Here is a 51756-nt window from a genome sequence, read left to right as displayed (position 1 = left end):
ATGATCGACAGTACGGCCTCGATCGCACCGGCCTCACCACCGGAGACCGGGGCGTCCAGGACGCGCAGGCCCTTCTCGGCGCCTGCCTTGCCCAGGTCGACGGAGGTCTGCGGGGTGATCGAGGACATGTCGATCAGGAGGGCGCCCTTCCTGACGTTCTCCAGGATGCCGTCCTCGCCGTATGCGATGGCCTCGACCTGCGGGGAGGCGGGCACCATCGTGATGACGACGTCGGCGTCCTTGACGGCCTCGGCGATCGAGCCCGCGCCCTTGCCGCCGGCCGCGACCAGACGGTCGATCTTGGGCTGCTCAAGGGTGAAGCCGGTGACGTCGTAACCCGCCTTCAGCAGGTTCTCGGCCATGGGGGAGCCCATGATGCCGAGGCCGATGAAGCCGATCTTGGGGAGGGTGCTCATGAGGGTGCCTCTTTCGGAAAAATCTTGCGTACGTCAGGAGTTGGCCGTCAGGCGCCGGCGGCGCGCAGCGGGGCCGGCAGCCACTCGAAGGCGCCCCCGCTCGGCCGGTCGCCGGGCTTGTACTCAAGGCCGACCCAGCCGTCGTAGCCCGCCTTGCCGAGTCGGTCGAGCAGGTCGGCGAGGTCGAGGCTGCCGGTGCCCGGTGCGCCGCGGCCCGGGTTGTCGGCGATCTGCACATGACCGGTCTTGGCGGCGTACTTCTCGATGACCTCGACGAGGTCTTCGCCGTTCATCGACAGGTGGTAGAGGTCGAGCAGGAACTTGGCGTTGCCCAGTCCCGTCGCCGCGTTGACCTTGTCGACGACACCGACACCGGCGGGCGCGCTCACCAGGGGGTAGAGCGGCGACTCCGGCTTGTTCAGGGTCTCGATCAGCAGGATCGCACCGACGCGGTCGGCGGCGCGGGCGGCGAGAACCAGGTTCTCCAGGGCCAGTTGGTCCTGGAGCGCGGGGTCGACGCCGTCCACGCGGTTGCCGTAGAGCGCGTTGAGCGCCTTGCAGCCGACCGAGGCGGCGAAGTCCGCCGCGACGTCGATGTTCGCGCGGAAGCGGTCCGACTCCTCGCCCGGTACGGAAACCGCGCCGCGGTCGGGTCCTGGCAGCTTTCCGGCGTAGAAGTTCAGGCCCACCAGCTGGGTGCCGGCCTCGTCGAGCGCCTTCTTGAGCGCGTCGAGCTCGGCCTGGTCAGGGGTGGGAGTCTCGATCCAGGGCCACCACAGCTCGACCGCCGTGAAGCCCGCCGCGGCCGCGGCCGCGGGACGCTCAAGGAGCGGGAGTTCCGTGAAGAGGATGGAGAGGTTCACATCGAAGCGCCGGCCGGTGCCGTGCTTCTCCGAAAAAAGAGAGGCCATGAGAGTGTGACGCTCCTTCCGTATCGCGGAAGTTGTTTTCTGCTTGATGGAAGGTTGCCCGGAATGCGGGAGGGCTGTCAAGAGGGGCTCCCCGTTTTTGTGCCTCGCGCAGTAGGTTGAGCGCGTGCGATTGAGAGTGGAGTTCACAACCGAGCCGTTCGATCTCGACGATGCGCCGCCGCATGCGCTGGCCGCCCGCGAGGTCATTCAGGTGGCCGAACTGGACGCGGTGGACGTCGGCCCGTTCGGGAACACCGCGGAGGGCGGCGCGGACGCGGTACTGACCGCGGTCGACGCACTGCTGCGCAGGTCGCTGGCCGCGGGCGCCACCCGAGTCTCGCTGCAGGTCAATGTCGTCGGGGAGGGCGAGAAGTGACCGAATCCGGAGACCACCCGCTCTTCACGGCGATAAAGCCGCTCGCCGACGCCATGGGCGCGGAGCTCATGGGGCCCGAGCAGGCGCGCGGCGACGACGTGGTGCTGGCCTGGGAGGGCCGGGACGTCCTCGCGGTACGGCTGCCGCAGCTCTCGGACTCCCTCGACCACATCCTGGCCGCCCTGGAGCGCCGGCACGGGATGCCTCTGTCCGAGCTCGACCGCAAGGCCAAGCAGTCGGTCGTGCGGACCCTGGAGGGGCGTGGGGCCTTCTCCGTACGACACGGGGTGGAGACGGTGGCGAGCGCCCTGGGGGTCAGCCGCTTCACCGTGTACAACTACCTGAACAGGGAAAACGCCGCCAAGGGCGAGTAGCTGATCACCGATGCGACCACCGGTTTGATCGATCATTTTGCGGAACCGTCGTCCGGATGCATGGGCGGCGGTTTTTGTGTTCGCCGAATTTCAACAAACTGTTGACGTGATGTTGTTGAGAGCGTTAGCTATGCCCAGCCCGTCCAGCACAAGGCCACGGAGGCTCCCGTGACTTCGAGTACGACACCGGGTCTGGCCCGGTTCAACACCTTGCAGGTCGGCGAGGCCACAGCCGCGCTCCACGAGGTGTGCGCCAGTTCGGCGTGGGGGAGCGAACTGCTCGCCCGACGCCCCTTCGCCACCGTGGACGCCCTTCTCCTCGCCAGTGACGCCGCCATGGCCGAGCTGACCTCGGGGGACCTGGCCGAAGCGATGGCGGGGCACCCGCCGATCGGCCGGCCGAAGCCCGGTGACCCGACCTCCTCCCGCGAGCAGCGGGGGATGGCCGGCGCCTCCGAGGCACTCAAGGCCGAACTGCTCGAACTGAACCTCGCCTACCAGGACAGGTTCGGATATGTCTTTCTGATCTGCGCCTCCGGTGCGACCGGGGAGCAGATGCGCGACGCGATGCGTGAGCGGATCGGGAACGCGCCCGAGCAGGAGCGGGAAATCGTCCGCACCGAGCTGGGCAAGATCAACCGCATCCGGCTGACCCGCCTCGCAGAAGTCGTAGAAGAAGGAGAGTGAAGGTCTTGAGTACCGAGACCACCGCGTCGGTGTCCACGCACATCCTGGACACCAGCATCGGACGCCCCGCTGCGGGCGTCGCCATCACCCTCACCGCCCGCAGCGGCAGTGCGGCGCGGTGGACGGCGCTCGGCGGGTCGAAGACCGACACGGACGGGCGCTGCAAGGACTTGCCGGCCCTGCCGGAAGGCACCACCCACGTACGGCTCGACTTCGAGACCGAGTCGTACTTCCTGAGCGATCGCGGCAACGACCGCGGCAACGACCGCAGCAACGACCCCAGCAACGATCGCAGCAACGATCGCGACACAGACCAGCAAGCCGAGGCCAAGCAGGACGCCCCCCGCGTAAGGGACAGCGGTGCGTTTTTCCCGGAGGTGGCGATCACGTTCGCCGTCACGCCCGGCGAGCACTATCACGTACCGCTGCTGCTCAACCCGTTCGGCTACTCCGTATACCGAGGGAGCTAGCAGACATGCCCACGATTCTTGGCCAGAACCAGTACGGCAAAGCAGAGAACCGCGTCGTCAAGATCACGCGGGACGGCGACACCCACCACATTAAGGACCTGAACGTCTCCGTCGCCCTCTCCGGCGACATGGACGACGTCCACTACTCCGGCTCCAACGCGAACGTCCTGCCCACGGACACCACCAAGAACACGGTGTACGCCTTCGCGAAGGAACACGGCATCGAGTCGGCCGAGCAGTTCGGCATCCACCTGGCGCGCCACTTCGTGACCAGCCAGGAGCCGATCAAAGTCGCCCGCATCCGGATCCAGGAGTACACCTGGGAGCGGATCGCCACCGCCGACAACAACTCCCGCTTCATCGGCTCGGACGAGGTCAGGCACTCCTTCGCCCGCAAGGGCCAGGAGCTGCGCACCACGCAGATCACCTTCGACGGTGAGAAGTGGGAGATCATCTCCGGCCTGAAGGACCTCACGGTCATGAACTCCACCAGCTCGGAGTTCTGGGGTTACGTCAAGGACAAGTACACGACCCTCAAGGAGGCGTACGACCGCGTCCTGTGCACCGATGTCTCCGCGGCCTGGCGCTACAACTGGACCGACGACGCGGACCGCATGCCTAACTGGGAGCGTTCGTACGAGCAGGCCAAGAAGCACATCCTGCAGGCCTTCGCCGAGACGCACTCCCTCTCGCTCCAGCAGACCCTGTACCAAATGGGTTCGCGGGTCATCAACAGCCGCAGCGAGATCGACGAGATCCGCTTCTCGCTGCCGAACAACCATCACTTCCTGGTCGACCTGGAGCCCTTCGGGCTCAAGAACGACAATGAGGTCTACTTCGCGGCGGACCGCCCTTACGGCCTGATCGAGGCCACCGTCCTGCGCGACGGCATCGAGCCCCGGATCCCGGTCGACATGACCAACCTCTGATCCCATGACTGAGTACGGCCCCGCCGGTCCACCGCCGGCGGGCGCCGTACCGGACCGAAATCCGTATACCTCATTTCGGCACCCGGAGCAGCTCATCGGCGGCAGTACTGTCAGCTGCCACGCCGGGCTCCGGCACTCAAAATCCCGTGGCCCTGCCGTGCCCGAACCGCCACAGAGAGACGAGGAAGCACCATGGCAGCACCGGCAGCCCATGACAGCGCGGTCAGCGCGGTCGAGCGCATTGTCATCGAGAACTGCGCGATCGCCACCGTCGACGCCAACGACACCGAGTACGCGTCGGGTTACGTCGTAGTCGCCGGCAACAGGATCGAATCGATCGGCGCGGGCCAGGCCCCCCAGGGCCTTGAAGGGGTCGTACGCCGTATCGACGGCACCGGCCATCTGGTCACGCCCGGCCTCATCAACACGCACCACCACTTCTACCAGTGGATCACCCGCGGTCTCGCGACCGACCACAACCTCTTCAACTGGCTGACCGCGCTCTACCCGACCTGGGCGCGCATCGACGAGCCCATGGCGTACGCCGCCGCACAGGGCTCGCTGGCCATGATGGCCCGCGGCGGTGTCACCACCGCGATGGACCACCACTACGTCTTCCCGAAGGGCTCCGGCGACCTGTCGAGCGCCGTCGTCCGCGCCGCTTCCGAGACGGGCGTACGGTTCACCCTCGCCCGTGGCTCCATGGACCGCGGCACGTCGGACGGCGGCCTGCCGCCGGACTTCGCCGTCGAGACCCTCGAAGGGGCGCTCGCCGCCACCGAGGCGACCATCGACCAGCACCACGACACCTCCTTCGACGCGATGACCCAGATCGCCGTCGCCCCCTGCTCGCCGTTCTCGGTCACCACCGAACTGATGAAGCAGGGCGCCGAGTTGGCCCGCCGCAAGGGCGTACGCCTGCACACCCACGGCAGCGAGACCGTCGAGGAGGAGCAGTTCTGCAAGGAACTCTTCGGCATGGGCCCGACCGACTACTTCGAGTCGACCGGCTGGCTCGGTGAGGACGTGTGGATGGCGCACTGCGTCCACATGAACGACTCCGACATCGCCGCCTTCGCCCGTACGGGCACCGGCGTCGCCCATTGCCCGTCCTCCAACGCGCGCCTCGCCGCAGGCATCGCCCGGGTCCCGGACATGCTGAAGGCAGGCGTCCCGGTCGGCCTCGGCGTCGACGGCACCGCGTCCAACGAGTCGGGCGAGCTGCACACCGAACTGCGCAACGCCCTGCTCATCAACCGCCTCGGCCCGCACCGCGAGGCATCGCTCAACGCCCGCCAGGCGCTGCGCCTCGGTACGTACGGCGGCGCCCAGGTACTCGGCCGCGCGAGCCAGATCGGCTCGCTCGAAGCCGGCAAGCTCGCCGACCTGGTGATGTGGAAGATCGACGGAATCGGCCACTCCACCATCGCCGACCCGGTGACCGCCATCGTCTTCGGCGCGGCGGCCCCCGTCACCCTCTCCCTCGTCAACGGCAAGCCGGTCGTCGAGGACACCCGCCTGATCACGGTCGACGAGGACGCCATCGCCCGCTCCGCGCGCGGCGAGGCACAGCGGCTCGCGCGGATCGCCGCGCAGGCCTGACCAACGCCGCACCGTGTCACCAGACCGGCCGATCGAGGGGGACGGCCCCCGGTCGGCGACCGTGGACCCGAGCGGGGTTCACGGTGGCCCGATTCCGGGAGGCGCGTACGTGAGCGTGCGCGCCCCTCGGGACCGGTGACCACCCCGTCCAGCATTCCTGCCCGCACGACCCGGATCACCGACAGACCCGCACTGCTCGGGCTGTCCGAACCGCCCGCACCACGGAACCGCCCGCACCACCGAACCGCCTGCATCCCCCGCACGACTCGCAGCAGCTGCACACCGGCACCACGCCCCACTCCGCACCACCTCCATGACACCCATGTCCCCGCAGACGTGTAACCGACCGGAGGAACCGCTGTGGCCGTCAAGCCCAGGTTTCGCAAAGACGCAGTCGCCGCCGATGAGAAGCACCCGGTCGACGAGACGCTCCCCCCACTCAAGATGTTCACCACCGGCCTCCAGCATGTCGCCGCGATGTACGCCGGCGTGGTGGCCCCACCCATGATCATCGGCCCTGCCGTCGGCCTCGACGCCAAGGAGACCGCCTTCCTGATGGGGGCGAGCCTCTTCACGGCAGGCATAGCCACCCTTCTCCAGACGCTCGGCTTCTGGAAGATCGGCGCCAAGCTGCCCTTCGTCAACGGCGTCTCCTTCGCCGGAGTGACCCCGATGATCGCCATCGGCAAGGGCCAGGGCGACGACGCGCTGCCGATCATCTTCGGGGCGGTGATCGTGGCCGGCGTGATCGGCTTCGTACTCGCCCCGTACTTCTGCAAGTTGGTGCGCTTCTTCCCGCCGGTGGTCACCGGCACCGTCATCACGCTGATCGGCGTCTCGCTGCTGCCGGTCGCCTTCAACTGGTCGCAGGGCGGCAATGCCAAGGCGCCCGACTACGGCTCGATGACGAACATCGGGATGGCCGGGCTCACCCTCGTGATCGTCCTCGCACTGCGCAAGTTGCTGCGCGGCTTCCTCCAGCAGATTGCGATCCTGCTCGGCCTCGTCGCGGGAACGCTCATCGCCATCCCGGTGGGCATCACCAACTTCGACGCCATCAAGAGCGCCGACATCGTCGGCTTCCCGGCGCCCTTCCACTTCGGCGCACCGCAGTTCGAGATCGCCGCGATCATCAGTATGTGCATCGTGATGCTGGTCTGTATGACCGAGTCCACCGCGGACATGCTCGCGCTCGGCAAGATTGTCGGTCGCCCGGCGGACGAGAAGGTCATCGAGGGCGGCCTGCGCGCCGACACCCTCGGCAGCGCCATCAGCCCCCTCTTCAATGGCTTCATGGCCAGCGCCTTCGCCCAGAACGTCGGCCTGGTCGCGATGACGAAGGTACGCAGCCGGTACGTCGTCGCCACCGGCGGCGGCATCCTGATCCTGCTGGGCTTGTGCCCCGTCGCCGCCTCAGTCATCGCGCTGGTCCCGCTGCCCGTGCTGGGTGGCGCCGGCATCGTGCTCTTCGGCACGGTCGCCGCGAGCGGCATCCAGACGCTGGCCACGGCCGCCCTGGAGAAGGGCGAGAACACGCTGATCGTGGCGGCCTCGGTCGGTGTCGGTCTCATCCCGATCGCCGCCCCGGGTTTCTACCACGCCTTCCCCGAGGACCTGTTGGTGGTGCTCGACTCGGGCATCAGCACCGGGTGTGTGGTGGCCATCGCACTCAACCTGGCCTTCAACCACTTTGGTAGGCAGGAGAGTTCGGACGACGACGAGGGCGGGGTCGGGGTCGGGTCCGGTTCAGGGTCCGGGGAGATGGCCAAACCCGAGATCCCCGGCCAGGTCCCGGCCACGGCGCACTGAGCCGTCGGACGGGATACGAAGGGGCGGCGGTCCGGTACGTACGGACCGCCGCCCCTCCCGCGTTCGCACCGCCGCTCAGCCCGACGCGCGCGGTACGACCGTGGCCAGTACCCCGGGCAGGGGGTTGTGGGCTGCTGCCGGTTTAGCGTGCAGGAGTGCGTAGTAGTGCTCGGGGGTGAGTCGGGTGGTGGGGTGTGCGGGGTCGGAACGGGAGTTCTGGGGTCGAATGGGTGACCTTGGTGGTGGTTGCTCGTTGTGCTGGGTGGCAGGTGCGCAGGCATATGGGGGTGTTGTGGTGGGTGGTGTGCGGGAGTTGGCGGCGTCGTTCGTGGTGCCGGGTCCTTCCGGAGTTTCGGTTCGGGACCGTCTCAAGCGCCTCACGGCGCAAGATGAGTTGGTGCTGCGTGCGGTCGGTGAACATCAGGGTGCGCTGGCCTCGCGGGACCTCACGGTCCGTTGCGCCGATGGCCTGGATCACAGTGCTGATACGTGGGCGGCGCGCAAGCGCGACCTGACGAAGGTGTCGTCGTCCAGGATCGCCGGGGCGATCACGAAGGCGACGCATGCCCAGTGGGCGCTCGCCCGGCGTTCTCAGGCCGCACCCAGCCCGAGCTTCCCCTCCCGCAGGAAGATCCGCTGGGCCGATTCGACGCGGCTGGTGTCGGAGTGGGACGGCTCCCAGGCGATGGCCGCCACTCGGACATCGAGAAATGCCGCCAGATACGCCTTCTCGTCACCGCCTCGCGACGGTGGCTCGGCCTTCGCCGTGGCCCTGTCGCGCATGGTGCGGAAGCCGACCGTGCCCTTGGTGTCGCCCTGGCCGTGCATCACGTAGGCGTCGAAGTAGATGAACTGGCCCAGCGCGCCGAGCCCGTCTCGCTCGGCCTGCGCGAGTGCCGGATCGAAGTAGGCCCGGTCCCGCTCGGCGTCCTGCGCCGCGCGGAACTCCGGATCCCCGGCGGCCCGCGCCCAGGCCTCGGTGAACGACCTGCCGAGCCCCTCGTGGGAGTCGCCGCCTCCGGCCGCGCGCAGCGCCCCGGTGAACGGCTCCAGCGGGTTGCCGGGCCGCGCCCGCGTGTAGCGCTCGACGACCTTCAGCATGTCGCCGCAGCCCGAGCAGAAACCGATGACCCCGCCCGTGTAGCCGCGGCCGTCGCCGATGTCCTCGATGTACTTGTACTGCGCCTTCCAGTCCAGCGAGGAGTTCTCGGCGCTGGAGACGAGCTGCAGCGCGATGTCCTTCAGCGCCGGATCGTCCAGCCCGGCCGCGGACGCGGACCCGGCCGAGGACTCGTTGGACCTGTTTGATGCGTCCGCTCCGCCCGACGGCGGCGAGCCGCAGGCGGTCAGGGCCAGCAGCGCGAGCGCGAGCGTCGCGAGCAGCGGGCGGGCAGCGCGGCGGATGGTCGCCCGGGTGGTCGGACGGGCGGTCGGCTTCACTCGACGAGCCTTTCACGGGCACCGGTCCCGGCGCGGTCCAGGTGCCCCGTCCAGGGCTGTAGCGTCGGGGGTATGGGTATGGGTGATCTCTCTGTAGTGGATGTCGGCGACGTACGGCTGGCCTATCGGACCTGGGGCGATTCGTTCGGGACGCCGATCGTGCTGCTGCACGGGCTCGGCTCCTCTTCGGCGAGCTGGGAAGAGGCCGGGCAGGCGCTCGGCGAGGAATGGCGGGTCTACGCGATCGACCTGCGCGGGCACGGCGAGAGCGACTGGCCCGACGAGTACTCCGTCGAGCTGATGCGTGACGACGTCTACGGCTTCCTCGACGAGCTGGAGCTGGTGGACAGGGTCGGCGTGGTCGGCCACGGCATGGGTGGCGTCGTCGCCTACCTGCTCGCCCAGGAGCACGCGGACCGCGTGGAGCGGCTCGTGATGGCGGAGACCCCGCCGCCGTTCCCCGCCGAGACACCGCAGGCGCCGGTCGTGCACCCCGATACGCCCATCGACTACGACTGGCCCGTCGTGCCGGCCATCACGAAGCAGCTCGCCGACCCCGATCCGCAGTGGCTCGAAGGGCTCAACGAGATCGTCGCGCCGAGCCTGATCATCACGGGCGGCCCGGACAGCTCGATGTCCGCGGACCGGATCGCCGAGATGGCCGTCCTGATCCCGGACTGCCACTCGGTCACCATCTCCGCCGGTCACAACGTGCACGAGAACCACCCCCGCGAGTTCGCCCAGCAGGTCAGCGAGTTTCTCAGCAGCTGACGCGGCGGTCGCGACGGCCGATCTGCGCAGAGATCCTTAACGGTGGGGGTTACGTCGGGGCAGTCTTCTCCGGGGGCGGTGACGGCGGCGGCCCGTCCGATGGCGTGGGCAATGTGAGGTCACGGCACGCGAACCCTTGCCCGCCGCCGCCACCCATGGCATACAGGTCTGGACCATTAACTTCGTATGAAGGGTCCGGCTGTGCAACGCCCCACTGTATGCGCCGTGTTGGCCTGCTCCGCCCTGCTTGTGCTGGCCGCCTGTTCGTCCGAACCCGACCGCGACACCACCGAGCCCTCCACGCCGGACGAGGTGACCGTCCAGGCGGGCAGCGCCACTTCCGTGCATGTGATGTGGGACCGGGCCACCGACAACAAGGCTGTCACCGCGTACGACGTCTACCAGAAGGGCGCCAAGGTCAAGACCGTGCCGGCCGCGCGTCACATGGTGGATGTCGACCGGCTCGACCCGTCGACCGCTTACAGCTTTACCGTCCGCGCGCGCGACGCCGCGGGGAATCTCTCCGCGCCCAGCAAGGCGGTCCCCGTCACCACCCCGGCCCCCACGCCGGACGACCGCAAGGCGCCCACCGTGCCGGTGAAGCTGCGGGGGCGGGCTGACGGGGACAGTGCGGTGAGTCTGTCCTGGGGGAAGGCGGCGGACGATATCGGCGTCACGTCGTACGACATCTACCAGGAGGACTCCCGGATCCACAGTGTGCCCGGTGGCGCCGCCACGGCCCGTGTCACCGGGCTGCGGCCCGGCACGGTCTACACCTTCACAGTGCGGGCCAGGGACGCCGCCGAGAACTCATCGAAGGACAGCAACACCCTTGACCTGACCACGGCTTCGGGCCCCGGCGACGGCCCGTCCACCGCGCCGACCGACCTGCGCGCGACGACCCGCACGGAGGCGGGCGAACGCGGCATCGACCTGGAGTGGGCGCCGCCCAAAGCCGGGGGCGAGGTTCGCGAACACCAGCTGTATCTCAACGGGAAACTGGTCACGACGATTGTCTGGGGCGCCGACCCGCCCAAGGGGAAAGCGACGTACCGCTTCACCGTGAACGAGCCCGCCGGTACCCGTTACAGCATCAAACTCCGCGCCAAGCTGCCGGACGGGAAGTGGGGCGACTTCTCGGCGCAGCGCACGGTCGTGACGGGGGGCTGAGGTGCCCCTGAGGCGCCTATGGGGGCGGCCGCGAGGGTGTTGGCCGGTGGATCGGTGAGGGCGCGCACCTCGTGTCCGTCCTCGATTCCCGGCCTCCCAGGCCGAGGTGCGCCCGGTCGGCGTCCGGCGGTTCCGGGTCCACACCCCGAAGCCCTGAGCGGGTGAGTCACGGCTTCGGGCTCAGGCTCAGCAGGCGCTGGTGCTCGTCCTCGGCGACCTGTTCGCCCGAGGACGGCAGGAGTTGGGGAATTCCGTCGACGATCGGGTAACGCCGGTGCAGTCGCGGGTTGTAGAGGGCGTCCTCCAGGGCGAGCAGGGTGAGCGGGCCCTTGTCCAGCGGGCAGGCGATGATCTTCAGCAGCGGGTCATCGGGGTTCACGGTCCAACTCCTTTGGTTCGGTGGCTGGTTGAGCGGTCAGGGTGAGCAGCACCACGATGGCGAGTGTCGCGCCCGCCACCCGCAGGGACAGCAGCAGCGGATCGTCGGGCAGGGACTCGCCGAAGGCGAGCGTGCCCAGGACCGCCGTGAACAGGCAGGAGACCGTTGTGCACACCGGCACGATCAGCGACGCCCGGCAGCGCTGGAGCGCCGACTGGGACAGCACAAGGCCGGTCGCGCCGGTGATCAGCAGCAAGTACGGGTACGGGGAGGCCAGCAGGTCCAGTGCGGCCCCGCCGGGGTCGTCGAGGGTGTCCGTGGTGAGGTGTGCGGAGACGCCCTTGATGGCGAGTGAGCTGACCCCGTAGACCAGGCCGACGGCAGCGCCGTACTCGACGCCCGAGGTCGGCGGCCGGTTCCGGTGCCGGCGGGCCGTGCGGCGCTCGGTGGAGACGTACAGCGAGTAGCCCGCGGCCAGGGCGAAGCCGCTGATCAGCAGAATCAGCGGGGCCGGTGAGCTGCGGCCGACGCTGTCCGCGTCCTGGCGCAGCGACGCGACGACCATCAGCAGGGCGGCCAGGATCGCCGCGATGGCGTACCGCTCGCGGCCCGAGGTGCGTTCGCCCAGGAAGAGGGAGGAGAGGAGCAGCAGCAGGACCAGGCCCGAGACGAAGATCGCCTGCGCGGCGGCCATCGGCAGGGTCCGGTACACGACGAGCTGCGCGGCGAATCCGCCGGCGAGCGAGAGGGAGCCCGCGATCCACAGCGGGCTGCCGAGCAGCAGCCGGACCAGGCGTGCGGGGCTGCGCACACTGAGCTCGGGGAGCTTGGCGAGCGCGCGCTTCTGTAGGACAAAACCGGTGCTGTACAGGACGTTCGCGAGCAGTGCCGAGGCCACTCCCCACCACATCGGGCTCAGTCCCCGGCGCGGCGGCGGGCGTGCACCAGCAGGATGGACGCCGCGCTCGGCGCCGCGCAGGCGAGCCGGTCGACGGGGCGCAGGGGGCGTGGTACGCCGTGGAACGGCGCCCCGGCGATGCGTACGACGTCGAAGCCCGACGCCGTCAGGAACTGGCGCAGCGCGCGGGCGGTGTACAGGCGCAGATGCCCCACCACTTCCCGGCCCGGACGGCCGTGGATGGCGCGCAGGCTGACCTCGGAGAAGACCGGCTGGACCCCGGCGAGCAGCAGGACACGGTTGTACCAGGCGGCGAGGTTGGGGGTGGACAGCATGAGGTGGCCGCCCGGGGTCAGGACGCGGCGGATCTCGTCGAGGGCGCTGTCGGGGTCGACGAGGTGCTCGATGACTTCGCTGAAGAGGACCGCGTCGGCGGAGCCGTCCGCGAACGGCAGGCCCCCGTCGGTGAGTTCACCGCGTACGACGTGGTTGATGCGGGTGGAAGCGCGGCGCAGCGCGTCCTGCGACCAGTCGACGCCGATGACGCGGTGGCCGGAGATGAGCGGCGCGGCTGTGGCGGCGGCGGTGCCGTCGCCGCAGCCGATGTCGAGGACGGTGGCCGGGGGAGCCGGCGGGCCGAGTGCGGCGGCGAGCATCCGCGCCTGGCGCAGGCTGCGGGCGTCACCGGAGGCGACCGGGACGGTGGGGTCCTCGTAGAACTCGCGCAGACCCGAGGGCCGGGGGGACGCGCCGGGCAGGTCGGAAGGGAGTGTGCTGGTGCTCGTCATGCTGGACCGCCTCCCTCTGAAGTGGCGTCGAGGTACTGCTCGAAGAAGTCGCGCAGCCGCTCGCCGTCGCCGGGCCCGAGGAGCGCGCCGGACCAGCGCAGCGCGAGGTGCAGCCGGCCGCCGGTGCTCGCCGTGGTCACAGTCAGCCCGCGTGGCATCCGCGCGGGCGCCGAGAACCAGACGGCTGTCGCGCGGCCGGTGCCTTCGCCGAAGTCCAGCGGGTACGGGATGCGGCCGATGTTGCTGAGCAGCGTGGTGGAGGTCCAGGGCGCGGCGGCCCGGCGCAGTCCGCGGGTGAGCGCCGACCGGATCCCGACCGGCAGCACGGGCGCGGTGAGCAGCGCCGCGCCGTGGCCCAGCTGGGGGCGAGTGAGGGCCTTGAGTGCCAGGGTGCGCTCCGCGGTGCGGCGCAGTAGCTCGGGTACGTCCGGATCGCCCTCCAACTCGGCCACCTGGAAAGGTACTTCGACGAGCCGCGTCCCGTTGCCGATCGGCATGTCGAGCCCGCGGGTCCGGTCGTCGACGGGCATGGTGATCCGCATGGGGCGCGGCCGGCCGCCGCGCTCCTGGTTCCAGCGGGTGATCATGCGGGCGGTGGCGACCATCAGTTGGTCATTGACGGTGTACGGAGCGCCCTTTGGCCTGCGCGGTACGGGCAGATCCGCGATCAGCATCCCGTTGCCCACGCGCCCGTCGGGCGTGCCGTGGGCCACCCGGGCGACCGGGGCGAAGCCGGTGCCGCCGCCGGGTCCTGGCGGCTCCGGCGCGCTCTCCGGTGAGGCGGCCCGTACCGGCGCGGTCGCGGGGGAGTTGTCGCGGCCCCCGTAGAGATCCGCGGCGGTGGCCAGGACGCGCAGACAGGCGGGGCCGTCGAGGGCGGTGTGGTTGATGACAAGGAGCAGGACGCGGCCGATGACCTCCAGCCGTACCGGCGGGGAGAGCGCCAGCGGTGGGGCGTCGATCAGCGCCCGCTCGCGCGCCCGTGCCAGCACGTCCGGCCCGGGTTCCAGGAAGGTCACGACGTCCGTGTCGGGGTCCCGGGTGAGCTCCCACTCGTACCGTCGCCGGTACCAGGGCCCCGGCGCCTCCCGCATGAGGATGCGCGGGTGGCGCCGCAGCGCCTCGGTGAACGCGGCCCGCAGTCGGTCGGGGTCCGGCCGCTGCGGCAGGTGCACCTCGATGTGTACGGTCTCGGGCTCGCGCGGTTCCAGGCAGTGCCGGGTGACCTCGTCGACAACGGTGAAGGGCACCCGCGGCGCCGGTCCCTCGTGCCGGGCGGGATGCGGATGCTGCAATGCGGTCACCTGTTGTTCTCCTCCGCGCTGTTGTCGGCGGGGCCCGCCGCGTCCTTCGGTCCCTGTTTCGGGGCCGGTCCCGCCTTACCCGCCGGGCCTCCTGCTCCTTCCGCGCCTCCACGTGGTGGTGTGTCGACCGGGTCGGGGTCCGCGCCGAGGGGTGGGCTCCCCGGTCGCTGCGCGCCCTCAGGGGCTGCCGGGCCCGGGGCGCCCGGATCGGTGCCCGAGCGCGGGGTTTCCAGGTCGGCGCCCCATCCCGAAGCCGCCGGGGGCGGATTGGCGCCCGGAGCCCCGGGGCCGGGACGCGCGCCCGCGCCTTGGCCCGCGCCCGGGGTGCCCGCGCCTTGGCCCGGCGGCGGGTACGGCCCCGTGCCCGGCGTGCCCATGGCCGGCGTGCCCGTGCCAGGCGCCGCCGGGTCGGGGTACGCCCCCGAAGCGCCCGCGCCCGGGTCTGGGTACGGCCCCGCGCCCGGAGTGCCCATGGCCGGTGTCGGTGTCGGTGTCGGCCCCGTGCGGCGGGAGCCCGTCGTGACCAGGGCCGCCACCAGCGCCGTCAGCGCCAGGAACTGCGCCGCCGGGCCGAACGCGCCCGCGTCCGTGGACGGCGGTGCGCCCGCGTCCGCAGCCGCCGCGATGCCTGCCGCCGCCATCGCCACCAGCGCGATCGGCGGCAGCAGCGTGTGCCGGAAGTGGGCGACCAGCGCCAGGGCCGGGACGAGCAGGGCCACCGGGCCGGCCACCACGACCAGGACCACCGTGAGCACCGCAACGCCGAGCACCGGGCCGGGCGCGGGCGGCGAGACCTGCTGCGCGGGGTCCGGGTTCTGGGCGCGGCGCCGGAACAGGACCAGGCCCACCAGGACGGCGATCCCGATCGCGCCGCCGATCAGCCCGGCTTCGTACCACCGCGCGGGCTCGTACTCCAGGCGCACCGTGCCGCCCTCGCCCTCGGGGACCAGCCAGCCCTGCTGCCAGCCGTCGAGCCGCACCGAGGGCAACTCCTTGCCGTTCAGCGTCGCGTGCCAGCCGGAGTTCTCGTTCTCGTACATCTGGAGGTACGACGCCTCACCCGCCGCCACCCGTACCGTGCGCCGGTCACCCGCACTGTCCGTGAAGGTGAGACCACGCGCTTCGGCGGCCGGTTCCGATGCGCTGCCCCGCGTCAGTGTGATGTCGGTGATCGCGAGTGGTCCGGTGTCGCCCGCCTCCACCCGGTGTGTGCCCGGGGAGAGTTCGGCCTGGCCGTTGCTCTGCTCGCCCGCGCACAGCCCGACCTCGATCGGCCGACGCTCCGTCAGATCGGCCAGCCGGCCCTGCGCGCTCGTCGCGTGCAGCGTGCCGTCGATGGAGAGCACCGGGCCCTGCCCACAGGGGAGTTCGAACTTCTCCGCCGGGTCGGGCTGCGGGACGCGGAACTCCTCAAGAGCGGGGACGTACACCTCGCTCAGCCCCACCGGGAGCTGCATCTGGCCGTCCGCGACCGGGTTGTGGATGGTCAGCGGCGCCGACCGCGAGATGGTGATGTCGAGCCGGTCGGTGTTGATCGGCTCGAAGCGGGCCAGGCCGTTCTCGTCGACCGACGCGGTCGCCGCCCCGTCCGGGGAGCTGATGTCCACCTGCTCGGGGCGGGTGGAAAGGCCGCCCGCCGCCGCAAAGACGATCTCGCCGACGGGCCGCTTGCCGGGCCAGCGCAGATGCAGCACGGCCCGGTCCCCGGCGATCCACGAGGTCGTCAGATCGCCGTCGACCAGGTTGCGCGGTGTCAGTGACGCACCGAGCTTGGCCGTCGAGTCGGCGGTCGCGGTGACCCGCTGCCGCTGCTCGGGCGCGATCCGGTACAGCAGCTCGTCGAGCGCGTCGCCCGGCACCGGCAGCGCGGTCGCCCGCAGTGCGTAGTCGCCGCCCGCCGTGGAGTTGAACTGCCGGTGCAGACCGACCTCGGCCGACGCGGGCGAGAGCCCGCCCGGGTCGCTGCCCCGGTGCAGCGAGAACACCTCGGAGCCCGTCGCCTCAGGCTCGCCCGCCGTGTCCTCCGGCAGTGCGAGCAGCCGGGTCACCTGCACCCCGGGAACGGACACGGCAGAGAAGCCCGCCCCGGTGAGTCCTGGCCGCCCCTGCTGGGCGTCCACAATCGTGATCTTCAGCCAACTTGCCTCGCCCTCGGGCGCCATGACGGTCTGTGGCATTCCGTTCGGCTGGAGCGGGCTGGTCTTCGAGCCCCGGTCGGTCTCCACCTTCACCACGGTGGGCGCGGCCCGCACCCCGTCGCCGGGCAGCGGTGTGAGCCCGATCGATGAGGGCACGGTCACCTTCTGCCGGAAGTCGACCCGCAGCCATTCGCCGGCCGGCGAAGCGGCACTGCCCTCCGCCCACGCGGTGTCGGGGTTGCCGTCGAAGGCGTTCACCGGGTCGTACTGCGGCAGATGGAACAGCCAGTTGCCGCTGCTCGACGCCGTCACCGACTTCGCGCCGCGCAGCGCCGCCGTGGTCTGGTGCCGCACTCCCTCGGTCGGCAGGATCTGCCGGGGCTGCGCGCCGGGGTCCTGCACGGCCCCCGGGTGATTGCGTTCCTTCGCGGTGTACGTGTACGACGTATTGGAGTTGACCAGGCCGAAGCGGGTGTCGGCGCGCCGCAGCCCGTCCCCGACCGCCCGCACTGCGGGGGCGCCGACGCCGGGGTGGCTGTCCCCGGTCAGTACCGCGGGCCGCCGTCGCATCGACGGGTCGGCGGAGAGCCGCAGCAGTGCCTCGGGGCCGCCGCTGACGACAGCCGTGTCCTTGGCCTCGCGCAGCCCGGCCCGGCCGGGCCGCTCGGTGGCGGTGTTGGGCTGGTAGATCTCGACGGCCTGCTGGCGCGGATAGAGGCCCTCGATCTGCACCGGGGTGTCGTTGGGGATGCGCCCGCCGGTGAGCACCGGGCCGAAGCCGGTGACGCGGCGGTAGCCGGAGGACTCCAGGGTGCGCTTGACGGTCTGCGGCGGTACGTACCCGATCTGGTCCGGGTCGAGGTCGTTGCGCACCACGACGTAGTAAAGACCGGCCCGGCTCAAGTAGTCGCTCAGGCCCGGTACTTCACTGCCGGAGACCAGCGCCTGCTCGACCGCGTCCATGGCCCGCCGGTTGCCCGGCGTACCGAACGGCACATAGTCGCGCTGCGCCCAGCGCGAGTCCGCGAGGACGTCGAGCGGCTGGTCGATGGGGGAGCCCCAGGTGTACAGGCCGTGGGCGGTGGCGGGCACGACCAGGGCGCGGCTGTCCGGGGAGTACTTCTTCAGCCAGTCGGCTGTGGCCTCCCAGTGTCCTGGCAGCTTGCTGAACGAACCGGGTTGCAGAATGCTCCCGTTGAGGTATGGGAACGCCAGCCCCGGCAGCACCAGGACCGCCGCGACGAGCGGCAGGAAGCGGCGCCCTGGCAGCGGCCGCGAGCCGCGTTGCTCCGCGGCGACCGCGGTGATGTGCATCAGGCCGAGTACCAGCGCAAGCGCCAGCCCCGACTGGAACTTGTAGATATTGCGGAAGGGGACCAGCCACCCGTTCAGCCAGTCCTGCATCACGGAGTGGAAGGGCCCGCCCAGCGAACCCGCGTACCCGGCCAGCGTCACGAGTACGACGGACAGTACGACCAGGAGCAGCCAGCGCCGCTCCGGCAGATCGCGGCGGGCCAGACCGGCGAGCCCCAGCGCGGCGGCGAACGCCGAGCCGAGGACCGCGAGCACGGCGGTGGCGACCGCCCAGCCCGCGGGCAGCCAGGCCTCACCGAAGTTCAGATACGCGACCCAGTTGCCGGCGCCGCGCAGCAGCTCGGTGGCGGACATGGTGGCCGTGGTGGTCTCGGCCTGCTCGACGAACGGCAGGAAATTCTCACCGAAGATCCCCAGCATCAGCAGCGGCACGACCCACCAGGCCGTCGCAAGGACCACACCGGGCAGCCACCACGCGAGCAGCGAACGCCCGCGCGGTGTGTTCGCCCGGCTGAGCAGATACAGGCCGACGGGCAGCAGCGCGGCGAGGGTGGACGCGGCGTTCACCCCGCCCATGAACGGAATGAGCAGAGCGGAGCGCAGTGCGGCGATCCGGGCACTGGTGCGCGGGTTGGTGAGCGGCAGCAGCACCCAGGGCAGCATCGCACCGGGCAGCGCGGCGGCCGATGTCGACCCGATGACGATGGTGTACGTCGGCCAGAGCGCGTAGGCGACCGCTCCGAGCAGCCTGGCGGGACCTGAGCCGATGTTCAGCCGCTCGGCCAGGCGCAGCGCACCCCAGAAGGCGGTGGCGACGATGAGTGAGATCCACAGCCGCTCGGCCAGCCAGACCGGCAGCTGGACCACGTTGGCCAGGGCGTGGAAGGGCAGCATCGGGAAGGCGTAACCGACGTACTGGTCGAAGATCCCGCCGAAGCCCGACCTGTCGTGCCACAACTCCCCGAGGTCCGAGGCGAATTTGAACGGGTCGACGACGACACCCAGCTTGGTGTCGAAGGTCATCCGGCCGGGCGAAACCGCCAGCAGGGCAACCAGGACGGCCGCCCAGACCCCGAACAGCCAGCGCCGGGAGCGCGGCCCGTCCGACGGTCCCTGTGCGGGTGGGGCAGCGGGCACCGGAGCCTGAGGGGGTGCCTGCAGCGTGCTGGTCATGGACACCGCCGGAGGATGAGGAGGAGGTTCCAGGTGGCGAACTCACGCAGCACCGGCACCTTGGGTATGAGCGCGGGCAGGCACGGCCAGTACCGGGCACGGGCCGACACGACCTGTACGTCGGTGCGGGCGCGTACCTGGCGCAGGGTGGTGCCGATGTGGATGGTGAAGAGGTTCTCGCCGAGGGTGTGCTTGGCCGGGTGCCCGGTACGCCGCTGGTAGCGCCGCCGGGCCCGCTCGGCGCCCAGATAGTGCCAGGGCGCCCACTCGTGACCGCCCCAGGGGGAGTACCAGTTGGTGAATGAGACGTAGATCAGCCCGCCGGGCGCGGTGACCCGCGCCATCTCGCTGAGGAAGGTCTGCGGATCCTCCACGTGCTCAAGGACGTTGGAGGCGAAGCTGATGTCGGCGACCCCGTCGGGGAGCGGCAGCAGATAGCCGTCGGCGACGACTGCGCCCTCGGGCTTGCGGCCGCCCGCGCTGAGCTCTTTCATGTCGGGCTCGAAGAGGAAGCCCTGCGCGCCGCGCCGACGGAACTCCTCGGTGAAGTGCCCGTTCCCGCCCCCGACATCAACGACGACCTTCCCGTCGAGCGGGGTGTAGTGCTCCAGTTGGTCCGCCGCGTCCCGGGCGAGCAGCGTGTAGCACGCTTCGGGATCGGACTGCTCGCGCATGAAGGCCCGGAAGAGAGTGACGGACCGGTGCAGGGAAGGGTCCTTCACCGGCTCACCCCCGCCGCGATGCGGCGGCTCGCACGGCCGGGGCAGCCACTTCGGCCACACCCGCTGTCACGTTCGCTGTTACGTCTGCTGTCACACCTGCTGGGGCGGTCGCACCCGCCGCTTCGGCGGCCACCGCCCGGAACTGGTGCACCGTACTGCTCCACAGATACCGCTCGGCCCGCACCGCCGCGGCGGCCCCCATCGCTTCACGCCGCTCGGCGCTGAGGGTGAGCGTGCACCACGCGGCGGCGAATGAGCTCTCACCGCGGGCGAGCACGCCGGTCACGCCGTCCTCGATGGAGTCGCGCAGGCCCGGTACGTCGAAGCCGATCGCCGGGGTGGACCGGGTGGCCGCTTCGGTGACGACCAGACCCCACCCCTCGACCGCCGACGGGTGGAGCAATAGCCAAGATGCGCAAAGTAGTTGATGTTTCTCCGCCTCCGAGATCCGACCCTTGAAGATCACATCGGGGCCCGCGAGTGCTTCGAGGCGCTGCCGCTCGGGCCCGTCCCCGACGATCACCAGCTTTCCGCCGGTGACCGGCCGCACCCGCTCCCACAGCCGCAGCAGCAGATCGATGCGCTTGTACTCGACGAGCCGCCCCATCGCCAGGAAGAGCGGCTCGCCGGAGCGCGGCAGCCGGGTGCCCGGACTCTCGACGCCGTTGTGCACGACGCGGATCCGCTCGCGGTCCACCCCGAGCGCGCTGAGCGCACCGGCCGTCGACGCGGAGACGGCCACCAGCAGATTGTTGCGCTGCGCGCCGGACAGCGCCCAGTGCTCGAGTCGGCGACCGAGGCCGGCCGCCGGACCGGGGAAGCGCATGCCCCACAGCTCGGTGTGCACATGGTTGACCAGGCACAGGGTCGGGCCGCGGTGCCAGAGCGGGGTGAGGTACGGCAGCCCGTTGCAGACCTCGACGAGCAGATCGCAGTCGCCGATCTGGCGGGCGAAGGCGCTGGGTGCCTTGAGGAAGTGGCCGAGGTCGCCGCCCGCGGAGACGACCCGGTAGTCGCGGTACGCAGCCGGCCCCCCGCACAACAGCGTCACCTGGTGCCCGAGGGCGGTGAGGCCGTCGGCGAGCCGGTCGACGAGGATCTCCGACCCGCCGGCCGCCGGGTTGCCGAGGTCGCGGCGGGAGAGAAAGACGATCCGACGTGGGTGTGTCGCCGGCTCCGGGCTCTGCTGAAGGTCCTGGACTCTGTGGGGTTGCGCGTCGTACAGAGTGGGGGGTACGTGCTGGGGCATGCGAGCTCCAACTCGTTTCGGGGTGCGGAACCGGGTGGGGCTGTACGGGACTGCTGAACACCTGCTGGGGCTGTACGGGACTGCTGAACTGCTCTGGTGCTGCTCGGGATCTGTTGCCTGGGCTGTTCTCGGGGTCGACCTGTACCGGGGCGGGGCCGTGCGGGGGTGGGGAGGTCAGTTTTCGCCACACCGTTGGATGCGGCTACTCACCTTGATGACAATTTCGGGCCCATCAGCAACTGATGAGTCCTCACATCGTGATGATTTGCTGCGTAGTTGGGCGCGGACGGCCCCGTACGACGAGCACCGCACCCGAAGCGGCCAGCAGCACGCCCGCCAAGCCACCGCCCATCGGCAGCGTCTCGCCCACCAGCTTCAGCCGGTCGCCGTCGTCCGAGGCCAGCGCCACCTGCGCGCGCTGCGTGGCCGGGGTGAACTCCAGCCGCTCGCTGTCGAGCAGCACCACAGCGTCCCGCTTCTTGCCCGGCGCGCGCAGTGTCTTGCGCGGCCCGATGGCGGCGTTGATGATGCGCCCGGTGCGCTGATCGGCGACCAGCTCGACGCCGTGGTTGGCGTACCACTCCTCGGCGAGTACCTGGCTGCGCTCGGGCACCCCGACGAGCCGTCCGGGCACCAGCCTGGTGCCGGTCTTCACCGGCTTCACGGTGGCGGTGAAGCGGTAGCCGACGTGCCCCTGGATCTTCTGCGTACCGTCGAAGCGGAGCCGGATCGTTGAGCCGAGCGTGTTGTCCCACCAGCGATAGGAGCGTTTCTGTACGTCGAAGGGGAACTTGAGGTACGCCTCGCCGTCGAAGGCGGGTTTCTCGTCGCAGCAGTGCACCGGCTCATTGGTGCGGCGGTCGGTGACCCACCGCTCCAGGGTCCACTGCAGGGAGTCGTGGGTGTCGGCCGCGGGCAGCGACTTCGGGGTGTCGACGGAGGTGGAGACGTCCCAGACGGCCCGGCCGCTCTTCTCACTGTCGGCCACATCGCCCCGGACCTGCCGGGTGATGGTGAGTTTCTCGTCGTCGACGGTTTTGATCTTCGTGGTGTCGAAGTAGCTGCCCGTGCCGGTGAACACGGTGGTGGCGTCGATGTCGATCGGGGTGCGCTTGGCGCGCGGCTCGACGTAATAGGCCAGCATTGGTGCCAGGACCAGCAGAAAGACGCCGATGCCCAACAGGATCAGCGACAGGGGAGAAGCGGTGCGACGCATACGGGCACTCCAGTGCGGGCCAGCGGGGGCGGGTCGGCGGATACGTGCACATGCTTATGGGGCGGGAACCGTAGGCGGCCCCTTGACGGACTGTCAATGCATTGTTGACACTGAGCCATTGCCGGACGGGGCCGGCGGCACCGGTGGGGTTACAGCGTCAGAGAGGCTGATCCGACCATGCCCAGATTTCTAGCCGCAGCGTTGACCACAGTGGTGGCCGCCGCTCTTGCCGTGGGGGCGGCCCTCGGTGTCGTCGCCCTGTTGAACGTCACCCCGGACCAGCCCAATGTGCCGCTGATCAGCTATGAGACTGCGACGCCACGGAAGTGACCCGAGCGCACGAGTGGACGGGGAACGATGCATGGCTGAACGCCCCGCAGGATCAGCAGGATTGGCCCGGTCGGGAGGTCCGGCCCGCTCAACGGGGTCGGCCTGGGAGGACGTGCCACGACTCCAGCTGAGGCAGTTCACCGACCGCGCCATGGACGAAGTGCCCGCCCTCGCCCAGGAGATCCTCGACGGCATCCGCCGTGAGTACCCGCGGGTGCCGCTCATCCTCGACGAATCCGGCGAGCTGACGGCTCTCGTCGGCATCCGCCGCGCCCTCGAAGACTTCGTGCAGCACCTCGTGGTGCAGGACCGGAGCCGCCCACCCGTCCACCTGGAGGTGTTCCAGGAGTTCGGCCGCGGCGAAGGCCTGCACGGCAGGTCCCTGGACTCCCTCCAGGCCTACTACCGGCTCGGCGTCCGGCTGGCCTGGCGCAGACTCGCCGAGATCGGCCAGCAGGTCCGCATCCCGCCGCCCGCGATGTACGAACTCGCCGAGTCCGGCTTCGCCTATCTGGACGGCCTGGTGGACCAGTCGGTACGCGGCTACGCCGAGGCCGCCGCCCGCCAGGCCGGTGAACGCCTGCGCCTCCAGCGGAAGTTCACCCAGGTACTCCTGGCCGAGCACCGCACCGACCCCACCCACTCCCTCACCGAGCACGCCGCCCGGATCGGCTGGGCCCTGCCGGAGCGGGTGGCCGTCGCCGTGCTGCTGCGCCCGGCCCGCGAGTGCGTGGCGCCGGCCGTGGGGCAGGGGGTGCTGCTCGACATGGAGAGCGAACAGCCCCTGATGGTCGTCCCCGACCCAGGATCGGCAGGCCGGACCGAGCTGCTGCGCCGGGCGATGAAGGGCTGGTCGGGCGCGATCGGCCCCACGGTGCCGCTCGCCGAGGCCGCGAAGTCGCTGCGCTGGGCGACCGCCACGGTACGCCTGATGGAACGCAAGCTACTGCCGTCCGGAGAGCTGCTCGACTGCACCGAGCACACCGAGGCGCTGGTCCTGCTGCCGCCCGAGGAACTCATAGAGGACCTGACGCGCCGCTGCCTGGCCCCGCTCGCCGACTGCGGCCCCACCCAGGGCCGCCGGCTCTCGGAGACGCTGCTCGCCTGGCTGGAGACTCGCGGCGGCGCCCCCGAGGTGGCGGCCAGGCTCGGCGTACACCCGCAGACCGTGCGCTACCGCATGCGGCAGATTCGCGAGCTGTGGGGCGACGAGGTCGACGACCCGGACCGCCGCTTCGAACTCGAACTCGTGCTGCGGGCCCAGCGGTTGCGCGGCGAGCTGTCCGAGCCGATCCGCTGAGCGCCGATGGCGACCGGGGGCACGTACAGACGCGTACAAGAAGGCGCCCTGCCCCCGGACCGCTTCCGGTGGCGGGGCGCCGTCGGTGGTGTCGGTCAGCCTTGCGCGGCGAACTCCACGAAGGCGGACCAGCCGTTTGGGTTCAGGGAAAGGGAGGGTCCCGATTTGTCCTTCGAGTCGCGCACGTGGACCGTGTCGGCGCAGGTCGCGACCTCGACGCACTCGCCGCCTGAGCCGGTGCTGTAACTGCTCTTGAACCAGGCAGACTCGGGCGCAGCCTGCCTGAGCTCTTTGACGTTCATGCTTCTCCCAGCAACTTCTCGACAAAGGCCAGCGATTCGCGCGGAGTCAGCGCCTGGGCGCGGAGGATGCCGTACTGCTCCTCAAGCTCCCGAACCGACGCCCGATCCGTGTAGAGGCGGCTGTCCTTGTACGCCTCCACGTACGCGATCCTCTGCCCTTCCTTCGTCTCGATCAAGGTGAAGGGGCCTTCCAGGCCAGCATGCTCTTCGCGCACGATCGGCATCACCTGGATTTCGACGTTGCGATGATGTCCGAGCAGTAGGAGCTGCTCCAGCTGCCCTCTCATCACCGCACTGCCTCCCAGCGGGCGGCGCAGCACGAACTCTTCAATGACGAAGCTGATGGTGGGCAATGGTGCGCGCGAGAAGATCTCCTGGCGTGCCATCCGTGCCGCAACGCGTTGCCCAATGGTGTCGTCCGCGAGTAGGGGCCGCCACATCGCGAACACCGCACGTGCGTACTCTTCCGACTGCAGCAGTCCGGGCACGGCCTTCGTGGCGTACACGTGCAGAGCCACCGCCTGCGCCTCCAGCCGCGCCGCGTCCCGGAAGAACGCCGGGTACTGCGCCCGCGCGACGTCCCCCTTGCTCGCCATCAGTACCCCGCCCGCGTCCAGGACCTCGTCCGCCCGGTCGATGAAGCTCGGCGGCGGAATCCGGCGCCCTTGCTCGAACGAGGCGATGGTCGACGCCGAATAGCCGGTCTTCGCCCCCAGCTCCGGCCGCTCCACCCCCGCCCGCATCCGGCACAGCTTCAACTGCCGTCCGAAGAGGTGCAGGATGCCCGATCCCACCTCGTACTCGCGCTCGTTCTCGCCCTCCGGCTGCCGCTGATCGTCCACGACTCCCCGCACCTCCCGTACCGCCCTGCCGACACACCGCACCACGTGACCAACTGCCCGCACCCCGGGGCCGGTCACGCTTCGAGCCGCGTACAACGCCGCCCCCGACGTGTACAGCCCCTATCCGTCACCGCGCCCCTCCTGGTCAACGCTACGCACGCACCACCAGCGTTTCCCCCATGAACCGAGCAATTCCCCCACACGGGTCGCCCCCCCTGCACCTCACGCTCCCGACGATCCGACGGCGCACGCGAAACCCGCCCATCCGCATGTTGCGATTTTCGCAACGAATGCGTACGGTAAATGAATGGACGAGTCTGTGAGCGACCGTGTACGCAGGGTCATGGAAGCAGCCTCAGTGAGCCAGGCTGTCTTCGCGGAAAGAGTGCGGCTCACACCCGACAAACTCTCAAAGAGCCTCACCGGAGTGCGACGCTTCACCTCCCTCGATCTGGCGCTGATCGCCGAAGCGGGGAGCACTACGGTCGACTGGCTGCTCACCGGGCGTGCACCGAACCAGCCGTCGTTCGCCGCGAGAACCATCGATGAGACCGTGCCCGAGCGGGACAAGGTGAACCAGGTCGCCCAGCGCTTCACCACTGCCTACGAGGTGCTGGAGCTACTGGACCGGCTGCCGAAGCTGCCCGCTCTGCCAGAGGTTCGTACGGAACTGGCCCTGCACATCGACCAGGGCCGACAGCTTGCGAACGACGCGGCCCATGCCCTTGAGGCCACCGGGGAGTGGGCAGCAGGGCGGGAGTCCGATGCGCTGATTGCGGCATGCGTCAAGGCGTACGGCGTGGACGTCGCGATCACGCCGTTGCCGGACGGAGTGAATGGCGTCACCTGGCAGACGGACTCCTTCCGGCTCATCCTCATCAGCCCGAGCAATGTCTGGACGAGGCAGCGGTTCACCCTGGCGCACGAACTCGGGCACATCCTCGCCAAGGACGCGCATGACCTGGTGATCGAGAGACGGATCCTGCCGGGCAGGGTGAAGGACGTCACGGAGGTCCGGGCGAATGCCTTCGCTGCGAGTCTGCTGATGCCGGCTCCGGAGGTCGAGGAGCGATTCCGTCAGGCTGTTGCCCCCGACGGGCAACTCGGCGGGGACGGCTTCGCCCGTCTCGTCGTCACATTCAAGGTGTCGCCGAGCGCATTGGCAGTGCGGTTGGGGCAACTGGGTCTGATCGACAGGGCCGGTCGGGACCGTTTTCGCGTGCTCACTGCGGAGACGTGTCACTTGCAGGCAGAGGCAGCCCCCGAGTTCCAGCGGCAACAAGCATGGTCACGGGTCCCGCAGTTCCCCGCACGGGTCGCAGGGCAACTGTTCAGCGGTTACCAGGCAGGAGAGACCACGCTGCGGCCGCTCGCATCCCTGCTTGATGTGGATGTGGACTGGCTGCACAACGTACTTGAGCCAGAGCCCAAGGGAGCGGCCGATGCTCGGGTCTCCGACGTCGAGGCGAAGGACCCGGTCTTCACTCCATGAGGCTCTGCTGGTTTCCGGACAATACGGTCCTGTGCAATTTCGCGGCGGTCGACCGCCTCCCGCTGCTGGAAAAGGTGCTCGACGGACGAGGCCGCTGGACACAGGCTGTGGCTTACGAAGCGGAACAGTCGAGCCTCTACCACCCCGGCCTGTGCGGGATATCGGAGGCCGGTTGGCTCGGAGAGCCGATCGAGATCACGGACTCCCGTGAGCTGGCTGAGGTCGACCGCGCCCGCAGGGCGGTGTTCGGTGGTGTGCCGTCGGAGCCGCTGAAGCACCTCGGCGAGGCGGAGACGTGCGTACTCATCACGATGCGCCACGAGTTGCGGGACTCGGTGTGGATCACCGATGACCGATCCGCCGGTACGTACGCACGCCGCAGGGGCATCACGACCAAGGAGACGTACGACCTCATGAACGAGGCCGTGGTCGATGGGCTTGTCACTTCTGAGGATGGACACGGGTTGCTGAGGGCGATGGTGGCCGCAGGCCGTCATCTGCACCGGGTGTCCCTGCGCCCCTCGGACCTGCAGCAATAAGCCGCCGCACGACGCCCCCGGTACCAAGTCGGTACCGGGGGCGTCGTGACGCGTGGCGGGATCAGCCCCGCAGCTGCTCGTACGCCGGCAACGTCAGGAAGTCCACGTAGTCCTCGTCCAGGGACACCGTCAGCAGCAGGTCGTGGGCCTGCTGCCACTTGCCGGCCGTGAAGGCCTCCTCGCCGATCTCCTTGCGGATCGCCGCCAGGTCCTCGGCGGCGACCTTGCGGGCCAGCTCCGGGGTGGCCTTCTGGCCGTCCTCGAAGATGACGCCCGCGTTGATCCACTGCCAGATCTGGGAGCGGGAGATCTCCGCCGTGGCGGCGTCCTCCATCAGGTTGAAGATGGCGACCGCGCCCATGCCGCGCAGCCACGCCTCGATGTAGCGGATGCCGACCTGCACCGCGCCGACCAGGCCCTGGTACGTGGGGCTCGCGTGCAGCGAGTCGATGGCGATCAGCTCGCCGGCCGTCACCGACACGTCCTCGCGCAGCCGGTCCTTCTGGTTCGGCTTCTCGCCGAGCACCGCGTCGAAGGAGGCCATCGCGATCGGCACCAGGTCCGGGTGTGCGACCCAGGAACCGTCGAAGCCGTCGGCGGCCTCGCGGTCCTTGTCGGCCTTGACCTTCTCGAAGGCGACCTTGTTGACCTCGGCGTCGCGGCGCGAGGGGATGAAGGCCGCCATGCCGCCGATGGCGTGCGCGCCGCGCTTGTGGCACGTACGTACAAGGAGTTCGGTGTACGCCCGCATGAACGGGGCCGTCATCGTTACCGCGTTGCGGTCCGGCAGCACGAACTTGGCGCCACCGTCACGGAAGTTCTTCACGATGGAGAAGAGGTAGTCCCAGCGGCCCGCGTTCAGCCCGGCCGCGTGGTCGCGCAGCTCGTAGAGGATCTCCTCCATCTCGTACGCGGCTGTGATCGTCTCGATGAGGACGGTCGCGCGGACGGTGCCCTGCGGGATGCCGACGTAGTCCTGGGCGAAGACGAAGATCTCGTTCCACAGGCGGGCTTCGAGGTGCGACTCGGTCTTCGGCAGGTAGAAGTACGGGCCCTTGCCGAGCTCGATGAGGCGCTTGGCGTTGTGGAAGAAGTACAGGCCGAAGTCGACCAGTGCGCCGGGCACGGGGCGTCCGTCGGCCTGCAGGTGACGCTCGTCCAGGTGCCAGCCGCGCGGGCGCATCACCACGGTGGCCAGCTCGTCGGCGGCCTTGAGGGCGTAGGACTTGCCGGACTTCTCGTCGGTGAAGTCGATGGTGCGCGCGTAGGCGTCGATCAGATTGCGCTGGCCCAGGACGACGTTTTCCCACGTGGGGGCGGACGCGTCCTCGAAGTCGGCGAGCCAGACCTTCGCGCCCGAGTTCAGGGCGTTGATGGTCATCTTGCGGTCGGTCGGTCCGGTGATCTCCACGCGGCGGTCGTTCAGCGCGGCCGGAGCCGGTGCGACCTTCCAGGAATCGTCCTCACGGAGCTGTGCGGTCCCCGGGAGGAAGTCCAGAGTTGAGGTGCGGGCGATCTCACTGCGACGCTCACCGCGGCGGACGAGAAGCTCGTCGCGGCGGGGCGTGAACAGCCGGTGCAGCTCGGCCACGAAGGCCAGAGCCGCGTCGGTGAGTACCTCGTCCTGCCGCGGCAGGGGCTCGGCATCGACGATGGCCAGCGGGGACGGCGCTGGTGCGGACATGAGCTGTCACTCCTTCAGCGGGCGGTGCCTGGCGGCCGCCGGGTCGCCGATGCGGCACGGGGTGCCGTGGCTCCGAGTTACGGTCGCGGGCGCCGTCTGGGGTTCAGGGCGCTTCTGACCAGTGGATAGTAGTTTTCTCATGGCGGAAGTTCAATGGTTTGTTGATGTCGAGATTCTCCGGGTCGACAGAAGTCGTGGCGAAGTGGCTCCGGGTGCCATCCAGGTCACTCCAGGCGGCCGAGGTCCTCGGGTGTGTCGATGTCGTACGCCTCGGCCACATCCCCGCACTCGACGAGCGTGATCGCCTCCTCGTGCGCCTTCAGGTAGGCGCGTGCCCCCCGATCGCCCTCCGCGGTCACGGCCACGGGCTCCCAGTGGCGGGCGCCGAAGAGTACGGGATGCCCCCGCTTCCCGTCGTACGCCGCCGCCACGAGGCTGTCGGGCGAGCGGTACGCCGCCAGCACCCGGGCCACTGCCGCCGCGCCGATCCCCGGCTGGTCCACCAGCGAGACGAGCGCCGCCCGCGCCCCGGTGCCGGCCAGTGACGCGAGCCCCGCGCGCAGCGATGAGCCCATGCCCTGGTCCCAGTGCGGATTGTCGATCAGTACGCAGCCCGCCAGATCGGCCCGGTCCCGTACCTCCGGCGCGGACGCACCCAGGACCACATGCACTGGACCGCAGCCGCCCTCGCGCAGGACGCGCACCGCGTGCTCCACCAGCGGCCGGCCGCGGTGTTCGAGCAGTGCCTTCGGCCGGCCCCCGAGCCGCCGCCCGCCGCCCGCCGCGAGCAGCAGTCCGGCGACGCCTCCGACCCCGCCTTCACTTCCGTTGTGCCCCATGGGTCCTTGCTTACCCCATCGAGGGGCGCGAAGAGGGGACGCCCTTGGATAAGGTCCGTGCGTAAGGGTGTTCACAGTGGGGGACGTGGGTCAATGAGTGGTCAGCAGCCAGGTCGGGACAAGGTCTTCAAGCCGCTTGAGGGGGACGACCCGCGCACCGTGGCGGGGTATCAACTGGCCGCCAAACTGGGCGCGGGCGGTATGGGCAAGGTGTACCTTTCGTACACTCCCGGTGGCCGCCCCATCGCGATCAAGGTGATCCGGCCGGACTTCAGCCAGGACGCCGAGTTCCGCCGCCGCTTCGCCCAGGAAGTGAAGTCCGCGCAGCGCGTCCAGGGCCTGTACACCGCTCCCGTCATCGATGCCGACACCGAGGGCTCGGAGCCCTGGCTGGCCACCGCGTACGTGCCGGGCCCCTCGCTCGCCGACGCGGTCGCCGAGCACGGCGCGCTGCCGGTCGAAGCGGTCGCGCTGCTCATCGCCGGCATGGCCGAGGCGCTGCACGTCATCCACGGCGCGGGCATCGTGCACCGCGACCTCAAGCCGTCCAATGTGCTGCTCGCCGCCGACGGCCCGCGCGTCATCGACTTCGGCATCGCGTACGCCGCCGACGCCACGTCGCTCACCGGCAGCGGTGTCACCATCGGTACGCCGTCGTTCATGGCGCCGGAGCAGGCCGCCGGGCGCAAGGTCACAGCGGCCACCGACATCTTCGCCCTCGGCCAGGTAGCGGTGTACGCGGCGACCGGAACCCCGGCCTTCGGCGAGGGCACCTCGCACGGTGTGCTCTACCGGATCGTGCACGAGGAGCCCGACATCAGCGGCGTCCCGGAGCGGTTGCGGGAGCTGGTCACGCGCTGCCTCGCGAAGGACCCCGCGGCCAGGCCGACCGTGCCCGAGGTGATCGCGCTGTGCCAGAGCGCGAACGCCGAAACGGTGCTGCGCCGCCCCGAGGACTGGCTGCCCGGCGCCGTCGCCGCCGACATCACCGGACGCAACGCGGCCCCCGCCCCGCCGGCATACGTACCCACGCAGCCGGTCCAGCCGGCCACCCCGCCGCCCGGCTACGGCCCGGCGCCGACACACCAGCCGCCGACGCATCAGCCGCCCGCGTACCAGCCGGGGCCGCAGACGCCGGCGCCGCTGCATCACACTCCGACGCAGCTGGGGGCCCCGCCCACGTACCCCGGGCAGCCCCAGCCCTCGTACCCGCAGCAGTACCAGCACCCGCAGGAGCAGGCCCAGCACCAGTACCCGACCCAGCTTCCGCAGCCCACCCCGCCGGTGCCCGCGAAGGGCAAGCGCAAGGGCAAGGGGGTCGCCATCGCGCTCGCGGCGGCCCTGATCTTCGGCATCGCGGGCGGCGGCACGGCGTACGTCCTGCTCAAGGACAACAACAAGGGAAACCAGGCGCAGGAAGACCCGGCGCCGAAGGCGAAGCCGACGCCGAAGGGCGGCGGTGGTGGTGAGGCCGACCCGGCCAAGTCCCCCGACGCAGGCGCCAGTTCCGGTTCCGAGGAGAAGCCGACGCCGACGCCGGTGCCGGACCCCGAGCCCGCCGACTTCAAGGACATCGACCTCACGGCCGGTTACCACCTGACGTTCTCGGACGACGTAGTACGGCCCCAGCCGGGCGAGGACGGCGCGTACGAACTCGCGTACGACACTGGGGGGTACCTCGACTCGGAGAGCGAGGGCGGCACCCTGGCGCTGCTCGATCCGGGACAGCCGGGTTCCCTTGAAGCCTGCCGCGCGGAGACCCGGTTCACCGAGTCGATCTATACGACCAAGCTGTCCAAGGGGCGGCAGGTCTGTGTGACTACCGGCACGGGACATATCGGCCTGGTGACCGTCCAGGGGTTCTCGCCCGAGGACTCGCCCAGCGACTACATGTCGCTGGACCTGACGGTCTGGCGCAACGCCGCGGCAGCTGCTGCCGCGTCGAACTGAGGGCGCGCCGAGGGGGTCTGCGGCGGGCCGGGGCCGAGGCCAGGTGGCGAACACCCCATCGATTGGCGTTAACTGGCCCTGGCCCCTCTTGTGCGACGTCTGACCCACGTTGTGAGGGGGTGAACCACCGGCGGGACCTGCACATCAGTGTGCGAGGGGGAGAACTGTGTTGAAAAGCGTGGAGCCGAGGCGTGTGACCGGTAGCGGCGAGGACCCCCGGGTGACGGAGCTGCGCGCTGCCGTCTCCCGGCTCCGCCGTGAACTGGCCGCGCACCCGGCCGAGTTGTCCGACCGCGCCATCGCCGACGATGAACTGGCCGCGCTGGACGCGATGGCGCTCAGCGGAGTGCCTGAGGTCCGGCGGCTGCGCCGTTCGCTGCTGGTGATCGCCGGATCGGTCGGCTCGGTCAGTGCGCTCGCAGTGGCGATGACCCAGGTCCGCAGGGCCGTCGAGATTTTCGGCGAGCCGTCGCCGCGCTAGCCGGGCGTGCCACGGCCAGGAATGTCCTAGGAGGGTGGTCCTGCGCGGGTGTACGGGCCCGATGACCCGGGGCGCCATGAAGGCGCGCACCCGGGTCGGGAAGGGCAGCAACATGTCGCCGCCCGTAAGCCGAATCAGCCGTGCGGCTGACCGAAGAGCCGCGTCCATTCTACCGCGCTGGCGCCGAATGAGCGTGCGCGCGGTCGCGGCGGCCGGCTTCGCGTCCGGGGCGCCACCGGATCAAAACCGGAGCCGTCGTCGACCGGTCGAGGGCCACCGAGGGGTCCATGAAACTGAGGGTGATCCCGGCGATTGAGGACCAAGGGCTGGGGCGGAGCCCCCACGCGGCGGCAGCCGCACATGTCACAGCAGGGAAGGGGCGGGTAGGGGGACAAGCCCCGCGCAGCGGAAGCTAGTTGTGGCCCGCGTTCGTCAGGACCACCGAGAGCTCCTGGGCGACCTCCTGGAGGATCGGGACGATCCTTTCCGTCGCGGACTCCGTGACCCGCCCCGCCGGCCCAGAGATGGAAATCGCTGCAGCGGTGGGGGAGTTGGGGACCGAGACCGCCAGGCACCGCACCCCGATCTCCTGCTCGTTGTCGTCCACCGCGTAACCGACCCGGCGTACATGCTCCAGCGCTTCCAGGAAGCCCTCGGGCGTAGTGATCGTCTTCTCGGTCGCGGCGGGCATCCCCGTACGCCCGAGCAGCGCCCGCACCTCGTCGGCCGGCGTGTGCGCGAGCAGTGCCTTGCCGACCCCTGTGGAGTGCGGCAGGACCCGGCGCCCGACCTCGGTGAACATCCGCATCGAGTGCTTGGACGGCACCTGTGCGACGTAAACGATCTCGTCGCCGTCGAGCAGCGCCATGTTCGCGGTCTCGCCGGTCTCCTCGACCAGGCGCGCCAGGAAGGGGCGGGCCCAGGTGCCGAGCAGCCGGGACGCGCTCTCGCCGAGGCGGATCAGGCGCGGGCCGAGCGAGTAGCGGCGGTTCGACTGCTGGCGTACGTAACCGCAGGCCACCAGCGTCCGCATCAGGCGGTGGATCGTGGGCAGCGGCAGGCCGCTGCTGGCGGAGAGCTCGCTCAGTCCGACCTCGCCGCCGGCGTCTGCCATCCGCTCCAGCAGGTCGAAGGCGCGCTCAAGGGACTGCACGCCACCGCTGGGCGCGGCAGGCTTGGAAGCGTCGGTGGTGGCGTTGGACGACAGCACGTCAACGGTCCTTTCGAGGCGGGCGGGCAAGGCAGCAGCCTATCGGTCGGGCCGCGCCGACGACACGGTCGGCGTCAAGAGGTCCTTGCCGGTCAGAGGGCGTTTGTCCGTGTGTCGGCCGTCACTTCCCGAGATCCCGGAGCAAGCGCCTTGTGGATAGCTACCTTCTGTAAGGCGAAATTCTACTTCCACTTTGTGGAATCGACCAAGCGATCTCGTCACCACGGACGGGTCTTGACGGACCCAGGTCCGGAGTGAAGACTTATTCAACAGTTCGTTGAAGTTTGTTGAGTTTCGCTGAAGCGAGGTAATGGGTGTCCGACGCCGTGGAACTGGTACTGCGCTCGACGCGCGTCATCACCCCGGAGGGATCACGCGCCGCGTCCGTCGCCGTGTCCGCCGGGAAGATCGTCGGTGTGCTGCCGTACGACGCCGAGGTGCCGGCCGGGGCCCGGCTGGAGGACTTCGGGGACGACGTACTGCTCCCCGGCCTGGTCGACACCCACGTCCATGTGAACGACCCCGGACGCACCGCGTGGGAGGGCTTCTGGACCGCGACGCGCGCCGCGGCGGCCGGTGGCATCACCACGCTCCTCGACATGCCGCTCAACTCCCTCCCGCCGACCACGACGCCCGCTCACCTCGCCACCAAGCAGGAGGTGGCGCGCAGCAAGGCGCACATCGACGTCGGCTTCTGGGGCGGCGCGATCCCGTCCAACGTGTCGGACCTGCGACCGCTGTACGACGCCGGGGTCTTCGGCTTCAAGTGTTTCCTGTCGCCCTCGGGCGTCGAGGAGTTCCCCGAGCTCGACCAGGAACAACTGGCCAAGTCGATGGCGGAGATCTCCGGCTTCGGCGGCCTGCTGATCGTGCACGCCGAGGACCCGCACCACCTGGAGAGCGCGCCGCAGAAGACCGGCCCGGCGTACGCCGACTTCCTGGCCTCCCGGCCCCGGGACGCCGAGAACACCGCGATCGAGGGCCTGATCGCGCACGCCAAGCGCCTCGGCGCCCGCGTGCACGTCCTGCACCTGTCGTCCTCGGACGCGCTGCCGCTGATCGCCGCCGCCAAGCGTGAGGGCGTCCGTGTCACGGTCGAGTCCTGTCCGCACTTCCTCACCCTCACGGCCGAGGAAGTCCCGGACGGGGCAACGGAGTTCAAGTGCTGCCCGCCGATCCGTGAGGCCGCCAACCAGGACGCGCTGTGGGACGGCCTCATCGACGGGACGATCGACTGCATCGTCTCCGACCACTCGCCGTGCACCACGGACCTCAAGACCCCCGACTTCGCCACCGCCTGGGGCGGCATCTCCTCGCTCCAGCTGGGTCTGCCCGCCATCTGGACCGAGGCCCGCAAGCGGGGACGCACCGTCGAGGACGTCGTCCGCTGGATGTCGACCGCGCCGGCCGCCCTCGCGGGCCTGGGGCAGAAGGGCGCCATCGAGGCAGGCCGCGACGCCGACTTCGCGGTGCTCGCACCCGAGGAGACCTTCACGGTGGACCCCGCCGAGCTGTTCCACCGCAACCAGGTCACGGCGTACGCGGGCAAGACACTGCACGGCGTCGTGAAGTCGACCTGGCTGCGCGGCGTACTCATCGCGGAGAACGGCGTCCTCGCCGAGCCCACCGGCCTTCTGCTCGAAAGGAACAACTGACCGTGGTGAAAGCCCTGTTCACCGGCGACGCGAACCCCTACGGGGGCGGCGACCCGTACGCCGACTACCGCACCGCCGACTTCCCCTTCACCCATCTCACCGACCTCGCCGACCGGCGGCTCGGCGCGGGTGTGATCGCGGCCAACGACGAGTTCTTCGCCGAGCGCGAGAACATGCTGCGCTCCGGCCCCGCCCACTTCGACCCCGAGCACTTCGGGCACAAGGGCAAGATCATGGACGGCTGGGAGACCCGCCGCCGCCGCGGGGTCTCGGCCGTGCAGCCGCACCCCACGGACGAGGACCACGACTGGGCGCTCGTACGCCTGGGCGCGCCCGGCGTGATCCGTGGCATCGTCGTCGACACCGCCCACTTCCGGGGCAACTACCCGCAGGCCGTGTCGGTCGAGGCGGCCTCGCTCGCCGGCTCCCCGTCGCCCGGGGAGCTCGCGGACTCCGACGTGAAGTGGACAACGCTCGTTGCCCGTACGGCCCTTGGCGGGCACGCGGCCAACGGCTTCGCCGTCGACGTGGAGCAGCGCTTCACGCACCTGCGCGTCAACCAGCACCCGGACGGCGGCATCGCGCGCCTGCGGGTGTACGGCGAGGTCGTGCCCGACCCGGCGTGGCTGGCTGTCCTGGGTACGTTCGATCTGGCCGCCCTGGAGAACGGCGGCCAGGTCGAGGACGCGTCGGACCGCTTCTACTCCTCGCCGACCAACACCGTCCAGCCGGGCCGCTCCCACAAGATGGACGACGGCTGGGAGACCCGCCGCCGCCGGGACAAGGGCAACGACTGGATCCGCTACCAGTTGGTGGAGCAGTCGGAGATCCGCGCGATCGAGATCGACACGGCGTACCTCAAGGGCAACTCGGCGGGCTGGGCCGCCATTTCGGTCCGCGACGGTGAGCCGGCCTCTGGTTCCGCCGGGTCCGATGGGTGGACCGAGATCCTGCCGCGGACCCGTCTGCAGCCCGACACGAACCACCGCTTCGTCCTGGACTCGGCCTCGACGGCGAGCGAGGTCCGCATCGACATCTTCCCGGACGGTGGCATCTCCCGGCTGCGCCTCTTCGGCTCACTGACCGAGCAGGGTGCGGCCCGTCTGGCGGACCGCCACCGGGAGTTGGGCGGCTGACAGCCGGGCGCGGGCGCATGGGTGCGCGGGCGCAGGTACGACGCGTGGTGCCCCCGGTTCGTACGAACCGGGGGCACCACGCGTGGTGTGTGGGTGCCCTGTCGCCGCGGGCAGCCTCAGGCGGGCAGCGGGGCGTTGACCACGAGGGAGGAGAACACCAGCTCGCCACCCTGGTGGGCGGTGACCCGTACACCGGCGACCGGGTCCGCCGGGTCCGTCGAGTTCGCCAGCGACTCGGCCTGGAGTACACACGGGGTGCCGAACTCGGCGTACCGGTGGAAGGTGCTGTTCATCGACGCGGGCAAGGTCGGACTGCCACCCGGTTCGAGGGTCTGCGCCGCCTGCCGCGCGGCCTCCAGCAGGACCATGCCGGGAACGTGGTCGTTGTGGTGGTCGAAGAGGATGGGGTGGTCGATGTCGACCCGCAGCTGCCAGCGGTCGGGCCGGTCGCCGGGGCTGAGGACGACGTCCGAGGCGAGCGCGCGGCCGACGGACCGGGGCGGGACCGGCGCTCCGAGGTCCACCGGGCCCGGCGTGGCGTCCAGATGGGCGGCGCGCAGCCGGCGGTAGGCCTCGGCCGATGTGCAGGTGTAGCTCGCGCCACCGGTGGCGATGACCTGGCCCCTGTGGCGGATCGCCGCTTCGTAGCGCAGCCGGGCGAGCTTGCGGCCGCGCAGCCGTATTTCACTGCAGACGACGTCCAGTTCCAGATCGGCAGGGGTGCTGCCCAGCGCGATGTATTCGGGAGCAACGGTGTAATTGAGGTCCCACATGAGGAACTTGTGGTCGAGCGGCACCTCGAATGCCGTGTGGGCCAGGAGTGCGCCGACCTGCCGAATCGTTTCCGCGGCCAGCATCGGGTCGTAGTGGCCGCTTATCGGGGTGAAGAAGCTGTGGGCCCGCGGCCATTGGGCGGTTACGGAGAAGCTTTTGTCGTCCACTGGCGCCCAGCCGGTGAGGAAGACCTCCGCCACGGCTGCGCGGTGCACGAACTGACGGGGAACTGTGGTGGTGAGAACGGGCGTTGAGCCAACCAAGTGGTGTCCGGTGGCGACTGTGGTCTCGTTCGTGCCAAGCGTGGGAGCGAGCGTCTGGGTCATGGCTTCTTCCCCCTGGAAGACTCGACGGGTTGAGCACGTGAAGCGAAGCGTCCTGCCCGGAAGAAAGATACGTACTTCTCGGTTTGGTTCACAACAGTTTCTGCGACTGAAGTTGCGCAATGTGTGCGGGGGATGGCGGTTTTGAGCCCGGAAGCTTTCATTCCGCAGCAGTCGATGATGTGCTGGGTGTCGGCTAACTACGCAGCTCAGGGCAGAGGTTAAGGCTGGTCGGCGCTATTGGGCAGGTGCGTATCCAAGCCGGTTCAGGTATGTTCCAGAAGTCATAACATCCGGGCGGCCCGGTTTGCTTTGGTGGTCCGCCCTGTCGGCCGGAGTGGGCGCGCAACGCCGTGGCAGCCCGCCGACCGGCCCTCCAGACGACTGTGGAGACCTCGTGCAGCAGCTCCAGCAGATACGGCTCGCAGCCGTGAACATCGACGGCGTGCTCCTGAACGACACGTTCAGCCCCGTCATCCACCGCTTCATCACCAGCCGCGGCGGTCACTACGACGCCGCCGTGGAACGCGAGATCTTCTCGCAGACCCAGCTGTCCGCGGCCAGGGCCCTGGGCGCCGCCGCCGGCCTCGCCTCGCCGCCGGAGGAGATCCTCGCCGCCTACTTCGCGGAACGCGAGGAACACCTCGCGCACGATCCGATCCGTGTCCTCGACGGAGGCGAGGCCCTGCTGCACCGGCTGCGCGGGCTCGGCCTGCGGACGGTGTGTTACGGAGGACTCGACAAGAGCCACTTCGACCGTTACCTGGGGGAGCACGCCGACCTCTTCGACGGGCCGGGGTACGTCTGCACCAACGACTACCGGCCGGGGGTCCGTGAGATCACCACGGAGGTCTTCGGCCTCGGATTCGACGAGGTGGTGTTCATCGACGACGTCGCCAGAGTGGCCGAGGCCGCCAAGGAGTTGGACGTCGCCTTCGTCGGGCACCCCAGTGGCTTCGAGCATGGCCACCAGGGCGAGCTGATGCGCAAGACCGGGGTGCGGCATCTCGTGGATTGCCTGGCGGACATCGACGAGGAACTGCTGCGCACCGTGGACGCCGAGGCCGCCGCGGGCACCGTGTGGGCCACCGGCACCCCTTAGGGGGCGTCCGCAGCAAGTAGGGGGCCCGCGTCCGTATTTAACGAGGGCGCGGACGCCGGCCAGGGCGCAGGCACCAACCAGATCACAGAGGCAAAGGGGAACGCCGCATGAGCAACGACAGCAGACTGCTTCCGGGCAAGGTCGCCCTGATCACCGGTGCGAGCAGCGGCATCGGGGAGGCCTCGGCCCGGGTGTTCGCCAGGGAAGGCGCCAGGGTGGTGCTGGCCGCACGCCGGGAGGACCGGCTCAAGTCCCTGGTCGAGGAGATACGCGAGACGGGGGCGGAGGCCGAGTACGTGGTGGTCGACGTGACCAGGGCCGAGGACACCGCACGGGCGGTCGCGCATGCGGTGCAGCGGTACGGGCGGCTGGATGTGGCCTTCAACAACGCCGGGTACGGGGTGGGCCGGACCCCCCTGCATCTGATGGACGACGGTGTGTACGACCAGATCATGGACGTCAACGTGCGCGGCGTCTGGAACTGCCTGCGCGACGAGATCGGCGCGATGCTGACCTCGGGCGGCGGGGCGATCGTCAACAACAGCAGTGTCGGCGGGCTCCTCGCGACGCCGGTTGCCGCTCCCTATGTCGCGTCGAAGCACGCCGTGATCGGCCTGACCAAGGCCGCCGCCGCCGAGTATGCGGCGCAGGGGATCCGGGTCAACGCGGTCGCCCCCGGCACCACCCGCACCGAGGTGGTGGGGGCGTGGTTCGCGCAGAACCCCGGGATCGAGGAGGTGCTGCACCAGGCGACCCCGCAGGCGCGCACCGCGGAGCCCGTCGAGATAGCGGAGGCCGCCGCCTGGCTGTGCAGCGACCGCGCCTCGTTCGTGACCGGGGTCACCATGCCGGTGGATGGCGGATTGATGATCGTGTGACCGGAGCAGTCGGGTGTGACAGGGCGAGTGGCGGAACGTTGTAGGTCCCATCTTGATTCCATACATACTCGGCGGTTTAAACTGTCTCCATATGCGTGCACTATTGAACGCGTATGTCAGCCCGCACGCGATGGGCACTGAGAGATGGGACGCCCAGTGGCGAAGCAAGACCGAGCGATCCGCACGCGACGCGTGATCCTGGAGGCGGCGGCGGCCGTTTTCGAGGAACACGGCTACGAGGCCGCCAAGATCACCGACATTCTGGCCCGGGCCGAGGTGACCAAGGGGGCGCTGTACTTCCACTTCGAGTCGAAGGAAGACCTGGCGCTCGCGGTGATCGATGCGCAGGTGGTGGAGGCGCCGCCACAGTTGCCTCAGGCGGCCAAACTGCAGGAGGGGATCGACATCGGCATGATCTTCGCCAACCGCCTCATGCACGACCCACTGGTTCGCGGCAGTGTGCGCCTTACGCTGGACCAGGCCGGCGCTCAACTCAACCGTGGTGGCGCCTACGCCAATTGGACCGAGCTGCACACCCGGGTTCTCACCGAGGCGAAGGCCCGTGGCGAGGTTCTGGCGCATGTTGTCCCCGAGGAGACCGCCTCGCTCATCGTGGGGGCGTACGCGGGCATCAATATGATGCTGCGGGCCCGGGGTGCCTCGTCGGACCTGGACCGGCAGGCATCCGCGCTCTACCGGCACATCATGCCCAGCGTGGCGGTACCGGGAGTGCTGGCCATGCTGGACATGGCGCCCGGCCGGGGGGAGCGGGCGCTGGCCGAGGCGGCGCGGGCGGAGCTGGAGGCGCCCCCGACGCAGGCGGCGCCCGAGTTCTCGGGCTGAATCCCGCGCCGTAGGAGCCTGACGGGGTCCTGGTCGGCTGCTACGGCACAGTGCGGGACCACAGGGGAAACCGGTGTAGCTGTTTGTTACGACCCGGCAATGGGTGCCGGATCGGGCCGCGAGGCGGCCCGGCCCGGCACGGTTGCCGGTCCCGTACCTACCGGTCCTATACCTGCCGGTCCCGTGCCTGCCGGTCCTGTACCGGACGGTCCCGTACCGGACGGATCCAGGCGGCCGGCGACGCCCGGCGCGGTCAGGCACGGCAGCTGCAACTGCCAGAACCCGGTGACCGATTCCCGGGACAGCCACTCCTGGTCGCTCCGGCTCAGTACCTCGAATCCCACGGTGGCCGCGACGATCGACGAGGCGATGGCCCGCCGCGGCAGGCCGGGGTCGAGCGCGTGCTCGCGCGATGCCCCGCTGAGCAGCCGCTGCACGCACTCCCACCACTCGTCGCGGAGGTTGACCCGTGGTCCCTCGAAGTCGCCGCTGTTGAGCTGGAATCCGGCCTTGGCGACGATGCTGGTCCGCAGCAGCTCCGCGAGGCCGTGCGTGGTGTCGATCAGTGCCTGCAGCGAGGAGTTACGGCTGCGGCAGGCCCGGCGGGTGACGGCGCGCAGCGCACTCGACGCCTCGGCCTCCACCGCCGTGGCCAGGGCGGCCTTGTTCTCGAAATGGAAGTACAGCGCGCCCGAACTGACCCCCACCCGCGAGCTGACCGTGGTCAGGCTCGTGCGGGTGTAGCCGTGCTCGTAGAAGGCGCGGGCCGCGGATGCGATCAGCAGCTTTCGTGTGCGGACGGCGCGCTCCTGCTTGCTCATGTGCACCCCTCGTGGGTGTGTGTGGCCGACCGCCGGACGGGCTCGTGACGTGCCGAGTCGTGCCGGAGCTGCGACGGTGTGCGGATGCGTAATGGGGCTCTCACGGAGTGCCATAAAACCAACTCTCGGGTTTGTTTACCACCCCGGGAGGGGTTCGACTCGCAAGAGCGGCATGGAAATGCGCAAGAAGACAACTATTCGCGAGCAATGTCCGGACCAACTTTTTGCCATGTGGAGTGCAGTTCAGGCCGTTGAGTCTTTGACAAACCGACAGCGCGGTTTGTAATCTCCTCACAGGTGCTGCGCCCACGGCACCTGTGAGCTGTATCCACCGAGGGGGAAACGATGAGTCAGCACACAACAGACCTTCTGGAGCCTCGCACCACCGCCCCGTGCCTCACTGTCAGGTCAGCGCCGACCGGCACCTACGCGGACTCCGCGGCGCCGAACCTGCGCCGCCCGTCCGCGACTTGGCACGTACTCGTGGTCGAAAGCAACGCACGTGACGCGGAATCACTGAGCCGGGGGCTCAGGCGTCACGGTCACACGGTCGATCACGTCGCGACGGGGAGCGAGGCCCTGCGGGTCCACGTGGAGGCGGACCTGGTCCTCCTCGACCTCGACCTGCCCGATGTGGACGGCCTCGAAGTCTGCCGTGGCATCCGGATGGCGAGCGGCATACCGGTCATCGCCGTCACCGCCCGGCCGACCGAGCTCGACCGGGTCCTCGGCCTTCAGGCCGGCGCCGACGACTGCCTGGTGAAGCCGTACGGCTTTCGCGAACTGATGGCCCGGATGGACGCCGTCATGCGCAGGTCCCGGCCCCAGCCCGCCGCCGAGCAGACCCTGACCCACGGCCTGTTGCGCATCGACGCCGCACTGCGCGAGGTCAGCCTGGACGGCCGGCTCGTCGGCATGACGCGCAAGGAGTTCGACCTGCTGTACCTGCTCGCGTCGCACCCCGAGACCGTCATCCCGCGCAAGCAGGTCATGCAGCGGGTCTGGGGCGACACCTGGTCCCGCAGGACCATCGACACCCATGTCAGCAGCCTGCGCGGCAAGCTCGGTGCCAGCGAGTGGATCATCACGGTCCGCGGTGTCGGATTCCGGTTCGGCCATGCGTGAGACGGGATACCGCAGGCATGGTTCCACCACGGTCGTGAACGCGCTCTGCCGGGGCGAGGACTGCCTGCGCGGCGCGGACGGCGCGGCGCTGCGCAACCGCGCCGTGGCGGGCCTGCGGCTCTGCCGGGTGTGCCGTGAGCGGCTGTCGGTCCGGCTGCGGGAGCTGCCCGGACTCTACGTGGAGTGCGAACGCGCGCTGGGTGGCAGCGCCCCCACCGGCCTGCGGGAGAAGACGTCGGGCGGCCCGCTGCCCGGCATGCCGTTCAACACGGCGGCCGCGGATGTGCGTACGTCGATCGTCGCGACCCTCGTTGCCTGGAGCGGCCTCGTGGCGGAGGAGCGGGGCCTGGCGGCCCCGCGCCGCGCGGTCCCGCCGATGGTCGAGTTCCTGTGCCTGCACGGCGATTGGCTGTCGGCGCATCCGGCGGCGGCCGAGGCGACGGAGGAAGTGGCACGGCTGGTGCGGACGGCCAGGCGGGTGACCCGGCAGGACGCACCGCGCCGGGTGCTCATCGGCCTGTGCGTGGAGCAGGACTGCTCCGGTGAGCTCAGCGCGTACGTCAGCGGAGGCCGTACGGCTGCGCCGCCCACGGAGATCCGATGCGGCACCAACGCCGGCCATGCCTGGCCCGGCCACCTCTGGACGCAGCTGAGCCGCTCCCTGCGGCGCACCTCGCCGCCCGGAGCGGCCGAGCGGCCCGAGCCGTCGGGGGCGCCCGCCGAGCAGTGGCTCACCGCCGCGGACGTCTCGCGCCTGTGGCGGACCCCGATCGGTACGGTCTACCGGCTCGCCAGCGACAACCAGTGGCGCCGCCGCAGCCGCGCAGGCCGCACGTACTACTCCGAAGCAGATGTGCACGCCTGCTTCAGCCGCCGGGCCGTGCGCTCGGCATAGGAGCACAGAAGATACTGGCGCCAAGGGCCGGTGACCGCACTCCATACGTGCGGTCACCGGCCCTTGGCGTTTCCGGGCGAACCCTGCGAAAAACGCGGCGCACAGAGTTGACGGAACTTCACTAAGGCCTGACCCAGGGCCTCTTGAAGTGCCTCACGAGAATGAAGAAGCTAGTTACTAGCTTCCACTGCATTGTCTCGTGCTGCGGCGACTGCGCGTGCGGAGCCGGCCGATCCGATGCTTGAAGTCGATGAATGGGGATTAATTCAATGGATGTCGGACTGCTCTTCGACCTTCGGAATCCAGCAAAGTGGCAGCGGCCCTGGGGCGACCACTACGCACGTACGCTGGAATTCTGTGAAGAGGCCGAGAACAACGGGATCGGCGGCCTGTGGTTCACCGAACACCACATGTTCGAGGACGGTTACCTGCCACAGCCCCTGACGTTCGCGGCAGCCGTCGCGGCACGCACGAAGCGCGTCCGTATCGGCACCTCGATCCTGCTGCCCGCGCTGCGCAAGCCCGCCCAGCTGGCCGAGGAGGCGGCGATCGTCGATCTCATCAGCGGCGGCCGTCTGGAGCTCGGGCTCGGCGCCGGATACCGGGTGCCCGAGTACAAGCTGTTCGACGTCGAGTTCGAGAACCGGTTCGCCAGGACCGAGAAGTCGATCAACGAGGTCATCGCGTTCCTTGAGGACGAGGCCGTCACCCCGAGCCCGATCCAGAACCCGATGTCGATGTGGGGCGGCTTCTACGGGCCGCGCGGCGCGAAGATGGCCGGCCGCCTCGGCATGGGGCTGCTGCACATCTCGCACTCCATGTACGAGCACTACCGCGAGGGCCTGATCGAAGGCGGCCACGACCCGCAGACCGCCCGGATGTCGGGCCTGCTGCCGCTCATCCTGTCCAACGACCCCGAGAAGACCTGGGCACGCATCGCGCCGCACGTCGCCCACCAGCTCAACAGCTACCGGAAGGCGTCGGTGCAGGGCACCGACCAGCCGCTTCCCTCCTTCATCGGTCCGGACGAACTCCGCAATGGAAATCCGGAAGGCACCTGGGGAATGGTCGAGGTGGTGACTCCGGAAGAGGCGGCGGAGCGGATTCGCGTCATGACGGACGGGCTACCCGTCAAGAATCTCATTTTCTGGGCGAGCATCGCGGCCATGCCGGACGACCTGATGGTCCAGCACATGAAGCTGCTGAGCGGAACGTTGCCCAAGCTGATCGCCTGAAATCCCTCGCCGAAGGAATTCCGATGATGGTCAAGGAGAGGTAAATGGACGCTGCGGTCATAATCGTGGGCGCGGGCCCCGCGGGTCTGATGCTCGCCGGTGAATTGCGACTCACGGGAGTCGACGTCATCGTCCTGGAACGGCTGGCGGAACGGACCGGGGAATCCCGCGGTCTCGGTTTCACCGCCCGCACCATGGAGGTCTTCGCACAGCGAGGCCTGCTGCCCCGCTTCGGGGACATCCAGACCAGCAACGTGGGCCACTTCGGCGGTGTCCCGGTCGACTTCGGTGTACTCGACGGTGCGCACCAGGCCGCCAAGAGTGTGCCGCAGTCCCAGACCGAGGCGGCTCTTGAGGAGTGGGTCACGGAGCTGGGCACGGATCTGCGGCGCGGCCACGAAGTCATCTCCTTCAAGGACGAGAACGACGCCGTGGAGGTCGAAGTACGCGGCCCGCAGGGCGTCCACACCCTGCGCGCCTCCTACCTGGTCGGCTGTGACGGCGGCCGGAGCATGGTCCGCAAGGCCGCGGGGTTCGACTTCCCCGGCACCGCCGCGACCCTGGAGATGTTCCTCGCCGACGTCAAGGGGCTCGACCTGCAGCCGCGCATGATCGGGGAGACCTTCCCCGACGGCATGGTCATGGTCGGCCCGCTGCCGGGCGGCACCACCCGGCTCATCCTCTGCGAGCGCGGCACCCCGCCGCAGCGGCGCACCGCGCCGCCCTCGTACAGCGAAGTGGCCGACGGCTGGAAGCGCGTCACCGGCGAGGACATCTCGCACGGCGAGGCGGTGTGGATCAGCTCCTTCGGCAACGCCACCCGCCTGGTCACCGAGTACCGCCGGGGTCGCGTCATCCTGGCGGGCGACGCGGCGCACATCCACCTGCCCGCAGGCGGCCAGGGCATGAACACCAGCATCCAGGACTCCGTCAACCTCGGCTGGAAGCTCGCCGCGGTGGTACGGGGCAAGGCTCCCGAGACGCTGCTCGACACCTACCACCAGGAGCGCCACCCGGTCGGTAAGCGACTGCTGATGAACACCCAGGCCCAGGGCCTGTTGTTCCTCAGCGGCTCGGAGGTGCAGCCGCTGCGCGACGTGCTCGGCGAGCTCGTCCAGTACGCGGCCGTGAGCCGCCATCTCGCGGGCATGGTCAGCGGCCTGGAGATCCACTACCCCGTCGGTGGCGGCAGCCACCCGCTGCTGGGCCACCGGATGCCCGAACTGGAGCTGGTGGGCGACGACTTCAAGACGACCAGCACCCGTCTGCTGCATTCCGGGCGCGGCGTCCTGATCGACCTGGAGGACAACGACGTACTGCGCCGCAGGGCGGCCGGCTGGACGGACCGGGTGGACATCGTGTCGGCAGCGCCGCACGGCGTCGCGGCAGGCAGTCCGCTGGACGGCACCGCCGCCGTGCTGCTGCGCCCCGACGGCCACATCGCCTGGACCGCCCCCGGCAGCCACCACGACCTGCCCATGTCACTGGAGCGCTGGTTCGGCCCCTCCCGCTAAGGGCTGTCCCGCCTGAACACACACGTCTTATGCCCGGAGCGATCCGGTCGTTGAGGAGAGAAGACGCATGCACAGCACTTTGATCGTGGCCCGTATGGAGCCCGGTTCGAGCACCGATGTCGCCCGCCTGTTCAAGGACTTCGACGGCACCGAGATGCCGCACCGCATGGGCACCCGGCGCCGCCAGCTGTTCTCGTACCGTGGCCTGTACTTCCATCTGCAGGACTTCGACGCGGACAACGGCGGCGAACTGATCGAGGCCGCCAAGGCCGACCCGCGCTTCATGGGCATCAGCGAGGACCTGAAGCCGTTCATCGAGGCGTACGACCCCGCCACCTGGCGTTCGCCCGCCGACGCCATGGCCACACGCTTCTACAACTGGGAGGCGTCGGCGTGAGCGGCCGCAGAGTCGTCATCACCGGCATCGGGGTCATGGCGCCGGGAGGCACCGGCACCAAGAATTTCTGGAGCCTGCTGAGCGAGGGCCGTACCGCGACCAGGGGCATCACCTTCTTCGACCCCTCCTCGTTCCGTTCGCGGGTCGCCGCGGAGATCGACTTCGATCCGGAGGGGCACGGGCTCAGCCCGCAGGAGATCCGGCGCATGGACCGGGCCGCGCAGCTCGCCGTCGTCGCGACCCGTGAGGCACTCGCCGACAGCGGCATCGGATTCGGCGAGCTCGACCCGCACCGCACCGGCGTCACCATCGGCAGCGCCGTCGGCGCCACCATGGGCCTCGACGAGGAGTACCGCATCGTCAGCGACGGCGGGCGGCTCGACCTCGTCGACCACGAGTACGCCGTCCCGCACCTCTACAACCATCTGGTGCCCAGCTCGTTCGCGGCCGAGGTCGCCTGGGCGGTCGGCGCCGAGGGACCCGCCACCGTGGTCTCCACCGGCTGCACCTCCGGCATCGACTCGGTCGGCCACGCAGTCGAGCTCATCCGCGAGGGCACCGCCGACGTGATGATCGCCGGCTCCTCGGACGCCCCGATATCGCCGATCACCATGGCGTGCTTCGACGCGATCAAGGCCACCACCAACCGGTACGACGATCCGGCGCACGCGTCACGCCCCTTCGACGGGACCCGCAACGGCTTTGTGCTGGGTGAGGGTTCCGCCGTATTCGTCCTGGAGGTGCTGGAGAGTGCGCAGCGGCGTGGCGCCCACATCTACGCGGAGATAGCGGGCTACGCCACCCGCAGCAACGCGTACCACATGACCGGTCTGCGGCCCGACGGCCTGGAGATGGCCGAGGCGATCCGGGTCGCGCTGGACGAGGCACGGCTCAACCCGGACGACATCGACTACATCAACGCGCACGGCTCGGGCACCAAGCAGAACGACCGCCACGAGACCGCCGCGTTCAAGAATGTCCTCGGCGACCACGCGTACAGGACCCCGGTGAGCTCCATCAAGTCGATGGTCGGCCACTCGCTGGGCGCGATCGGCTCCATCGAGATCGCCGCGTCCGCCCTGGCCATGGAGAACAACGTGGTCCCGCCCACGGCCAACCTGCACACCCCCGACCCCGAGTGTGACCTCGACTACGTACCACTGACCGCCCGTGAGTGGCGGACGGACACCGTGCTCTCGGTCGGCAGTGGCTTCGGCGGATTCCAGAGCGCCATGGTGCTGACCCGTCCCGAGAGGAGTGCCCGATGACGGCCTCGGTGGTAGTCACGGGCCTGGGCGTCGCGTCCCCCAACGGTCTTGGCACCCAGGACTACTGGGCGGCGACCCGCAGCGGCAAGAGCGGCATCGGCCGCATCACCCGCTTCGACCCGGCGCAGTACCCGGCCACGCTGGCCGGTGAGATCCCCGGCTTCGTGGCCGCGGACCACCTGCCGAACCGGCTGCTCCCGCAGACCGACCGGATGACCAGGATCGCCCTGGTCGCCACGGACTGGGCGCTCGCCGACGCCGGCGTGAACCCGGCGGAGATGTCCGCGTTCGACATGGGCGTCGTCACCGCCAGCGCGTCCGGCGGCTTCGAATTCGGCCAGGGCGAACTACAGAAGCTGTGGAGCAAGGGCAGCCAGTACGTCAGTGCGTACCAGTCCTTCGCCTGGTTCTACGCCGTCAACAGCGGCCAGATCTCCATCCGCAACGGCATGAAGGGCCCCAGCGGAGTGGTCGTCAGCGACCAGGCCGGTGGTCTCGACGCCGTGGCGCACGCCCGCCGGCAGATCCGCAAGGGCACCAGCCTGATCGTCTCCGGCGCCATCGACGCCTCCATCTGCCCCTGGGGATGGGTCGCGCAGCTGTCCGGCGGCCGGCTGTCCACCAGCAAGGAGCCGACCCGCGCCTACCTCCCCTTCGACGCGGAGGCGAGCGGACATGTGGCGGGCGAGGGCGGCGCGATCCTCATCATGGAGAACGCCGAGGCGGCCCGCCTGCGCGGTGCGAAGATCTACGGGGAGATCGCCGGGTACGGATCGACCTTCGACCCCAAGCCGGGCAGCGGCCGCGAGCCCGGCCTGCGCAGGGCCATCGAGGTGGCCCTGGCCGACGCGGGCGTCGAACCCCGTTCCGTCGACGTGGTGTTCGCGGACGCGGCGGCGCTCCCCGAGCTCGACCGGGTCGAGGCCGAGGCCATCAACGCGGTCTTCGGCCCCCGCGGCGTACCGGTCACCGCACCCAAGACGATGACCGGCCGCCTCTACTCGGGCGCGGCCCCGCTGGACCTGGCCGCGGCCCTGCTGGCCATCGACGAGGGCCTGATCCCGCCCACCGTGAACGTCGAACTTTCCCCCGAGTACGACCTGGACCTGGTCGTCTCCCAGCCGCGCACCGCCGAGGTGCGCACGGCCCTGGTCCTGGCCCGGGGCCACGGCGGCTTCAACTCCGCCGTGGTCGTACGGGCCGTCGACTAGGGGGTGTCCGGCCGCTCTCCTCGCAGATCCGCCGGCCCTCTCAGGCCCCCACAACGGCGCCCCCGTCGCGACACCGTCCCCCGCGGGCGGCGGGGGCGCTCCCGCGTGCGATGCGGGACCCCAACACACCGAAGAACACACCGAAGCTCGAAAGGACAGACGTGCCCAACTCCGAATTCACCCTCCAGGACCTACGACGCATTCTGCTCGAAGGCGCAGGCGCCGACGAGTCCGTGGACCTCGACGGCGACATCCTCGACACCGACTTCGAGACGCTCGGCTACGAGTCGCTGGCCCTGCTGGAGACCGGCAGCCGCATAGAGCGCGAGTTCGGCATCACGCTCGACGACTCCGCGCTGACCGACTCCGAGACACCGCGCGCGCTGCTGGAGGCCGTCAACGGTCATCTCGCGCTCGCCTCCTCCGCGGTCTGATCACGAGGCCGCCACCGCCGGGCGGGCCACCCCCGCCCGGCGGTCCCCGCCCGTACCCGATGCCCACATACCCCACTCACCGGAGAAGAGAGAACATGCCGCAGCAGGAGAAGCGGGTCGCCCTTGTCACCGGAGCCACCAGCGGGATCGGTCTCGCCGTCGCCCGGCTCCTGGCGACCCAGGACCACCGGGTCTTCATCGGTGCCCGCAACGCCGAGAACGTGACCACGACCGTCAAGCAGCTGCGCGAGGAGGGCCTCGACGTCGACGGCACCGTCCTCGACGTACGGTCCGCGGACGACGTCGCGGCCTTCGTCAAAGCCGCAGTCGACCGCTTCGGCACCGTCGACGTGCTGGTCAACAACGCCGGCCGCAGCGGCGGCGGTGTCACGGCCGACATCAACGACGAGCTGTGGAACGACGTCATCGACACCAACCTCAACAGCGTCTTCCGGCTCACCCGCGAGGTGCTGAACGCCGGCGGTCTGCGCCACAAGGACCGCGGCCGGATCATCAACATCGCCTCCACCGCGGGCAAGCAGGGCGTTGTACTCGGCGCCCCCTACTCGGCCTCCAAGCATGGCGTCGTCGGCTTCACCAAGGCCCTCGGCAATGAGCTCGCGCCGACCGGCATCACCGTCAACGCGGTCTGCCCCGGCTATGTCGAGACGCCGATGGCCCAGCGCGTACGACAGGGCTACGCCGCCGCGTACGACACCTCCGAGGACGCCATCCTCGAAAAGTTCCAGGCCAAGATCCCGCTCGGCCGCTACTCGACGCCCGAAGAGGTCGCCGGACTGGTCGGCTATCTCGCCTCCGACACCGCAGGCTCCATCACCTCGCAGGCGCTCAACGTCTGCGGCGGCCTCGGCAACTTCTGACCGTGACAGGAGAGTTCACCATGACAACCCGTGAGGTCGAGCACGACATCACCGTGCAAGCCCCCGCAGCCGAGGTCTACCGCCTGCTCGCCGAGGTGGAGAACTGGCCCCGGATCTTCCCGCCGACCATCTACGTCGACCATGTGGAGCGGGGCGAGGACCAGGAGCGCATCCGGATCTGGGCCACCGCCAACGGCGAGGCCAAGAACTGGACCTCCCGGCGCACCCTCGACGCGAAGGGCCTGCGGATCGGCTTCCGCCAGGAGGTCTCCACCCCGCCCGTCGCCGCCATGAGCGGCACCTGGGTCATCGAGCCGCTGGCGGAGGGCAAGTCGCGGATCCGGCTGCTGCACGAGTACCGGGCCGTCGACGACGATCCCAAGGGCCTGGAGTGGATCGACGAGGCCGTCGACCGCAACTCCCGCTCCGAGCTCGCCGCCCTCAAGACCAACGTCGAACAGGCCCACACATCGGCCGAGTTGACGTTCTCATTCGAGGACACCGTGCGCGTCCAGGGGGCCGTCAAGGACCTCTACGACTTCGTCAACGAGGCCGGACTGTGGGCCGAGCGGCTGCCGCACGTGGCAGTCGTCCGCCTGGAGGAGGACTCCCCGGGCCTGCAGACCCTGGAGATGGACACCCGGGCCAAGGACGGCTCCACGCACACCACCAAGTCGTTCCGGGTGTGCTTCCCGCATCACAGGATCGCGTACAAGCAGGTGACCCTGCCGGCGCTGATGCTCCTGCACACCGGCTACTGGACGTTCGAGGAGGACAACGAGGGCGGCGCGACCGCGTCCTCGCAGCACACCGTCGTGCTGAATACCGCGAACATCGCCAGGATCCTCGGCGCGGACGCGACCATCGCCGAGGCCAGGGAGTACGTACAGGGCGCGCTGAGCACCAACAGCCGCGCCACCTTGGGGCACGCCAAGGACTACGCCGAGAACAAGAGCTGACCATGGCCGCCCTGAAGCCGCGTCACCTGGACACCCAGGTCGTCGTCATCGGCGCCGGCCCCGTCGGGCTGATGCTCGCCGGGGAGCTGCGGCTCGGCGGCGCCGATGTGATCGTGCTGGAGCAGCGGGACGCCCCGACAACGGAGTCGCGGGCGTCCACCCTGCACGCCCGCACCATGGAGATCCTGGACAGCCGCGGGCTGCTCGACCCCATCGGCACCCCGCCGAACGAACCCCGGGGGCATTTCGGCGGAATCCCGCTCGATCTGACCCTTCCCGGCCCGTACCCCGGCCAGTGGAAGGTCCCCCAGACCCGCACCGAAGAAGTCCTCCAGGACTGGGCCGCATCGCTGGGCGCGGACATCCGGCGCGGCCACGAGCTGCGCACGCTGTCCGTGCGCGAGGACCACGTCGAGACCGAAGCCACCGGCCCCGACGGGACCGTACGCCTACGAGCCCGGTACGTCGTCGGCTGCGACGGCGAGAACAGCACGGTGCGCGCCCTGACCGGGGCCGGTTTCCCCGGCGAGGACGCGGGCCGCGAAATGCTCCGGGCGGATGTGGCGGGCATCGACATCCCGGCCCGCCGCTTCGAACGCCTGGAGAAGGGCCTGGCCATCGCGGCCTGCCGGGACGGCGTCACGCGGGTGATGGTCCACGCCTTCGGCAGCGCCGCCGAACCCCGCACCCGGGAGCCCGCCTTCACCGAGATCGCCGCCGCCTGGAAGCGGGTGACCGGCGAGGACATCAGCTGCGGAACCCCGCTGTGGGTCAACTCCTTCGGCGACGCCAACCGTCAGCTCGACCACTACCGCGACGGCCGCGTCCTGTTTGCCGGCGACGCCGCGCACCAGCAGATGCCCATCGGCGGACAGGCCCTCAACCTGGGCCTCCAGGACGCCGTCAACCTGGGCTGGAAACTGGCCCTGCACGTCGCCCGCAAGGCGCCCGAAGGGCTGCTCGACAGCTACCACACGGAGCGGCACGCCGTCGGACAGCGCGTCCTGGCCAACATCAAGGCCCAGGCGATGCTGCTCCTCGGCGGCCCCGAAGTGGAGCCGATCCGGGCCGTCTTCGGAGAGCTGCTCACCGAGGAGGACGTACGGAGCCACCTGGCCGGGACCGTCTCAGGCCTGGACATCCGCTACGACGTGGGCCAGGGCGAGGGCGAGCACCCCCTGACCGGGGCCCGCCTCCCGC

At 69.8% G+C, this 51756-nt stretch carries 49 protein-coding genes and 1 pseudogene (1 of these 50 cut by a window edge); 32 read left to right on the top strand and 18 right to left on the bottom strand.

Features of this window, described 5'->3' with window-relative positions; translation table 11 throughout:
- Both ABCR94_RS36980 and ABCR94_RS36975 read right to left on the bottom strand, forming a co-directional pair.
- The coding region (locus ABCR94_RS36980; protein ID WP_347125690.1) for an NAD(P)-binding domain-containing protein at positions 1–416 on the bottom strand (416 nt) is incomplete at its 3' end.
- A 47-nt stretch (positions 417–463) separates the two neighbouring features.
- The gene (locus ABCR94_RS36975; RefSeq protein ID WP_347125689.1) at positions 464–1327 is read right to left on the bottom strand and encodes a TIM barrel protein; all 864 of its coding nucleotides are present in this window, start codon (positions 1325–1327) and stop codon (positions 464–466) included.
- Positions 1328–1451: 124 nt separating this feature from the next.
- On the opposite strand from ABCR94_RS36975, the gene ABCR94_RS36970 reads away from it, so the two are divergent.
- The 8 genes and pseudogenes from ABCR94_RS36970 to ABCR94_RS36935 form a co-directional block, all read left to right on the top strand.
- On the top strand, positions 1452–1703 hold the full coding sequence (locus tag ABCR94_RS36970; RefSeq protein ID WP_347125688.1) for a hypothetical protein: 252 nt from the start codon (positions 1452–1454) through the stop codon (positions 1701–1703).
- Between the two features lie 53 nt (positions 1704–1756).
- Positions 1757–2077: a helix-turn-helix domain-containing protein gene (locus ABCR94_RS36965; protein WP_347125699.1), complete on the top strand. Its 321-nt coding sequence runs from the start codon at positions 1757–1759 to the stop codon at positions 2075–2077.
- Between the two features lie 168 nt (positions 2078–2245).
- The gene (gene uraD / locus ABCR94_RS36960; RefSeq protein ID WP_347125686.1) at positions 2246–2764 is read left to right on the top strand and encodes a 2-oxo-4-hydroxy-4-carboxy-5-ureidoimidazoline decarboxylase; all 519 of its coding nucleotides are present in this window, start codon (positions 2246–2248) and stop codon (positions 2762–2764) included.
- Between the two features lie 5 nt (positions 2765–2769).
- Positions 2770–3234 carry a hydroxyisourate hydrolase gene (locus tag ABCR94_RS36955; RefSeq protein WP_347125685.1) on the top strand — a complete coding sequence of 155 codons (465 nt, stop codon included), beginning with the start codon at positions 2770–2772 and terminating at the stop codon, positions 3232–3234.
- 5 nt (positions 3235–3239) lie between these two features.
- Positions 3240–4163, top strand: a complete 924-nt coding sequence (gene pucL, locus ABCR94_RS36950; protein WP_347125683.1) for a factor-independent urate hydroxylase — start codon at positions 3240–3242, stop codon at positions 4161–4163.
- 192 nt (positions 4164–4355) lie between these two features.
- Positions 4356–5765 carry an 8-oxoguanine deaminase gene (locus ABCR94_RS36945; RefSeq protein WP_347125681.1) on the top strand — a complete coding sequence of 470 codons (1410 nt, stop codon included), beginning with the start codon at positions 4356–4358 and terminating at the stop codon, positions 5763–5765.
- Positions 5766–6125: 360 nt separating this feature from the next.
- Entirely contained in the window at positions 6126–7574 is a 1449-nt protein-coding gene (locus tag ABCR94_RS36940) for a nucleobase:cation symporter-2 family protein (RefSeq protein ID WP_347125679.1), read from the top strand.
- Between the two features lie 295 nt (positions 7575–7869).
- Positions 7870–8175, top strand: a pseudogene (locus tag ABCR94_RS36935) (IS200/IS605 family accessory protein TnpB-related protein); the annotation flags it as partial.
- On the opposite strand, the gene ABCR94_RS36930 reads toward ABCR94_RS36935, so the two are convergent.
- Entirely contained in the window at positions 8166–8978 is an 813-nt protein-coding gene (locus tag ABCR94_RS36930) for a chitosanase (RefSeq protein WP_347125697.1), read from the bottom strand. The pseudogene ABCR94_RS36935 and the gene ABCR94_RS36930 sit on opposite strands and share 10 nt — an antisense overlap.
- Before the next feature lie 114 nt (positions 8979–9092).
- Between ABCR94_RS36930 and ABCR94_RS36925 the strand changes: the two genes are divergently transcribed.
- Together ABCR94_RS36925 and ABCR94_RS36920 are read left to right on the top strand one after the other, a co-directional pair.
- Positions 9093–9785 carry an alpha/beta fold hydrolase gene (locus ABCR94_RS36925; RefSeq protein WP_347125696.1) on the top strand — a complete coding sequence of 231 codons (693 nt, stop codon included), beginning with the start codon at positions 9093–9095 and terminating at the stop codon, positions 9783–9785.
- A 186-nt stretch (positions 9786–9971) separates the two neighbouring features.
- Entirely contained in the window at positions 9972–10955 is a 984-nt protein-coding gene (locus ABCR94_RS36920) for a fibronectin type III domain-containing protein (protein ID WP_347125677.1), read from the top strand.
- Between the two features lie 166 nt (positions 10956–11121).
- Here the strand turns inward: ABCR94_RS36920 and ABCR94_RS36915 are convergent, their stop codons facing one another.
- From ABCR94_RS36915 to pgfA, 8 genes are all read right to left on the bottom strand, one after another.
- A complete protein-coding gene (locus ABCR94_RS36915) occupies positions 11122–11334 on the bottom strand; it encodes a Trm112 family protein (RefSeq protein WP_347125675.1) in 213 nt (70 codons plus the stop codon).
- A complete protein-coding gene (locus tag ABCR94_RS36910; protein WP_521978666.1) occupies positions 11321–12232 on the bottom strand; it encodes a hypothetical protein in 912 nt (303 codons plus the stop codon). The genes ABCR94_RS36915 and ABCR94_RS36910 overlap by 14 nt, the downstream gene beginning before the upstream one ends.
- 17 nt (positions 12233–12249) lie before the next feature.
- Complete coding sequence (locus tag ABCR94_RS36905; RefSeq protein WP_347125672.1) at positions 12250–13020, bottom strand: class I SAM-dependent methyltransferase; 771 nt, start codon at positions 13018–13020, stop codon at positions 12250–12252.
- Positions 13017–14324, bottom strand: a complete 1308-nt coding sequence (locus ABCR94_RS36900; RefSeq protein ID WP_347125670.1) for a condensation protein — start codon at positions 14322–14324, stop codon at positions 13017–13019. The genes ABCR94_RS36905 and ABCR94_RS36900 overlap by 4 nt, the downstream gene beginning before the upstream one ends.
- Positions 14321–18949 (bottom strand): alpha-(1->3)-arabinofuranosyltransferase domain-containing protein, encoded by a 4629-nt coding sequence (locus tag ABCR94_RS36895; RefSeq protein WP_347125668.1) that lies wholly within the window; start codon positions 18947–18949, stop codon positions 14321–14323. The genes ABCR94_RS36900 and ABCR94_RS36895 overlap by 4 nt, the downstream gene beginning before the upstream one ends.
- Positions 18946–19671, bottom strand: a complete 726-nt coding sequence (locus ABCR94_RS36890) for a class I SAM-dependent methyltransferase (RefSeq protein WP_347125666.1) — start codon at positions 19669–19671, stop codon at positions 18946–18948. The genes ABCR94_RS36895 and ABCR94_RS36890 overlap by 4 nt, the downstream gene beginning before the upstream one ends.
- Before the next feature lie 4 nt (positions 19672–19675).
- Positions 19676–20920 carry a glycosyltransferase family 4 protein gene (locus ABCR94_RS36885; protein WP_347125665.1) on the bottom strand — a complete coding sequence of 415 codons (1245 nt, stop codon included), beginning with the start codon at positions 20918–20920 and terminating at the stop codon, positions 19676–19678.
- Between the two features lie 250 nt (positions 20921–21170).
- The gene (gene pgfA, locus ABCR94_RS36880) at positions 21171–22136 is read right to left on the bottom strand and encodes a cell envelope lipid trafficking protein PgfA (protein WP_347125663.1); all 966 of its coding nucleotides are present in this window, start codon (positions 22134–22136) and stop codon (positions 21171–21173) included.
- Between the two features lie 177 nt (positions 22137–22313).
- Between pgfA and ABCR94_RS36875 the strand changes: the two genes are divergently transcribed.
- The gene (locus tag ABCR94_RS36875; protein ID WP_347125661.1) at positions 22314–22466 is read left to right on the top strand and encodes a hypothetical protein; all 153 of its coding nucleotides are present in this window, start codon (positions 22314–22316) and stop codon (positions 22464–22466) included.
- A 31-nt stretch (positions 22467–22497) separates the two neighbouring features.
- Complete coding sequence (locus ABCR94_RS36870; RefSeq protein ID WP_347125659.1) at positions 22498–23766, top strand: PucR family transcriptional regulator; 1269 nt, start codon at positions 22498–22500, stop codon at positions 23764–23766.
- 95 nt (positions 23767–23861) lie between these two features.
- On the opposite strand, the gene ABCR94_RS36865 is transcribed toward ABCR94_RS36870, so the two are convergent.
- The gene (locus ABCR94_RS36865; protein WP_347125657.1) at positions 23862–24068 is read right to left on the bottom strand and encodes a DUF397 domain-containing protein; all 207 of its coding nucleotides are present in this window, start codon (positions 24066–24068) and stop codon (positions 23862–23864) included.
- Positions 24065–24910: a helix-turn-helix domain-containing protein gene (locus ABCR94_RS36860; RefSeq protein ID WP_347125655.1), complete on the bottom strand. Its 846-nt coding sequence runs from the start codon at positions 24908–24910 to the stop codon at positions 24065–24067. The genes ABCR94_RS36865 and ABCR94_RS36860 overlap by 4 nt, the downstream gene beginning before the upstream one ends.
- 307 nt (positions 24911–25217) lie before the next feature.
- On the opposite strand from ABCR94_RS36860, the gene ABCR94_RS36855 reads away from it, so the two are divergent.
- Both ABCR94_RS36855 and ABCR94_RS36850 read left to right on the top strand, forming a co-directional pair.
- Positions 25218–26402 (top strand): helix-turn-helix domain-containing protein, encoded by a 1185-nt coding sequence (locus tag ABCR94_RS36855; protein WP_347125654.1) that lies wholly within the window; start codon positions 25218–25220, stop codon positions 26400–26402.
- Entirely contained in the window at positions 26399–26941 is a 543-nt protein-coding gene (locus ABCR94_RS36850) for a PIN domain-containing protein (RefSeq protein WP_347125653.1), read from the top strand. Before ABCR94_RS36855 ends, ABCR94_RS36850 begins: the two co-directional genes overlap by 4 nt.
- Positions 26942–27002: 61 nt before the next feature.
- On the opposite strand, the gene aceB is transcribed toward ABCR94_RS36850, so the two are convergent.
- Positions 27003–28625 (bottom strand): malate synthase A, encoded by a 1623-nt coding sequence (aceB, locus tag ABCR94_RS36845; protein WP_347125651.1) that lies wholly within the window; start codon positions 28623–28625, stop codon positions 27003–27005.
- Positions 28626–28849: 224 nt separating this feature from the next.
- Positions 28850–29464, bottom strand: coding sequence for a nucleotidyltransferase family protein (locus ABCR94_RS36840; RefSeq protein WP_347125649.1), 615 nt, complete (start codon positions 29462–29464; stop codon positions 28850–28852).
- Between the two features lie 93 nt (positions 29465–29557).
- Here ABCR94_RS36840 and ABCR94_RS36835 point away from each other — a divergent pair, with 93 nt between their 5' ends.
- Positions 29558–31414: a serine/threonine protein kinase gene (locus tag ABCR94_RS36835; protein WP_347125647.1), complete on the top strand. Its 1857-nt coding sequence runs from the start codon at positions 29558–29560 to the stop codon at positions 31412–31414.
- Positions 31415–31580: 166 nt separating this feature from the next.
- Positions 31581–31895, top strand: coding sequence for a DUF5955 family protein (locus ABCR94_RS36830; RefSeq protein WP_347125646.1), 315 nt, complete (start codon positions 31581–31583; stop codon positions 31893–31895).
- 412 nt (positions 31896–32307) lie between these two features.
- On the opposite strand, the gene ABCR94_RS36825 is transcribed toward ABCR94_RS36830, so the two are convergent.
- A complete protein-coding gene (locus ABCR94_RS36825) occupies positions 32308–33105 on the bottom strand; it encodes an IclR family transcriptional regulator (protein WP_347125644.1) in 798 nt (265 codons plus the stop codon).
- A gap of 314 nt (positions 33106–33419) precedes the next feature.
- Between ABCR94_RS36825 and allB the strand changes: the two genes are divergently transcribed.
- The gene (allB, locus tag ABCR94_RS36820; RefSeq protein ID WP_347125643.1) at positions 33420–34760 is read left to right on the top strand and encodes an allantoinase AllB; all 1341 of its coding nucleotides are present in this window, start codon (positions 33420–33422) and stop codon (positions 34758–34760) included.
- Positions 34761–34762: 2 nt separating this feature from the next.
- Positions 34763–35896: an allantoicase gene (gene alc, locus ABCR94_RS36815; RefSeq protein ID WP_521978655.1), complete on the top strand. Its 1134-nt coding sequence runs from the start codon at positions 34763–34765 to the stop codon at positions 35894–35896.
- Positions 35897–36012: 116 nt separating this feature from the next.
- Here alc and ABCR94_RS36810 read toward each other — a convergent pair whose 3' ends face one another.
- Positions 36013–36996: a ScbA/BarX family gamma-butyrolactone biosynthesis protein gene (locus ABCR94_RS36810; RefSeq protein WP_347125642.1), complete on the bottom strand. Its 984-nt coding sequence runs from the start codon at positions 36994–36996 to the stop codon at positions 36013–36015.
- A 394-nt stretch (positions 36997–37390) separates the two neighbouring features.
- On the opposite strand from ABCR94_RS36810, the gene ABCR94_RS36805 reads away from it, so the two are divergent.
- From ABCR94_RS36805 to ABCR94_RS36795, 3 genes are all read left to right on the top strand, one after another.
- Positions 37391–38095 carry an HAD family phosphatase gene (locus ABCR94_RS36805; protein WP_347125641.1) on the top strand — a complete coding sequence of 235 codons (705 nt, stop codon included), beginning with the start codon at positions 37391–37393 and terminating at the stop codon, positions 38093–38095.
- 107 nt (positions 38096–38202) lie between these two features.
- The gene (locus ABCR94_RS36800) at positions 38203–38973 is read left to right on the top strand and encodes an SDR family NAD(P)-dependent oxidoreductase (RefSeq protein WP_347125639.1); all 771 of its coding nucleotides are present in this window, start codon (positions 38203–38205) and stop codon (positions 38971–38973) included.
- 156 nt (positions 38974–39129) lie between these two features.
- The gene (locus tag ABCR94_RS36795; RefSeq protein WP_347125637.1) at positions 39130–39816 is read left to right on the top strand and encodes a ScbR family autoregulator-binding transcription factor; all 687 of its coding nucleotides are present in this window, start codon (positions 39130–39132) and stop codon (positions 39814–39816) included.
- Positions 39817–39902: 86 nt separating this feature from the next.
- On the opposite strand, the gene ABCR94_RS36790 is transcribed toward ABCR94_RS36795, so the two are convergent.
- On the bottom strand, positions 39903–40637 hold the full coding sequence (locus ABCR94_RS36790) for a ScbR family autoregulator-binding transcription factor (protein WP_347125635.1): 735 nt from the start codon (positions 40635–40637) through the stop codon (positions 39903–39905).
- Between the two features lie 345 nt (positions 40638–40982).
- Here ABCR94_RS36790 and ABCR94_RS36785 point away from each other — a divergent pair, with 345 nt between their 5' ends.
- The 11 genes from ABCR94_RS36785 to ABCR94_RS36735 form a co-directional block, all read left to right on the top strand.
- Entirely contained in the window at positions 40983–41762 is a 780-nt protein-coding gene (locus ABCR94_RS36785) for a response regulator transcription factor (RefSeq protein WP_347125633.1), read from the top strand.
- Positions 41755–42657 (top strand): hypothetical protein, encoded by a 903-nt coding sequence (locus tag ABCR94_RS36780; RefSeq protein WP_347125631.1) that lies wholly within the window; start codon positions 41755–41757, stop codon positions 42655–42657. Before ABCR94_RS36785 ends, ABCR94_RS36780 begins: the two co-directional genes overlap by 8 nt.
- Positions 42658–42926: 269 nt before the next feature.
- Positions 42927–43892, top strand: a complete 966-nt coding sequence (locus ABCR94_RS36775) for an LLM class flavin-dependent oxidoreductase (protein WP_347125629.1) — start codon at positions 42927–42929, stop codon at positions 43890–43892.
- A 44-nt stretch (positions 43893–43936) separates the two neighbouring features.
- Positions 43937–45406: an FAD-dependent monooxygenase gene (locus ABCR94_RS36770; RefSeq protein ID WP_347125628.1), complete on the top strand. Its 1470-nt coding sequence runs from the start codon at positions 43937–43939 to the stop codon at positions 45404–45406.
- Positions 45407–45473: 67 nt separating this feature from the next.
- Positions 45474–45803: a TcmI family type II polyketide cyclase gene (locus tag ABCR94_RS36765; RefSeq protein ID WP_347125626.1), complete on the top strand. Its 330-nt coding sequence runs from the start codon at positions 45474–45476 to the stop codon at positions 45801–45803.
- The gene (locus tag ABCR94_RS36760; protein WP_347125624.1) at positions 45800–47071 is read left to right on the top strand and encodes a beta-ketoacyl-[acyl-carrier-protein] synthase family protein; all 1272 of its coding nucleotides are present in this window, start codon (positions 45800–45802) and stop codon (positions 47069–47071) included. Before ABCR94_RS36765 ends, ABCR94_RS36760 begins: the two co-directional genes overlap by 4 nt.
- Positions 47068–48282 carry a ketosynthase chain-length factor gene (locus tag ABCR94_RS36755; protein WP_347125622.1) on the top strand — a complete coding sequence of 405 codons (1215 nt, stop codon included), beginning with the start codon at positions 47068–47070 and terminating at the stop codon, positions 48280–48282. The genes ABCR94_RS36760 and ABCR94_RS36755 overlap by 4 nt, the downstream gene beginning before the upstream one ends.
- Before the next feature lie 161 nt (positions 48283–48443).
- Positions 48444–48716 carry an acyl carrier protein gene (locus ABCR94_RS36750; protein ID WP_347125620.1) on the top strand — a complete coding sequence of 91 codons (273 nt, stop codon included), beginning with the start codon at positions 48444–48446 and terminating at the stop codon, positions 48714–48716.
- A 95-nt stretch (positions 48717–48811) separates the two neighbouring features.
- Positions 48812–49597, top strand: a complete 786-nt coding sequence (gene fabG, locus ABCR94_RS36745; protein WP_347125619.1) for a 3-oxoacyl-ACP reductase FabG — start codon at positions 48812–48814, stop codon at positions 49595–49597.
- Positions 49598–49617: 20 nt separating this feature from the next.
- Complete coding sequence (locus ABCR94_RS36740) at positions 49618–50556, top strand: aromatase/cyclase (protein WP_347125618.1); 939 nt, start codon at positions 49618–49620, stop codon at positions 50554–50556.
- A gap of 2 nt (positions 50557–50558) precedes the next feature.
- Positions 50559–51756 carry the 5' portion of an SDR family oxidoreductase gene (locus ABCR94_RS36735; RefSeq protein WP_347125616.1) on the top strand. 1097 nt of this gene lie beyond the right edge of the window, so 1198 of the gene's 2295 nt are visible here — the first part of the coding sequence; its start codon is at positions 50559–50561; the stop codon falls past the right edge of the window.

Origin of the sequence: Streptomyces changchenzhani (assembly GCF_039766235.1) — a bacterium.
Classification (GTDB): domain Bacteria; phylum Actinomycetota; class Actinomycetes; order Streptomycetales; family Streptomycetaceae; genus Streptomyces.
Note: the sequence above shows the minus strand (reverse complement) of the source record. Positions and strands in the feature narration are given on the sequence as shown.

Bases quoted from the DNA above. Each gene is read 5' to 3' on its own strand.
- ABCR94_RS36975 (WP_347125689.1), bottom strand. From the start codon at position 1,327: ATGGCCTCTCTTTTTTCGGAGAAGCACGGCACCGGCCGGCGCTTCGAT.
- ABCR94_RS36965 (WP_347125699.1), top strand. From the start codon at position 1,757: ATGGGCGCGGAGCTCATGGGGCCCGAGCAGGCGCGCGGCGACGACGTG.
- pucL (WP_347125683.1), top strand. From the start codon at position 3,240: ATGCCCACGATTCTTGGCCAGAACCAGTACGGCAAAGCAGAGAACCGC.
- ABCR94_RS36945 (WP_347125681.1), top strand. From the start codon at position 4,356: ATGGCAGCACCGGCAGCCCATGACAGCGCGGTCAGCGCGGTCGAGCGC.
- ABCR94_RS36925 (WP_347125696.1), top strand. From the start codon at position 9,093: ATGGGTGATCTCTCTGTAGTGGATGTCGGCGACGTACGGCTGGCCTAT.
- ABCR94_RS36920 (WP_347125677.1), top strand. From the start codon at position 9,972: ATGAAGGGTCCGGCTGTGCAACGCCCCACTGTATGCGCCGTGTTGGCC.
- ABCR94_RS36905 (WP_347125672.1), bottom strand. From the start codon at position 13,020: ATGACGAGCACCAGCACACTCCCTTCCGACCTGCCCGGCGCGTCCCCC.
- ABCR94_RS36895 (WP_347125668.1), bottom strand. From the start codon at position 18,949: ATGACCAGCACGCTGCAGGCACCCCCTCAGGCTCCGGTGCCCGCTGCC.
- ABCR94_RS36885 (WP_347125665.1), bottom strand. From the start codon at position 20,920: ATGCCCCAGCACGTACCCCCCACTCTGTACGACGCGCAACCCCACAGA.
- pgfA (WP_347125663.1), bottom strand. From the start codon at position 22,136: ATGCGTCGCACCGCTTCTCCCCTGTCGCTGATCCTGTTGGGCATCGGC.
- ABCR94_RS36875 (WP_347125661.1), top strand. From the start codon at position 22,314: ATGCCCAGATTTCTAGCCGCAGCGTTGACCACAGTGGTGGCCGCCGCT.
- ABCR94_RS36870 (WP_347125659.1), top strand. From the start codon at position 22,498: ATGGCTGAACGCCCCGCAGGATCAGCAGGATTGGCCCGGTCGGGAGGT.
- ABCR94_RS36865 (WP_347125657.1), bottom strand. From the start codon at position 24,068: ATGAACGTCAAAGAGCTCAGGCAGGCTGCGCCCGAGTCTGCCTGGTTC.
- ABCR94_RS36855 (WP_347125654.1), top strand. From the start codon at position 25,218: ATGGACGAGTCTGTGAGCGACCGTGTACGCAGGGTCATGGAAGCAGCC.
- ABCR94_RS36850 (WP_347125653.1), top strand. From the start codon at position 26,399: ATGAGGCTCTGCTGGTTTCCGGACAATACGGTCCTGTGCAATTTCGCG.
- aceB (WP_347125651.1), bottom strand. From the start codon at position 28,625: ATGTCCGCACCAGCGCCGTCCCCGCTGGCCATCGTCGATGCCGAGCCC.
- ABCR94_RS36840 (WP_347125649.1), bottom strand. From the start codon at position 29,464: ATGGGGCACAACGGAAGTGAAGGCGGGGTCGGAGGCGTCGCCGGACTG.
- ABCR94_RS36835 (WP_347125647.1), top strand. From the start codon at position 29,558: ATGAGTGGTCAGCAGCCAGGTCGGGACAAGGTCTTCAAGCCGCTTGAG.
- ABCR94_RS36810 (WP_347125642.1), bottom strand. From the start codon at position 36,996: ATGACCCAGACGCTCGCTCCCACGCTTGGCACGAACGAGACCACAGTC.
- ABCR94_RS36800 (WP_347125639.1), top strand. From the start codon at position 38,203: ATGAGCAACGACAGCAGACTGCTTCCGGGCAAGGTCGCCCTGATCACC.
- ABCR94_RS36790 (WP_347125635.1), bottom strand. From the start codon at position 40,637: ATGAGCAAGCAGGAGCGCGCCGTCCGCACACGAAAGCTGCTGATCGCA.
- ABCR94_RS36785 (WP_347125633.1), top strand. From the start codon at position 40,983: ATGAGTCAGCACACAACAGACCTTCTGGAGCCTCGCACCACCGCCCCG.
- ABCR94_RS36780 (WP_347125631.1), top strand. From the start codon at position 41,755: ATGCGTGAGACGGGATACCGCAGGCATGGTTCCACCACGGTCGTGAAC.
- ABCR94_RS36775 (WP_347125629.1), top strand. From the start codon at position 42,927: ATGGATGTCGGACTGCTCTTCGACCTTCGGAATCCAGCAAAGTGGCAG.
- ABCR94_RS36770 (WP_347125628.1), top strand. From the start codon at position 43,937: ATGGACGCTGCGGTCATAATCGTGGGCGCGGGCCCCGCGGGTCTGATG.
- ABCR94_RS36765 (WP_347125626.1), top strand. From the start codon at position 45,474: ATGCACAGCACTTTGATCGTGGCCCGTATGGAGCCCGGTTCGAGCACC.
- ABCR94_RS36755 (WP_347125622.1), top strand. From the start codon at position 47,068: ATGACGGCCTCGGTGGTAGTCACGGGCCTGGGCGTCGCGTCCCCCAAC.
- fabG (WP_347125619.1), top strand. From the start codon at position 48,812: ATGCCGCAGCAGGAGAAGCGGGTCGCCCTTGTCACCGGAGCCACCAGC.
- ABCR94_RS36740 (WP_347125618.1), top strand. From the start codon at position 49,618: ATGACAACCCGTGAGGTCGAGCACGACATCACCGTGCAAGCCCCCGCA.